Annotated in this window: 50 protein-coding genes, 3 pseudogenes and 2 riboswitches (2 of these 55 running past the window's edge); of the genes and pseudogenes, 21 read left to right on the top strand and 32 right to left on the bottom strand. The window is 63.8% G+C overall.

All coding sequences use genetic code 11. The features are described from left to right. Both cobN and cobW read right to left on the bottom strand, forming a co-directional pair. Nucleotides 1-1,030, bottom strand: the start of a protein-coding gene (gene cobN, locus F6X40_RS22365) for a cobaltochelatase subunit CobN (protein WP_187629252.1). The gene continues 2,789 nt to the left of window position 1, outside the view; only the first 1,030 of its 3,819 coding nucleotides appear in the window; it begins with the start codon at nt 1,028-1,030; the stop codon falls past the left edge of the window. A 14-nt stretch (nt 1,031-1,044) separates the two neighbouring features. Further along, nucleotides 1,045-2,136 carry a cobalamin biosynthesis protein CobW gene (cobW, locus tag F6X40_RS22360; RefSeq protein WP_311540083.1) on the bottom strand — a complete coding sequence of 364 codons (1,092 nt, stop codon included), beginning with the start codon at nt 2,134-2,136 and terminating at the stop codon, nt 1,045-1,047. 201 nt (nt 2,137-2,337) lie between these two features. Beyond that, nucleotides 2,338-2,616: riboswitch (cobalamin riboswitch) on the bottom strand. A gap of 80 nt (nt 2,617-2,696) precedes the next feature. Continuing rightward, a riboswitch (cobalamin riboswitch) is annotated at nt 2,697-2,957 on the top strand. Between the two features lie 194 nt (nt 2,958-3,151). Here cobW and cobA point away from each other — a divergent pair. From cobA to bluB, 5 genes and pseudogenes are all read left to right on the top strand, one after another. Continuing rightward, nucleotides 3,152-3,877: pseudogene (gene cobA, locus F6X40_RS43270) on the top strand (uroporphyrinogen-III C-methyltransferase); the annotation flags it as partial. Next, the gene (locus tag F6X40_RS43265) at nt 3,860-4,399 is read left to right on the top strand and encodes a cobalamin biosynthesis protein (protein WP_316251830.1); all 540 of its coding nucleotides are present in this window, start codon (nt 3,860-3,862) and stop codon (nt 4,397-4,399) included. The pseudogene cobA and the gene F6X40_RS43265, both read left to right, overlap by 18 nt. Further along, on the top strand, nt 4,396-4,998 hold the full coding sequence (gene cobO, locus F6X40_RS22350) for a cob(I)yrinic acid a,c-diamide adenosyltransferase (RefSeq protein WP_018421084.1): 603 nt from the start codon (nt 4,396-4,398) through the stop codon (nt 4,996-4,998). Before F6X40_RS43265 ends, cobO begins: the two co-directional genes overlap by 4 nt. Before the next feature lie 3 nt (nt 4,999-5,001). After that, entirely contained in the window at nt 5,002-6,381 is a 1,380-nt protein-coding gene (locus F6X40_RS22345) for a cobyrinate a,c-diamide synthase (RefSeq protein ID WP_262421506.1), read from the top strand. After that, nucleotides 6,365-7,024, top strand: coding sequence for a 5,6-dimethylbenzimidazole synthase (gene bluB / locus F6X40_RS22340; protein ID WP_184069408.1), 660 nt, complete (start codon nt 6,365-6,367; stop codon nt 7,022-7,024). The genes F6X40_RS22345 and bluB overlap by 17 nt, the downstream gene beginning before the upstream one ends. A gap of 36 nt (nt 7,025-7,060) precedes the next feature. Here the strand turns inward: bluB and F6X40_RS22335 are convergent, their stop codons facing one another. The 8 genes from F6X40_RS22335 to F6X40_RS22300 form a co-directional block, all read right to left on the bottom strand. Further along, nucleotides 7,061-7,675: a DUF4136 domain-containing protein gene (locus F6X40_RS22335; protein WP_187629250.1), complete on the bottom strand. Its 615-nt coding sequence runs from the start codon at nt 7,673-7,675 to the stop codon at nt 7,061-7,063. Between the two features lie 42 nt (nt 7,676-7,717). Next, entirely contained in the window at nt 7,718-10,204 is a 2,487-nt protein-coding gene (locus tag F6X40_RS22330; RefSeq protein WP_187629249.1) for a CHASE2 domain-containing protein, read from the bottom strand. A gap of 66 nt (nt 10,205-10,270) precedes the next feature. After that, nucleotides 10,271-11,722, bottom strand: a complete 1,452-nt coding sequence (locus tag F6X40_RS22325; RefSeq protein ID WP_187629248.1) for a FecR domain-containing protein — start codon at nt 11,720-11,722, stop codon at nt 10,271-10,273. After that, nucleotides 11,719-12,459, bottom strand: a complete 741-nt coding sequence (locus tag F6X40_RS22320; RefSeq protein ID WP_187629247.1) for a response regulator transcription factor — start codon at nt 12,457-12,459, stop codon at nt 11,719-11,721. The genes F6X40_RS22325 and F6X40_RS22320 overlap by 4 nt, the downstream gene beginning before the upstream one ends. A gap of 991 nt (nt 12,460-13,450) precedes the next feature. Continuing rightward, nucleotides 13,451-16,957 carry a DEAD/DEAH box helicase gene (locus tag F6X40_RS22315; RefSeq protein WP_187629246.1) on the bottom strand — a complete coding sequence of 1,169 codons (3,507 nt, stop codon included), beginning with the start codon at nt 16,955-16,957 and terminating at the stop codon, nt 13,451-13,453. Between the two features lie 197 nt (nt 16,958-17,154). Then, entirely contained in the window at nt 17,155-17,694 is a 540-nt protein-coding gene (locus F6X40_RS22310; RefSeq protein WP_184069397.1) for a cytochrome b, read from the bottom strand. After that, on the bottom strand, nt 17,691-18,800 hold the full coding sequence (locus tag F6X40_RS22305; protein WP_316251829.1) for a catalase family peroxidase: 1,110 nt from the start codon (nt 18,798-18,800) through the stop codon (nt 17,691-17,693). Before F6X40_RS22305 ends, F6X40_RS22310 begins: the two co-directional genes overlap by 4 nt. Before the next feature lie 152 nt (nt 18,801-18,952). Further along, on the bottom strand, nt 18,953-19,225 hold the full coding sequence (locus F6X40_RS22300) for a DUF4148 domain-containing protein (protein WP_184069395.1): 273 nt from the start codon (nt 19,223-19,225) through the stop codon (nt 18,953-18,955). 166 nt (nt 19,226-19,391) lie between these two features. Between F6X40_RS22300 and F6X40_RS22295 the strand changes: the two genes are divergently transcribed. The 3 genes from F6X40_RS22295 to F6X40_RS22285 all read left to right on the top strand — a co-directional run bounded on the left by F6X40_RS22295 (nt 19,392) and on the right by F6X40_RS22285 (nt 21,642). Beyond that, the gene (locus F6X40_RS22295; RefSeq protein WP_187629245.1) at nt 19,392-20,117 is read left to right on the top strand and encodes an anti-sigma factor family protein; all 726 of its coding nucleotides are present in this window, start codon (nt 19,392-19,394) and stop codon (nt 20,115-20,117) included. A 158-nt stretch (nt 20,118-20,275) separates the two neighbouring features. Continuing rightward, complete coding sequence (locus F6X40_RS22290; protein WP_018421072.1) at nt 20,276-20,794, top strand: sigma-70 family RNA polymerase sigma factor; 519 nt, start codon at nt 20,276-20,278, stop codon at nt 20,792-20,794. Then, nucleotides 20,791-21,642, top strand: a complete 852-nt coding sequence (locus tag F6X40_RS22285; protein WP_187629244.1) for an anti-sigma factor family protein — start codon at nt 20,791-20,793, stop codon at nt 21,640-21,642. Before F6X40_RS22290 ends, F6X40_RS22285 begins: the two co-directional genes overlap by 4 nt. Nucleotides 21,643-21,675: 33 nt before the next feature. Here the strand turns inward: F6X40_RS22285 and F6X40_RS22280 are convergent, their stop codons facing one another. Then, on the bottom strand, nt 21,676-22,587 hold the full coding sequence (locus tag F6X40_RS22280) for a helix-turn-helix domain-containing protein (RefSeq protein ID WP_187629243.1): 912 nt from the start codon (nt 22,585-22,587) through the stop codon (nt 21,676-21,678). Between the two features lie 238 nt (nt 22,588-22,825). Here F6X40_RS22280 and F6X40_RS22275 point away from each other — a divergent pair, with 238 nt between their 5' ends. Further along, nucleotides 22,826-23,731: an NmrA family NAD(P)-binding protein gene (locus F6X40_RS22275; RefSeq protein WP_187629242.1), complete on the top strand. Its 906-nt coding sequence runs from the start codon at nt 22,826-22,828 to the stop codon at nt 23,729-23,731. Between the two features lie 180 nt (nt 23,732-23,911). Continuing rightward, on the top strand, nt 23,912-24,043 hold the full coding sequence (locus F6X40_RS42455; RefSeq protein ID WP_262421505.1) for a hypothetical protein: 132 nt from the start codon (nt 23,912-23,914) through the stop codon (nt 24,041-24,043). 457 nt (nt 24,044-24,500) lie between these two features. Here F6X40_RS42455 and F6X40_RS22270 read toward each other — a convergent pair whose 3' ends face one another. From F6X40_RS22270 to F6X40_RS22250, 5 genes are all read right to left on the bottom strand, one after another. Then, complete coding sequence (locus tag F6X40_RS22270; protein ID WP_187629241.1) at nt 24,501-25,160, bottom strand: hypothetical protein; 660 nt, start codon at nt 25,158-25,160, stop codon at nt 24,501-24,503. 43 nt (nt 25,161-25,203) lie between these two features. Next, the gene (locus tag F6X40_RS22265; protein WP_184050100.1) at nt 25,204-26,496 is read right to left on the bottom strand and encodes a chloride channel protein; all 1,293 of its coding nucleotides are present in this window, start codon (nt 26,494-26,496) and stop codon (nt 25,204-25,206) included. Nucleotides 26,497-26,591: 95 nt separating this feature from the next. Further along, nucleotides 26,592-27,755, bottom strand: coding sequence for an MFS transporter (locus tag F6X40_RS22260; protein WP_187629240.1), 1,164 nt, complete (start codon nt 27,753-27,755; stop codon nt 26,592-26,594). Between the two features lie 719 nt (nt 27,756-28,474). Beyond that, nucleotides 28,475-28,798 carry a DUF1840 domain-containing protein gene (locus tag F6X40_RS22255; protein ID WP_187629239.1) on the bottom strand — a complete coding sequence of 108 codons (324 nt, stop codon included), beginning with the start codon at nt 28,796-28,798 and terminating at the stop codon, nt 28,475-28,477. Nucleotides 28,799-29,173: 375 nt separating this feature from the next. Further along, on the bottom strand, nt 29,174-29,905 hold the full coding sequence (locus F6X40_RS22250; protein ID WP_187629238.1) for a YfdX family protein: 732 nt from the start codon (nt 29,903-29,905) through the stop codon (nt 29,174-29,176). Nucleotides 29,906-30,135: 230 nt separating this feature from the next. Between F6X40_RS22250 and F6X40_RS22245 the strand changes: the two are divergent. After that, nucleotides 30,136-30,270 (top strand): annotated as a pseudogene (locus F6X40_RS22245) (ubiquinol-cytochrome c reductase iron-sulfur subunit); the annotation flags it as partial. A 377-nt stretch (nt 30,271-30,647) separates the two neighbouring features. Here the strand turns inward: F6X40_RS22245 and F6X40_RS22240 are convergent. The 7 genes from F6X40_RS22240 to F6X40_RS43260 all read right to left on the bottom strand — a co-directional run bounded on the left by F6X40_RS22240 (nt 30,648) and on the right by F6X40_RS43260 (nt 38,006). Continuing rightward, the gene (locus F6X40_RS22240; RefSeq protein WP_187629237.1) at nt 30,648-32,249 is read right to left on the bottom strand and encodes an APC family permease; all 1,602 of its coding nucleotides are present in this window, start codon (nt 32,247-32,249) and stop codon (nt 30,648-30,650) included. 245 nt (nt 32,250-32,494) lie between these two features. Further along, nucleotides 32,495-33,223 (bottom strand): ABC transporter ATP-binding protein, encoded by a 729-nt coding sequence (locus tag F6X40_RS22235; protein WP_187629236.1) that lies wholly within the window; start codon nt 33,221-33,223, stop codon nt 32,495-32,497. Then, entirely contained in the window at nt 33,220-33,969 is a 750-nt protein-coding gene (locus F6X40_RS22230; RefSeq protein ID WP_184069373.1) for an ABC transporter ATP-binding protein, read from the bottom strand. The genes F6X40_RS22235 and F6X40_RS22230 overlap by 4 nt, the downstream gene beginning before the upstream one ends. After that, on the bottom strand, nt 33,966-34,859 hold the full coding sequence (locus tag F6X40_RS22225) for a branched-chain amino acid ABC transporter permease (protein ID WP_260330577.1): 894 nt from the start codon (nt 34,857-34,859) through the stop codon (nt 33,966-33,968). The genes F6X40_RS22230 and F6X40_RS22225 overlap by 4 nt, the downstream gene beginning before the upstream one ends. Before the next feature lie 53 nt (nt 34,860-34,912). Then, nucleotides 34,913-35,782, bottom strand: a complete 870-nt coding sequence (locus tag F6X40_RS22220) for a branched-chain amino acid ABC transporter permease (RefSeq protein WP_184033934.1) — start codon at nt 35,780-35,782, stop codon at nt 34,913-34,915. 116 nt (nt 35,783-35,898) lie between these two features. Further along, entirely contained in the window at nt 35,899-37,155 is a 1,257-nt protein-coding gene (locus F6X40_RS22215; protein ID WP_187629235.1) for an ABC transporter substrate-binding protein, read from the bottom strand. Between the two features lie 449 nt (nt 37,156-37,604). Then, entirely contained in the window at nt 37,605-38,006 is a 402-nt protein-coding gene (locus F6X40_RS43260) for a chloride channel protein (protein WP_260336504.1), read from the bottom strand. Between the two features lie 820 nt (nt 38,007-38,826). On the opposite strand from F6X40_RS43260, the gene pal reads away from it, so the two are divergent. After that, nucleotides 38,827-39,327: a peptidoglycan-associated lipoprotein Pal gene (pal, locus tag F6X40_RS22205; protein ID WP_184069367.1), complete on the top strand. Its 501-nt coding sequence runs from the start codon at nt 38,827-38,829 to the stop codon at nt 39,325-39,327. Nucleotides 39,328-39,355: 28 nt separating this feature from the next. On the opposite strand, the gene F6X40_RS22200 is transcribed toward pal, so the two are convergent. Continuing rightward, nucleotides 39,356-39,610, bottom strand: coding sequence for a hypothetical protein (locus F6X40_RS22200; RefSeq protein WP_184033945.1), 255 nt, complete (start codon nt 39,608-39,610; stop codon nt 39,356-39,358). After that, nucleotides 39,594-41,528, bottom strand: coding sequence for a chloride channel protein (locus F6X40_RS22195; RefSeq protein WP_187629234.1), 1,935 nt, complete (start codon nt 41,526-41,528; stop codon nt 39,594-39,596). The genes F6X40_RS22200 and F6X40_RS22195 overlap by 17 nt, the downstream gene beginning before the upstream one ends. Nucleotides 41,529-42,001: 473 nt before the next feature. Between F6X40_RS22195 and F6X40_RS22190 the strand changes: the two genes are divergently transcribed. The 4 genes from F6X40_RS22190 (at nt 42,002) to F6X40_RS22175 (ending at nt 45,902) form a co-directional block, all read left to right on the top strand. Continuing rightward, nucleotides 42,002-42,436, top strand: a complete 435-nt coding sequence (locus F6X40_RS22190) for a MarR family winged helix-turn-helix transcriptional regulator (protein ID WP_184069440.1) — start codon at nt 42,002-42,004, stop codon at nt 42,434-42,436. 467 nt (nt 42,437-42,903) lie between these two features. Next, nucleotides 42,904-43,644: an ATP-binding cassette domain-containing protein gene (locus tag F6X40_RS22185; RefSeq protein WP_184033951.1), complete on the top strand. Its 741-nt coding sequence runs from the start codon at nt 42,904-42,906 to the stop codon at nt 43,642-43,644. Nucleotides 43,645-43,757: 113 nt separating this feature from the next. Further along, a complete protein-coding gene (locus F6X40_RS22180) occupies nt 43,758-44,696 on the top strand; it encodes an ABC transporter permease (protein ID WP_221311512.1) in 939 nt (312 codons plus the stop codon). Nucleotides 44,697-44,909: 213 nt separating this feature from the next. After that, nucleotides 44,910-45,902 carry a sugar-binding protein gene (locus F6X40_RS22175; protein ID WP_184033957.1) on the top strand — a complete coding sequence of 331 codons (993 nt, stop codon included), beginning with the start codon at nt 44,910-44,912 and terminating at the stop codon, nt 45,900-45,902. Between the two features lie 198 nt (nt 45,903-46,100). Here the strand turns inward: F6X40_RS22175 and F6X40_RS42450 are convergent. From F6X40_RS42450 to ribA, 4 genes and pseudogenes are all read right to left on the bottom strand, one after another. Further along, nucleotides 46,101-46,262 (bottom strand): annotated as a pseudogene (locus F6X40_RS42450) (cation-transporting P-type ATPase); the annotation flags it as partial. A 351-nt stretch (nt 46,263-46,613) separates the two neighbouring features. After that, on the bottom strand, nt 46,614-46,880 hold the full coding sequence (locus F6X40_RS22170) for a DDE-type integrase/transposase/recombinase (RefSeq protein ID WP_410452436.1): 267 nt from the start codon (nt 46,878-46,880) through the stop codon (nt 46,614-46,616). A gap of 360 nt (nt 46,881-47,240) precedes the next feature. Continuing rightward, complete coding sequence (gene uppS / locus F6X40_RS22165) at nt 47,241-47,981, bottom strand: polyprenyl diphosphate synthase (RefSeq protein WP_187629233.1); 741 nt, start codon at nt 47,979-47,981, stop codon at nt 47,241-47,243. 866 nt (nt 47,982-48,847) lie between these two features. Continuing rightward, the gene (gene ribA / locus F6X40_RS22160; RefSeq protein ID WP_184069438.1) at nt 48,848-49,498 is read right to left on the bottom strand and encodes a GTP cyclohydrolase II; all 651 of its coding nucleotides are present in this window, start codon (nt 49,496-49,498) and stop codon (nt 48,848-48,850) included. A gap of 338 nt (nt 49,499-49,836) precedes the next feature. Between ribA and F6X40_RS22155 the strand changes: the two genes are divergently transcribed. Next, nucleotides 49,837-50,280 (top strand): CBS domain-containing protein, encoded by a 444-nt coding sequence (locus F6X40_RS22155; RefSeq protein WP_184069350.1) that lies wholly within the window; start codon nt 49,837-49,839, stop codon nt 50,278-50,280. Nucleotides 50,281-50,547: 267 nt separating this feature from the next. On the opposite strand, the gene F6X40_RS22150 is transcribed toward F6X40_RS22155, so the two are convergent. Next, nucleotides 50,548-50,889 carry a DUF4148 domain-containing protein gene (locus F6X40_RS22150; protein ID WP_187629232.1) on the bottom strand — a complete coding sequence of 114 codons (342 nt, stop codon included), beginning with the start codon at nt 50,887-50,889 and terminating at the stop codon, nt 50,548-50,550. Between the two features lie 302 nt (nt 50,890-51,191). Then, complete coding sequence (locus F6X40_RS22145) at nt 51,192-51,821, bottom strand: DNA-3-methyladenine glycosylase (protein WP_184033983.1); 630 nt, start codon at nt 51,819-51,821, stop codon at nt 51,192-51,194. Nucleotides 51,822-52,190: 369 nt separating this feature from the next. Here F6X40_RS22145 and F6X40_RS22140 point away from each other — a divergent pair, with 369 nt between their 5' ends. Next, the gene (locus F6X40_RS22140) at nt 52,191-52,550 is read left to right on the top strand and encodes a BON domain-containing protein (protein WP_184069346.1); all 360 of its coding nucleotides are present in this window, start codon (nt 52,191-52,193) and stop codon (nt 52,548-52,550) included. 319 nt (nt 52,551-52,869) lie between these two features. Next, a complete protein-coding gene (locus F6X40_RS22135; RefSeq protein ID WP_184069344.1) occupies nt 52,870-53,952 on the top strand; it encodes a calcium:proton antiporter in 1,083 nt (360 codons plus the stop codon). 35 nt (nt 53,953-53,987) lie between these two features. Here F6X40_RS22135 and F6X40_RS22130 read toward each other — a convergent pair whose 3' ends face one another. Beyond that, nucleotides 53,988-54,881, bottom strand: coding sequence for a LysR substrate-binding domain-containing protein (locus F6X40_RS22130; RefSeq protein WP_187629231.1), 894 nt, complete (start codon nt 54,879-54,881; stop codon nt 53,988-53,990). Nucleotides 54,882-55,372: 491 nt separating this feature from the next. On the opposite strand from F6X40_RS22130, the gene F6X40_RS22125 reads away from it, so the two are divergent. Together F6X40_RS22125 and F6X40_RS22120 are read left to right on the top strand one after the other, a co-directional pair. Beyond that, nucleotides 55,373-56,467 (top strand): PotD/PotF family extracellular solute-binding protein, encoded by a 1,095-nt coding sequence (locus F6X40_RS22125; RefSeq protein ID WP_018420888.1) that lies wholly within the window; start codon nt 55,373-55,375, stop codon nt 56,465-56,467. Nucleotides 56,468-56,472: 5 nt separating this feature from the next. After that, nucleotides 56,473-57,296: the 5' portion of an ABC transporter permease gene (locus tag F6X40_RS22120; protein ID WP_187629257.1), read on the top strand. 160 nt of this gene lie beyond the right edge of the window; only the first 824 of its 984 coding nucleotides appear in the window; it begins with the start codon at nt 56,473-56,475; the stop codon falls past the right edge of the window.

Raw genomic sequence — 57,296 nt, 5'->3', positions numbered from 1 at the left:
TATGCGCACAGCGATACGCGAGCCCCTTGAAGCTGATCGCGCGCGTGATGATGCGCCCGTCCACTTCGGGCAGCGCGATATGCATCGCGATGTCGCGCGAATTGAGGCCGTGGTTGTCCTTCAGCCAGTCTTCGCGATTGCCGCCGCTCAGGATTACCTGGAACACCGGCGCGTCGCCGGCGAGCGCGAGCGGCTCCGGGTCGTCGATCGCGGAAGCAGCGAACGCGGTCGTGTTCAGCACGAGCGCGACACCATGTTGGGCGCACAGCGACTGCACGACATCGCGGCTCACCGCATCCTTCAGCGACGTGATCGCGAGCGGCAGCGGATTGAGCCCTTGCGCTTCGAGCGCGTCGATCAGCGCATCGAACACCGCGGTATTGGCGGCCTGCAGATGCGCCTTGTAGAACAGAATCGCGACGACCGGCGCGTCTTGCCGCCAACGCGCCTCCCAGTCGGCGACGATGGGGGTATCGCGCTCGGGGTGATACAACGACGCGGCCGGCAACGCGCGCGGCGGATCGGGTTCGCGCCCCCAGTCGAGCGCGCGATACGCGATGCAGCGCAAAAACGCCTCGGCGTTCTGCGGACCGCCCTCGCGCAGATAGCGCCACAGCTGCTGGCACAACTCGGCGCTCGCGGTGCTGCGCGCGAGCAGGTTCGGGTCTTCCTGCAGATCGCCGGAAAACATCGCGAGTGTTTGCTGTTTGCGCTGCGCGAGCGCGACCACCTGCTCGATGCCGTACGGCCAATACGTTTCGCCGCCGAGATGATCGACGACGACCACGCGCGCATGCTGCAACACGTCGTCCAGATAGAAATCGACCGAGGCAGGCTGACGCAGATACGTGACGTTCGCGAGCCGCACGCTCGGAAAGCCGTCGCCGAGACGCGGCACCACGCTCGCGAGCAGCGACAGCGTGGTGTCGGCGGAACTGAGCACGACGATCTCGGCGGGCTGCTGATCGATGCGGATCACGCCCTGCGTATCGTCGACGAAGCCGCCCGGCGTCGTGCGCAGCAGATGCATGCTGGTGCGCCCGTTTATGCCGTCGCGTTCGACGTCGCGCCGAGCGCCGCGTCGAACGCCTGTTGCAGCGCGTGTTGGTCGAGGTCTGCGCCGATCAGCACGAAGCGGCTCAACGCGCCGTCGCCATTTTCACCCGCTTGCCAGCGCCGGTCGAAGTAGCTGTCGAAGCGCCGGCCCACGCCCTGGATCACGAGACGCATCGCCGCGCCCTGCAGTGCCGCGAAGCCTTTGACACGGTAAATCGTGTGGGTTTCGACGAGCGTCTGCAAGGCGGCGAGCGCCGCGTCGCGCGACGGTACCGATGCCTGCACGACGACCGAATCGAATTCATCGTGGTGATGATCGGGGTCGTCGGCGGAACCGTGGTGGTCATGACGCAGGTGGATCGTCTCTTCCGACGCCGCTTCGAGGCCCAGCAGCGTATGCAGGTCGAGCCGCCCCTGCTGCGCACGCACGATCTTCACCTGCGGCGGAATCTCCGCGCGGATCGCGGCTTCGACCTCGTGCTGCCGCGACTCGTCGATCAGATCGGTCTTGTTCAGAATCACCAGATCGGCCGCCGACAACTGGTCTTCGAACAGCTCGTGCAGCGGCGACTCGTGATCGAGATTCGGATCGGCCTTGCGCTGTGCATCGACGGCGAGCGGGTTATCGGCGAACTGGCCGCTTGCGGCGGCCGGCCCGTCCACCACCGTCACCACCGCGTCGACCGTGAAGCCATTGCGGATCTGCGGCCAGTTGAACGCCTGCACGAGCGGCTTCGGCAACGCGAGCCCCGACGTTTCGATCAGCACGTGATCGAGTTCGTCGCGGCGCTCCGCGAGCTTTTCCATCACCGGGAAAAATTCTTCCTGCACGGTGCAGCACAAACAACCGTTCGCGAGTTCATACAATTGCCCTTCGGTCTCGACGCCGTTTTCATCGCAACCGATGCCGCAGCCCTTGAGGATTTCGCCGTCGATGCCGAGCTCGCCGAACTCGTTGACGATCACCGCGATGCGCTTGCCGCCCGCATGCTGAAGAATGTGCCGCAGCAGCGTGGTTTTGCCGCTGCCGAGAAAGCCCGTGATGATCGTGACGGGGATCTTGCGCAATTGAGTTTGCATCGTGAGGTCCATCCCTTGGCGTTGATCGGTATGCCGGAAAGTCCGCGCGCGGGTCCGCGTCGGCTGGCGAATGGAGCGAATGAAGCACGCGCAGCAGTACCAGCGATCACCGGACACGGGGACGAACGACGGCATGGCCGCGACAACGGAAATACAGAAAGCGGAACTGAGGTCATGAACGCGCCGCCGCATCCCCGCGGCGGTCGTTCTGCTTCTTTGGGCCGGTATCCGGGCTGGCGAAAGCGCCGCTTCCCCTTCCCGGCCGAGTGGTTTCTCGTCCAGTGGTGAAATGTCCACGCGACCTTGCGCGAGGACATCGAAGCCGGCACTGCGGTGCCCGGCTATCAAGCCGGAACCGCTTTTCGCTTACCGTTGCGGGGACAGCACAGGTTAGCCGCTCCAGAGCAGGTGGCTCCCTGTTTCCCGTTTAACTGCATGCGCACGAGCGCGCACGCGAGCACCCAAAGTGCGTGCGAGTGTAGGCCCGGGGACTTGCGCAGTCAAGCAACGCACCGAGCCGGAAAGCGCCGCCGAGGCTTATCCGGCAAGGCGCCATGTGCTATCGTATGCGCGCGTTTGGTGCCCGCACATGCGCTCGCGTGTGCAGTTAAACGGGAAACAGGCAGCGCCTCGCGCGTTCAACCTGTGCTGTCCCCGCAACGGTAAACGACCTGCGGCGCGCGATTCGATTCGCCTTCGATTCCGACGTGCCGCGCATGCGTTTTTTGATGCCACTGTCCCGCGAATCCACAAACCGGGACGGGAAGGCGAAGCGCATGAGGCCGCCAGCCCGGATACCGGCCAGACGCGGAGGCGGTGCCGCATTGCATCCGTGCATCACGTGGCGCCGCCGGCCGCCGGAATCCGCGGGGAACGGATGTGAAGGCGTAGCAGCGCGGCATCGCGCGTGCCCGGATTCGCAGTTGCGCATGACCTCTATATTCACCGCCGCGCGCGCTGTCGCACGCCGCTTCTCTTCTTCCATCACCGCATGGCGCGCGCCATGCACGCCGCGATGACGCGCGCCTGGCTGATCGGCGCCGGTCCCGGCGACGTCGAACTGATCACGCTGAAGGCCACCCGCGCGCTCGCGCAGGCCGATGTCGTGCTCGTCGACGATCTGGTGAATCCCGACGTGCTGCAGTTCGCGCGCACCGACGCGCAAGTCGTGTACGTCGGCAAACGCGGCGGCCATCCGTCGACGCCGCAAGCCGACATCGTCGCGCAAATGCTCGGGCATCTGCGCGCGGGGCGCAGCGTCGCGCGGCTCAAGGGCGGCGATCCGTTCGTGTTCGGCCGCGGCGGCGAAGAGTTGCAGGCGCTACAGGCCGCGGGTATTGAAGTCGACGTGATCAACGGCATCACGGCCGGCATCGCGGCGCCCGCGGCGCTCGGTATCGCAGTCACGCATCGTGATCACGCGCAGGGCGTCGTGTTCGTCACCGGCCACGGCGCCGGCAGTGGCGAACCGGACTGGGCCGCGCTCGCCGCGACGCGCATGACGCTGGTGATCTACAAGGGCATGCGCCGGCTCGGCGAGATCGCCCGCGCATTGCTCGCGGCCGGCATGTCCGCCGACACGCCGTGCGCGGCGATCGAGTCGGCGACGCGGCCTGAGCAGCGTCATGTGCTCGCGCCGCTTCGCGAGTTCGCCGAGGCGGTGGCGCGCGCGGGGCTCGGCTCGCCGGCGATCGTCGTGATCGGCGGTGTGGCGTCGCTCGCACTGGCGCGTGATGCGGCCAAACGCGAGGCCGGCGTTGCTCACGAACTGGCAGCGAGCGCGACACGACACGGACTCGGACGCGCGATCAAAACGCTGAGCGTCGGCATCGGTTGCCGCTTGCACAGCGAAGCCGCTGATATCGAAGCCGCCGTCCGCGCAGCGCTCGGATCGAATGCCTTCGAGCAGATCCGCGCGATCGCGACGATCGACACCAAAGCCAACGAAGCCGGTCTGCTCGAATTCTGCTCGCGTCATCAGCTGCCGCTGCAACTGTTCAGCCGCGAGCAGATCGCCGCGGTACCGGTCGCGTCGCCGTCGGCGGCGGCACACGCGCATCTCGGCGTCGATGGTGTGTGCGAGCCGTGCGCGCTGCTGGCGGCAACGGCGCCGGACTCCACCACAACCGCGCAAAACGCGCGTCTGATCGTACGCAAGACCGCGCACGCCGGCATCACGGTGGCGATCGCAGCGGCGAACAACGCTGCCCTTAGCGACGCGACCCCATCCCATCCCGCCTCTCAAAACCAGGACCCCCGATGAAAACCGATCCGGAATCACATCAACGCATGACCGAACGCCGCCGCGAAGGCCACGAAAAGAAGCAGGCCAGCGCGACCGTCGAAAAAGGCCTGCTGATCGTCAACACCGGCACCGGCAAGGGCAAGAGCACGGCCGCGTTCGGCATGGCCGTGCGGGTGCTCGGCCACGGCATGCGGCTCGGCGTCGTGCAGTTCATCAAAGGCGCGCTGCATACGTCGGAGCGCGATTTCCTCGGCGCGATCGCGCAATGCGATTTCGTCACGATGGGCGACGGCTACACGTGGAACACGCAGAACCGCGAGGCCGACATGGCGACCGCGCGCAAAGGCTGGAACGAAGCGCGGCGGATGATCGAAAGCGGCGACTACCAGATGGTGATCCTCGACGAGTTGAACACCGTGCTGAAGTACGAATACCTGCCGCTCGACGAAGTGCTCGCGGTGATCAACGCGCGTGCGCCGATGTTGCACGTCGTCGTGACCGGACGCCATGCGCCGGACGCGCTGATCGAAGCCGCCGACCTCGTCACCGAAATGCGCGCGATCAAGCATCCGTATCGCGAGCAAGGTGTGAAGGCGCAGCGCGGCGTGGAGTTCTGAGCGATGTCGGCGTCCCCCAACGGGGCTTGGTCCGGGGCGCCCCCCAAGGGGAGTTGCTCCGCGGCGTCCCCCCAGGGGACTTCCTTCGGGGCGTGCCCCGCGCTGTTCATCAGCGCGCCCGCGTCGGGACAAGGCAAAACCACGATCACCGCCGGTCTCGCGCGCTATCACCGGCGGCTCGGACGTCGCGTGCGCGTGTTCAAGACCGGACCGGATTTTCTCGATCCGATGATCCTCGCGCGCGCGAGCGGCGCGCCGGTGCTGTCGCTCGATCTGTGGATGGTCGGCGAAAGCGCATGCCGCAACCTGCTCGCGCGGGCGGCGCAAGAAGCCGATCTGATCCTGATCGAAGGCGTGATGGGCCTGTTCGACGGCACGCCGAGCAGCGCCGATCTGGCGACCACGTTCGGTGTGCCGGTGCTCGCGGTGATTTCCGCGCAGGCGATGGCGCAGACCTTCGGCGCGCTCGCATTCGGCCTTGCGCGCTTCAGGCCGCAACTGCCGTTCCACGGCGTGCTCGCGAATCGCGTCGGCTCCGCCCGGCACGCGCAGATGTTGCAGGAAGCACTGCCGCCCGGGTTGCGCTGGTGCGGCCACCTCGCCGCGAGCGACGAGATCACACTGCCCGACCGCCACCTCGGCCTACACCAGGCCGATGAAATCGACGATCTCGAAGCGCGCCTCGAACGCGCGGCGGATACGCTCGCGTCGACCGCGCTCGCCGAACTGCCGCGCCCGGTCGATTTCGGCGTGCCCTCGCCCGAAGTGCTGCCGCGTCTGCTCGAAGGCAAGCACATCGCGATCGCGCGCGACGCCGCGTTCTCGTTCATCTATCCGGCCAACGTCGCGCTGCTCGAAGCGCTCGGCGCGCGGCTCAGCTATTTCTCGCCGCTCGCCGACGAAGCGTTGCCCGCCGGCACGCACGCGCTCTATCTGCCGGGCGGCTATCCCGAGTTGCATATGGCGACGCTCGCGGGCAACGTGAACAGCGCCGCATCGATCCGAGCGCACGTCGAGGCGGACAAACCGCTGGTCGCCGAATGCGGCGGCATGCTCTATCTGCTCGACACGCTGACCGACGCGCAAGGCACTAGCACGCCGATGCTGGGCCTGCTGCCCGGTCACGCGACGATGCAAACGCGCTTCACGTCGCTCGGCATGCAGCAGATCGATGGCGTCCACGGCACGCTGACCGGGCACACGTTCCACTACTCGAAGCTCGCGACGCCGCTAGCGCCGCAGCGCTTCGCCACGCGCGCGCACAGCGACGCGCGCGGCGAAGCGGTGTTCCGCGTGGGCCCGATTGTGGCAACCTATATGCACGCTTACTGGCCCTCCAACCCGGCTTTCACGGCCGCCCTCTTTCATGGCGAAACCTTTTGACGACTCCGAGCGCGATGCGGTCTATCGCGCGATTTACGAACGCCGCGACATGCGCCACTTCGTGCCCGATCCGGTCGATCCGGCGGTGCTGCGGCGTCTGCTCGACGCGGCGCATCACGCGCCGAGCGTCGGCTACATGCAGCCGTGGCGGATCGTGCGCATCACCGACGCGGCGCTGCGCACGGGCTTGCGCGACATCGTCGAGCGCGAACGGCTCGCCACCGCCGACGCGCTCGGCAAGCGCCGCGACGAGTTCATGAAGCTGAAGGTGGAAGGCATGCGCGAATGCGCGGAGCTGCTGGTGATCGCGTTGATGGACGGGCGCGAGCGCCACGTCTTCGGCCGTCGCACGCTGCCGGAGATGGATCTCGCGTCGGTCGCGTGCGCGATCCAGAACATGTGGCTCGCCGCGCGCGCGGAAGGACTCGGGCTTGGTTGGGTGTCGCTATTCGATGTCGACGCGGTGCACCAGCTACTGGCGATGCCGGAAGGCGCGCGGCCGGTCGCGATTCTGTGCCTGGGCCACGTCGCTGCCTTCTATAGCGAGCCGATGCTCGAAACGGAGCGCTGGGCGAGCCGTCTGCCGCTCGCCGATTGCGTGTTCGAAAACCGCTGGCCGCAAGACGAGCCGGCGCAGGAATAACTGATACTCGCGGCCCCGGCGACCCGAGGCTGCGTTTTAACGCTGCAGCGGCTCCATCGAGTCGACGTTCGGCACACCGCTCGTCTTGTCGATGCTGAGCTTCACACGCCAGTCGGCCGGCGCATCGAACGGCAGCTTCGCGAGCGCGGTTTTCACGAGCAACGGCAGTGCATGCAGCGGGTCCGCATCGCGATCCATGAACACCGCGCCGACCTTGTAGCGCTCGGCGCCGCTCGCGTAGTCGAAAAAACGCAGCGTCAGCGCGTGCTGATACTTGCGCCCAAACAGCAGCGCGCCTGGACCGTCGCTGCCCGCGCCGCAATCGGCGGGCGCGCAATCCTCACCGCCGATGCCGATCGACGCCGGCCGCGTGCTATACGCGATCGACAGCAGATAATGCGCGGGCTTGCCCGCTGTATCGACGAACCCGTGTTTCGCCAACTCGTCGCGCAACAGCTTTTCGACTTGCGGATGATCGGCGCTGTCGTCCTGCGGCTGCGTGCGCGCGAGCGAATAGGTCTGCTCGCCTTGCAGCGCAACGGCGCGGTCGGCGCCGTTAGCGGAGACGGTGTGCACGTCGGCGCTCAGGCCCGCGCAAGCGGTGAGGCTCGCCGCGGCCAGCGCGGCACAGAGGTGAGCGATCTTTGCCATTTTTTGTTTTCTCTCTGGTACATCGAATACATCAAAGGCGCATCAGACGCGCGGTGCGATCGATTCGTCGAGGGGCGCGTCGTCGAGCGCGGGCAGCCAGATCGTGAAGGCCGTCCCCTCGCCGGGCGCGCTGACGACTTCGACGCTGCCACCGTGGCGCGTGACGACGGTTTTGACAAACGCCATGCCGAGTCCCGCCCCACCCACTTCCGGCCGCTCCGCCTCGTGAAAACGGCGAAAGCGCTCGAACAATCCCGCTTGCTGCTCCTCAGGAATGCCATAGCCCTGGTCGCGGATCGTGCACGACACGCGCGGCGCCTCGCTGCCCGCGCGCTTTGCCGCCGGCTGGCCAGTGAAGCTGCACACGATGCGCGTGTCGGGCGGACTGTACTTGACCGCGTTGTTCAGGATATTGACCAGCGCGCGTGTCATCAGCGAGCGGTCGGCACAGATCCAGGGATCGTCGTCGGCGTCGTCGCCGGATTCCGTATGCAGCGCGATGCGCTTCGCATGCGCCTGCGGCCAGACCTCGTCGCTCGCATCGATGACGAGTTCGGTCAGACTCAGCGGCTCGAGCACATAGGCCTGCGATTCGGCCCGCGCCAGTTGCACGAAGTCGTCGGCAAGCGTGAGCGCGCGTTGCGCGTAGCGTTCGATGCGCTCCAGCACGCTGCGCGCGAGCGCAGCCTCGGTCCGCGCGCGCTCGATCTCGACCAGCGCAATGATCGACGCCTGCGGCGAGCGCATGTCGTGCGACAGCAGCCGCAGCGCGTCTTCGCGCTGACGCTCGGCCGCATGGAGCGCCGACACGTCGACGAGACCGGCGATCCAGCCGGTCGTCTCGCCCTGCGCGTTGGTGCAGGTCGCATAACGCAGCAGATGGTCGCGCTCGTTCGCGTCGCGCACCTCGACGCCCTGCGCCATCAGCGCCGCGAACTCGCCGCGCGTCGGATCGAGGAGCGCCGGCCAATGCGCGTGCGCGGACAGATTGCGCTCGTCGTCGGTGGCCGCGCCGGTGTCGATCGTCTTCACGAGCGTGAGGCCGCCGAGCACGCTCTGCATCGGCTGGCCTTCGGGCATCGGCGCGCCTAGCCGCGCGAAATGCGCTTTCGCCGCGTGATTCGCGATCAGCACGACGCCGGCCACGTCGCTGACGAGAATCGGCTCCGGCACGCTATCGAGGCTGTCCCACACGAAGCGCTTCATGTCCTGCACCCGTTGCGCGGCCTGAGCCATCAGCGCCATGTGCTGCGCGAGCACGTCGCCGCCGAATTCGCGGCGGCGCTTCGGCGTCTCGGGCAGCAGATGCGGCTCGTCGGCGAGACGTTGCAGTTCGCCGCGCAGATACGCCATCGTCATTTCGAGGCGTCGCCAGTTCCAGATCGGATAGACGATCACGACGCCGAGGATCGCCGGCACCGGCGAGATCCACAGCCTGCCGCCGTACAGCAGCAGCGCGCTGCCGGTCGCGGCGAGCAGCACCAGCGCGCCGGTCAGCAACAACGAGCGGCGCGGCGACAGCACGAGGAAGCCGGCGAGCAGCGCGGCGAGCGGCCCGAGCGCCGCCGCGAACACGACCCACAGCGCGACCGGCTGGATCTCGCGGCCGCTCAGCAGCGTGTCGAGCACGTTCGCGTGGATGTAGACGCCGGGCAGCGGACCGAGCTCGCCCGATACCGGTGTCGCGAAGCGGTCGTACAGACCCGACGCCGTCACGCCGATCACGACGATGCGCCCGCGCAACTGATCGGCCGGCACCTTGCCGGCGAGCACGTCGGCGAAACTGAGCTTTGGGTGGTTCGCGGCGTTCGGGCCGAACGGAATCAGGAAGCGCTCTTCGCCGCCGTCGTCGCTGCCGCGTGCGGGCTCGTTCGAGGGGCGCGGCGGCAGGCCGCCGCGCAGATGCAGCTTGCCGTGTTCGACCGCGTCGGCGACGAGCACCGTCAGTTGCGGCCAGCGCGAGCGCTCGTCGCCCTGGAAGCGCGCGACGCTGCGCACGATGCCGTCGCTGTCCACTTCGAAATTGATGTGACCGAGCCCGGCAGCAGCCTGCGCGAGCGGCGCGACGGGTTCATCGACGGTGCGCTTGCCGCTCGCATCGGGCGGCGTCAGCAGCACGGGCAGATAGGTCGGGCTCAGCGCGATTGCGTGGGCGAGCTGGGCGTCGTCGACATTGGGCTCGGTGAACAGTACGTCGTAGATCACCGCGGCAGGTCTGGCCGCGGCGATCTGCTCGAGCAGCCGCGCGTGCACGCTGCGCGGCCATGGCCAGCGGCCGAGTGCGTCGATGCTCGCGTTGTCGATCTCGACGACGACGATGTCGGACAGCCGCGGCTGCTCGCGCAGCTTCAGAAACTGGTCGTACACCAGCAGATCGATGCCGGCGCCGACGCGCCCGAACGACGTCAGCAGGATCACCACGAGACCGAGACAGCCAACGCTGACCCACTCGATCAGAAAGCGCCGGCCCGCCCGCCGTCCGAGACGGGCGCGCGGATCGAGGCTCATTCGCGTAGAAGTGGCGGGCACGGGACGATGTAGTCGGAAACGGGAGGACGGACCGGCCAGCAGGCCGGCCCCGAGAATCTACCAGCGTCAGCGCGCAAGCGTAAAGGAGCGGACCGGACTGCTCTTTTCGTAGAAGCGGCCGTTGTCGAACTGCTCGGCGACGATCGTCCAGTAGTAGACGCCCGGAGGCAGATCGCTGATCACGAGTTCGCCGCCCGGCAGATCGGGGCGATCGATTACCGGATGGCTCAGTTCGGCCGTGTTCGCGAGCAGGAAGCGGAAACGGGTCGGCACGTTGCTGCGGCTGACGAACCAGCGGAACTCGTAGTCGCGGCTACCCGCGCGCTGCGCGGCCGAAGCGTCCAGCCCCAACTGGCGGCGCTCGAACGCGTACACGTTCGGCAGGCCGTCGAGACCGTTGCTATCGGTCGACGCGACGCGCACGAAGTACGTGCCGTCGGGCAGATCGCCGAAGTCGGCATGCGGCGCGCTCACGCGCAGGTCTCGCACCAGGTCCAGTTGATCGGCGTCGTGCGAAATCTGCAGCCGATAGCCGACCGCGTGCTCGGCCGGGTTGACGTCGAACGCGACGCTCTTGCCGTCCTGCACGCGCGCCGGCCGCGCGAGCGCGGGTGCGGGCAACAGCTGGACCGGACTGCCGACCGCGCCGCCCGAGTGCGTGACGTTGCCGAAGCTTGCCTCGACCAGCTGCTCGGACGCCTGCAACGGCCTGCCTGGCGCCGGCGCGGTGCTCTGGCCATGCTGCGTGGCCGGATCGACGCCGACCGCGCCGTCGAGCACCGCCACCGCGGTGGTTTGCGTGTCGCCGTCGTAATCGACGCGGAAACGCGTGCCGCGCACCCCGGCGACCACCGAAGGCGAACGGATCTGGAAGCGATCATCGCGTCGCTTCGCATGCGTGACCTGGCTCTCGACCTCGCCGGCGCGCAGTTCAAAGACGCGATCGGCGACGCCGGTCAGCGTGACGTGCCGCAGTCTCTCGATATTGAGTTCGCCGTTCTGCGCGACCGTCACGTATGAGCCGCCGGGCAGTTCGAGCGTCGCGAACCCGTTCGCGCCGGTGCGCAAGCGATCGCCTTCGGCCAGCGTTTCACCGGTTTTCAGCGGCAGATAGGGGCTCGAGTCGAACGCGTGCTCGACCGGACCGCTGGTCGCGACCACGCGAGCCGTGTCCCGATCCTGGCGCAGCCTTTGGGACGGCAAACGCAGCACGATGCCGGCCGCCATGCGGCGCGGCGCGGGCACGTGATTGAGGCTGCTCAACAGCGCCCAGTCGGTCGGATCGGCCATGTAGCGGGCGGCGATGTCATACAGCGTGTCGCCCTCGTGCGTCGTGTACGAAGCGTAGACCGGCGACGCCTTCGCTCCGGTCTTGCCGCGCGCGGGCTGCGCGTGCGCGAGCGCGCTCCAGCCGGTCGCGCCCGTTGCAATCAGACAGGCCGCGGCAAGCCACGCGGCGGCGCGGCGGCCGGGCATGGCGGCGCTGCCCGATGCCGCCCCATCCACGCAGACCGTCACGCTTCCCCCGCGTCTTCAGTGGGTTCGTCGTCGGCGGCCGGTGGGGTGTCGGCTTCGATCCGCTCGAGGCGGTAGCCATAGCCGTAGATCGGCGTGAGCCGATAACCGTGCTCGGGGCGCAGACCGAGCTTGCTGCGCAACATCGACACATGAGTGTCCATCGTGCGCGACGGGATGTCCGTGGCCTGCTTCCAGATCACGTCGAGAATGTGTGCGCGCGACAACGGCCGGCTCATATGCTGGAACAGCAGCAGCGCGAGTTCGAACTCTTTCTGCGTGACGGAGACCGGGGTGCCGCGGACCACGACGTGCTTGACGCTCAGGTCGAACTCGAAGTCGCCGAATACTTCCCTCGTTGCCGGCGGCTTCAGGTAATACGCGCGCCGCAGCAGCGAACCAACCCGCGCGAGCAGCACGGCGCCCGACACGGGCTTGACGAGATAGTCGTCGGCACCGGTATTCAGAATCGAAGTGATGTCGGTTTCGCGGCCGCGGCTCGTCATGAACAGCACCGGCAGGCGCTCGGACAGGCTTTCGCGCACCCAGCGAAGCACTTCTTCGCCGGACATGTCGGGAACGTTCCAGTCGAGCACGAGCAGATCGAACGTCTGACGACGCAACTGGCGCACGAGTTCGCGCCCTGCGCCATACGCGTGACAGACGTGTCCAGCGGCGGACAGCGTTTGACATACAAGGTCGGCCTGAGCCGAATCATCATCGAGGACTGCAATTCTCATAACACCCCACAACGCAACAGCGCCTTCATGGCTGACGGCCGATATACCGGCTGACGACCGGGATGACGGCGCAGCACCGCCGATCCGGCTTCCCAAAAAATTCCGGCTGTTACTTTCTGATTAATGGTCCCTCGCCGTACCCCGCCATGACGCTGCTTTCATGAAACAGAAATCAGCGCATAAATGTAATTTCCATAGCGATTATGCAGGGCAGATCATGATAATCGAAAACCTTCTTTCTTCCCGTTTGCCGTGTACCGGCAATCCGTCGCGAAAAACCCTAATCAGAAACGGCTGACGCGCTTTTCAGGTTTTTCTGGTCTGCCAACACTAGCCGGCGCCGGAAGGAAGTGACACTGCGGACGGAAGATCCTTGCTGGAGCGGCTTTTTGACCACGCTCGCTTATCGGTTTTAAGATTCCTTTCAGGTACTCTTATTTAACAATTGCGTGTTCAGTATAAGAATAATCTCAAAAGAAATCGTTTAAACATTGTTAGATTTTGTCCCGGTCGAGTTGTCATTCGAGGCAGTCGGCTTGACTGCTTCACATTGTTGGCCGAGCGATGACGCGCCGCGAGACGGACCGTCAGCGGGTGATGCGCAGCGTTAGGGCCGCCGGCAAAAAAAATGCGGCGCTGCCCCTGTCGAAGCAACGCCGCCCATAAACACTACACACGCTCGCCGGGGTCTAACCGCACGAGTAACGTCACGTTAGCCCGCGGAAAAGCCGTGCTCAAGATGAAAGAACTTCCTTTGTAACCGTTGGCGAAGTAGTTATTACGCGCCGCACCAGCGCGCGCGACGCGCAAGTCCTACACAGCGCGACTTCGAAATTGGTATGAGTTGAAGGCTCCGTCGACGGTAATTTACATACACAGACGCTTTGTTACAGTGCGGCCCCCGTTGGCGTTGCTGCGGCGCGTCAGATTTCCCCCTTGCGTGTCTGCGTGGCCCGTCTGCGTTGCCTCGTTCGGTCGCTTGCCCGCGCGTTCAACGCGCGCCTTCGATGTCCGGCATCGGCGCGAACAGCGCGTCGAGATCGTCGTCCGAGAACTTTGCGGCGCCGGCCGCATCTTCCGCGAGAATGCTGTCGGCGAGCCCGGCCTTGTGCTCCTGCAACGCGACGATCTTTTCCTCGATGCTGCCGGCCGCGATCAACTTGTACACGAATACCGGCTTGTCCTGTCCCAGCCGATGCGCGCGGTCGGTCGCCTGGTTCTCGGCGGCCGGGTTCCACCACGGGTCGTAGTGGATCACCGTGTCGGCGGCGGTCAGGTTCAGCCCCACGCCGCCGGCCTTCAGGCTGATCAGGAACAGCGGCACCTCGCCCTGCTGGAACCGCTCGACCGGGCTCACGCGATCGGCCGTGTCGCCCGTCAGCATGACGTACGGGATCGCGGCTTCGTCGAGCGCCTCGGCGATCAACGCGAGCATGCCGGTGAACTGCGAGAACAGCAGCACGCGGCGTCCCTCCTCGATCAGCTCCGGCAGCATCGACAGCAGCAGATCGAGCTTGGCCGAGCGCATCGCGCGCTCGCCGCCGCCCGTGGCAGCGCCGTCCGCGATACCGCTGGCGGTGCGCACGAGCCGTGGATCGCAGCACACCTGGCGCAGCTTCAGCAACGCATCGAGCACGATGATGTGGCTGCGCGCGAGCCCCTGCGCGCTGACCGCCGCGCGCACCTTCTGCTGCATCGCGGTGCGCACGGTTTCGTACAGGTCGCGCTGCGCGCCTTCGAGATCGACCGGACACACGATCGTCGTCTTCGGCGGCAGCTCCTTCGCGACCTCGTCCTTGCGACGGCGCAGCATGAACGGCCGGATGCGGCGCGCGAGCAACGCGCGGCGCACGTCGTCGCCGTTCTTTTCGATCGGATTGCGCCAGCGTCGCGTGAAGTCCTTCTGGCTGCCGAGAAAGCCCGGCAGCAGAAAATCGAATTGCGACCACAGCTCGCCGAGATGATTCTCGAGCGGCGTGCCCGTCAGGCCCAGCCGATGCCGCGCCCGCAAGCCGCGAATCGCCTGGGCGGCTTTGGTGGTCGCGTTCTTCACGTACTGCGCCTCATCGAGAATCAGCAGATGATAGTCGTGCTCGGCGAGCACCTTCTGATCGCGCCACAACAGCGCATAAGTGGTCAGGATCAGCTCGGCTTCGCCGATCTGCTGGAAACGTTCCTTTCTCTGCGGCCCGTTCAGCACCAGCACTTTCAGCTCCGGCGCAAAGCGGCGCGCTTCCTCGCGCCAGTTGTGCACGAGCGTGGTCGGCACGACGATCAGCGCGGGATGCGTCAGCCGCCCCGCTTCCTTCTCGGCGAGAACGTGCGCGAGCGTCTGCACGGTTTTGCCGAGGCCCATGTCGTCGGCGAGCACGCCGGCCAGATCCTGTTCGCGCAGGAACTGCATCCAGTTCAGGCCCTGGTGCTGGTACCCGCGCAGCTCGGCCTTCAGCCCGCGCGGCACCGGCACTTCGCGCAGGCCCGGACCGGCTTGCAGACGGCGTGCGAGCTCGCGGATCGAATCGTCGCCGCTGAACTGCCAGCGGCCGGTGTCGTGCAGCGCATCGAGGCGACCCGCATCGACCGCGGGCACGCGCAGAGGCGCGCCTTCGGCAAGCGCGCCGCCGAGCGAATCGAACAGATCGACCAGCACGCGCACCACCGGCTTCAGACGATCGGCGCGCAACCGCAGGCGCTTGTTCTCCTCGGTCTTCAGCTCGATCGGCTCGTCGTCTCGAATACGCTCCAGCGCGCCAGAGAGCCAGCGCCGGTCGCGCCGGAACAGATCGGCCAGCAGCGGTTCGAGCCGCACGTTGCGCTCGCCGACGCGGATGCCCATCTCCAGATCGAACCAGCCGTCGCCGGCCTGCTGCGCGGTGCCGTCGATCGCGTCGATCTCGATCACGTTGTAGCGGAACTCGGGCGCCATCGTCACGCGCCAGCCCTTCGCGACCAGATCCGGCACCGCGTCGTTGACGAACCCGGACCACGCATCGGTGTCGGGCAGACCGAGCATCGTGTCGGGCAACAGACGCGACGCATGCAGGTTGCGCGTCGGCACCTTTTGCAGACCGGTCTTGCGCAATTCCAGCAGACGCTTTTTCTCGGCGTCGTAGCGCCGGCGGATGTGAATCACGTCGCCGCCCGGCAGCGGCACCAGCGTCACGCTGCTGTCGGCGTTGATGCTGACACCGTCGTAGTCGAAGCTCGCGGCCGCCAGTTCTACCGCGGCGGACTTGCGCTCCGCGGCCTTCGCGGCCTTCGCGGTTTTCGCCGTTTTGATGCCCTTCCCCGCGCCGGGCAGCGCATGGCTGTTCAGCGTCAGCACCGGCACCGGTTCGACGTCGATCACCCGAATCGCGGGCGCGTCGTGGGTCGGCGGCAGCGGCAACTCGGGCGCGATCTCGCGCAGCACCGACGCGACGAGCGGCGCCTCGGCGAGCGAGATCGGCGGCATCGCGAGGTAGTCGGGCAGTTGCTGGAACGGCAGCGACAGTGGCACGACGCCCGCCTCGTTGGCGACACCGTCCACGTACCAGACCGGCTCGGTCGGCAGCACCATGCTCGCGCGCGGTTCGGTGCGCAGTACCGGACGCAGGCGCTCGTCGGCGAGCGGCTCCCATTCGATGCGCCCGAGGCGGTCGGCGGCGCGCGCGAGCGGCGTCGGTCCGGCCTGGCCCGGCGCGATCCCGAAGTCGAAGAACAGGCGCCCGGTCGCGATCAGCTTCTGCAGCGTTTCCGCGCCACTCGTGCCTCGCAGCACGAACTGGCCCAGGTCCTCGCGCGAGCGACCGAGCCATAGGCCGCGGAGGATCGACAGGTCTTCGTCGGACACGAAGCGCGGCTGCCTGAGCAGCGCGCCTTCGACGTCGCCCCAGCTGTCGCCGACTTCGACGATCACGCCGTCCGCGTCGCAACGCGCGCGATGCAGCACGACTTCGTGGCGCATATGAAAACGCGACCAGTTGAGCCGATAGGCGAGCGTTTCCTTGCGCGTGGCGACGACCTTCCGGGCGGCGTCTTTTTCGGCGGCGTCGGCCGCGCGGGCGCGCGCGCGAAAACGCTCGAGCCAGCTGACCAGTTCGGGTCGCACACCTTGAGATGAAGAGGGAGACGGTGATGGCGCCGGCGGCGCGCCCGGCACCGTAATCCGTCGCGCGATGAACACCTCCGAGGTCGCCGGGTCACTGTCGTCCTCGACCTGCGTGATGTGATCCATCTCGTCGTGGTAGTCGAGTTCCGCGAGCAGCAGCGCCGCGACGTGCTTGCAGTTGCGGCCGACCGGGCACGTGCATTTGCCTTCGGCCGACGGCGACCCGCCATCGGTACGAAAGCGAACCCGTGTCAGGTACGGCCGCGGCTGCGAGCCCTGCACGTCGCCCGACAGCGTGTCTCCCTGCCATTTGACGTTGCTGACCGCGCCCACCGAGCGCGCCTTGGCGACGGTGCGCTCGCCGAGCCATTCCGCAATCCTTTCCCGATCGAAGAAAACTGATGACATCCGCGTGCATTCCTGTTCAAACCGGCGAAGGCAAGCGCGCGTGGACCATGACGGGGCGCCGCGCGACGCCCGGCCGATTCTGTCCAGTTGCGATTTGCCAGTGATAACCGGCCATTTTACGCGTTGGACGAAAATCGCCAGGGCGGGCGATCTGGACAGTTCGGGAGCAACCCGGTCAAGCCGCGGTTCGACCCATATTAGCGTTCGCCGCGGGCCATGCTGCCCCATACTCCGTCGCGCAGGATCAGCCCATGCAACAACGCCGCCGCCAGATGCAGCAGCACCGTCGCGAACAACGCGAACGCGAGCCACGTATGTAGCGCGCGCAGCAGCGCGAACAGCGCGACGTCGTGCGGTGCGATCGGCGGCAGATGCAGCGGACCGAACAGCGTGATCGGATAGCCGGCCGCCGATAGCATCGCCCAGCCGATCAGCGGCATCGCGAGCATCAGCCCGTACAGCACGAGGTGCGACGCATGCGCCGCGATTCGTTGCGGCTTTGACATGCGCGCGGGCAATGGCGGACTGCCGCGCATCACGCGCACCGCGAGCCGCACCAGCACGAGCAGCAGCAACGCGATGCCGAGCGGCCGATGCAGCGCGACCAACGCATCATGGGCACGCGATACCGTCGCCACCATGCCCACGCCGATAAACAGCATCGCGACGATCAGCGGCGCCATCGTCCAGTGCAGCAGCCGCGCGAGCGGACTGAAGTGAGTGCGGGTGCGCGTCATGAAGGCTCTCCGTTTGGCTGGGTTCGATGGATCGCGGGATGCAGCGCCTCCTCGCGCGTGCGGCGTTGGAACGACTGTGCGTAGGCCGCAGAGCGCGCGGCGAGCAGCGGATCGTCCGATGGCGCGATGCCGGCGGGCACGATCGTCGGATCGAAGTTGATGTCGCGGCAGGCGCCGTCTTCCTGCGACGTGGTGCGTTCGATCACGAGCGTCCCCGCGTCGACGCGCTGGCGGTCGTCGGGCCACTGCAGCGTCGCGTCGCTGGTCGGGTCGCCCGGTTGCGCGACGGTCAACAGCAGATGCCAGCGCAACGGTCCGTGTTGCAGACGCTCGTCGAGCTCGGCGGCGAGGAAGTTCTTTTCGGCCTGCTGCGCCGCGGTGATCGGCGCGTAAGGCGTGTCGGGCACGACGGCCCAGCGCACGGCGCGCGTCGTGCCGTGGGCATCGGTAAACAGAAACGCGTCGATGCCGTAGTATGCGGCGTTCGCGAGGCTCGACGACGGCGCGTGCGACTTGACCCAGCGCTGGAACGGCTGCGTCTCGGGATTGGCCGCGTAGAACGCCTTCAGCTTCGCGGGGTCCGGTTTGCCGGTCGCAGGGTCGGGCTTCGTGGCCAGCAATTGCTGATAGAACTGCGCTGGCGTATGCACCGCGAACACCGGCGTCGAGTTCATGCCGGTACGCCACTGTTCGCCATCGCGAAGCCGGAACTGCAGCGCGAGACTGCGCACCGGCGAGCTCGTATCGGGCGCGGACGGATTGCCGCCGGGCACCGCGAAGCGACCCGACACCGGCGTGCGGCCCGGCGCGAACACTGCCGCGTGCGACAGCGCCGCGCCATTGCCGTTGCTGTCGAAATAGCCGTCGACGCACAGGCCCTTGGCGTGATTGCGTCGATAGCCGGGATGCGGGCCCGCGACCGCCTCGAACGTATCGATGATGCGCGGGGCGGTCAGACGCGCGGGCGTCAGCCACCCCGCGGTGTAGGCGAAGCCGACCGCGAGCGCGAGCGCGACCGCGCCGATCGCGGCGAGCCGGCATGGCACGCAGATCGGCCGCGGGTCGGAGCCGGCGGGGTTGGGTTTGGGTGCGAAGGGTGGTGTCACGGAAACTCCTTGCCGGATGGATCGATGATTCGATCGATGGGTCGATCGACCCATCGACCAACGTACGGGCGAACACGCCTCGCTACGGTCTATTCCATCCGGCCCTGGCGCGCACATTCAAACCCATTCGCGCGCCAGTGGCCGATGCTGCTTCAATGGGTGCCAACGGCCGGCGCTCCCGAGTTCGCGACGTGGCTCGCGGCGAGCGCCGCTTGCGCGGCGAGCGCCTGCTTGCGCTGCTCGACCTGACGTGCGAACACGGGACTGACATCGGGATACGACGCGTCGGTGATGTAGTCGAGACCGTTCTGCTGCGCCTCGATCAGTTCCTGGTACACCTGAGCGCGTGTCTTGCCCTGCGCAAACGCGCTCGACGAAGCGGCGAGAACGACGAACGACAAAGCAACGAACGAAAACTTTTTCATGATCGACTCCTTGGAGAGTTGTGCGGGTTCGCACCAGGGAGAACCACGGGTGGGCAGCGTTTATTCCTGTATTCGCGGCGTGAAAAAAACATCGCCGGCGCGGGGAATAAATGTCCCCGCCGCTGTGTTTGCCGTCCGATAGCAGCAATCAAGACCGCGCATCATCATGACCTCGACTTACCGCCCCTCCGGCGCTCCGCTCTCCGAAGACGACATTCAGGCCTATGCGGACGGCACGCTGACGCCCGAGCGCGCCGCGTCGCTGCGCGACTACCTCGGCAAGCATCCGGCGGAAGCACGGCGTGTCGCCTTTTACGACCGCTTGAACGCACAGATCCAGGCCACGTTTCAGACCGTAGAGGAGCCCGCGCCCGGGCGCCTCGGCGAATCGCGCCCGCTGCGCATGCGCCCGCAACCGGGTGGTCGCGCACGCCGAACGCTCGTCGCGCTCGTCGCGCTCGCGCTGATGCTGAGCGCCATCAGCGGTTGGCTCCTGGCGACTCAGGTGTCGGCACGAGCGCTCGATAATGCCGCCGTGATGGCGCTCGCCGAAGCCACCGCACGGCCCTTTTCCTCGGCATCGCCGACGCGCGTCGATCCAGCCGCGCCGGATCTCGGCGCGATCGGCCTGCGCCTCGTCGAGCAACGCGTGCTGCGGCTCGGGCCATTGCAGCGCGCGGACGAACTCGTCTATCTGAACGGCGATCAGCAACCGGTGGTCGTGCTGTCGGCCGCGGCGCCGTTTGCGCGGGAAGAGCCGCAGTGGGCCGCGCGCCGCATCGGCGAGCTGCGGCTGTTGACGTGGACCGCGCAGCGGCAGCGTTTCGTCGTCGCGGGCAATGCGCGCACCCACGGCCTGATGCGCGCCGCCGACGTGATGAGCGCGCGCTGACGCCGGTGCGCGCGACCCTCGCGGAATAAAATGCGCTGACAGGTGTTTGCAGTTCGAACGCATCGTGCGACGGAAGCCTCCGCGACCGGCCCGGCGCGTATCGATACCGACGCGAGTGAAGCCGATGCCACCCCCACGCCCCTTGACCGGGATCAACCATGGATGTCCGTGACGAGCTGATCGAGCACGTGCCGCGTCTGCGGCGCTATGCGCGGGCGCTGATCAACAATCGAGAGCTCGCCGACGACCTCGTGCAGGACACGCTCGAGCGCGCGCTCGGCCGCACCCGTCTGTTCCAGCCGGGCACCGATCTGCGCGCGTGGCTGTTCACGATCATGCACAACGTCTTCGCGAATCAGGCGCGCAAGGCGTCGGCACGCGCGGTCCACGTCGCGGTCGACGACGACAGCATCGCCGAAAGCGAGCTCGCGGTGCCGTCGGGCCAGACGCGTTCGCTCGAAATGCGCGACCTCGACTACGCGTTGCAGCGGCTGCCGGTCGAACAGCGCGAGGTGGTGCTGCTGGTCGGTCTCGAGGAGATGAGCTATGCCGATGTCGCGCTCGCGCTGAACGTTCCGATCGGCACGGTGATGTCGCGGCTCTCGCGCGGACGCGAACGGCTGCGGGCTTTGATGGCGGGCGCCCAGCCCGGTGCGAAATTACAGGTGGTGCGATGAGCGAGCCGCAAATGCCGATCGGCGAAGAAGACTTGCACGCGTACGTGGACGGCACGCTGTCCGGCGAGCGGCGCGACGAGGTGGAGCGCGCGCTCGAACAGAATCCGGAGCTGGCCGCGCGCGTCAGCGATTACTTTTCGCTCAATGGTCTGCTTCACGAGCGCTACGACCGCGTGCTCAGCGAGCCCGTGCCGAAGCGTCTGCAGACCGGTGTGCCGCGCCGCGCGCGAGCGGCCGCGAACTGGCCGCGTTTTGCCGCGCAGTTCGCGGGCATGGCCGCGGCGCTCGTGCTCGGCGTGGGCATCGGCATGCACAGGAACGATCTGATTCCACCGGTTGCGATCGATCGAACCGACCCAGCGGCCGAAACGCAAGCCGGAAATCGTCCGGTCAGCGCGGACAGCGCCGAGGGCTTCGCGCGCCAGGCGGCGCTCGCGCACGTCGTCTACATGCCGGCGATCGACCGGCCGGGCGACATGAGCGCCGATCGCGAGCAGGACTTCGTGCAATGGCTCGCGAACCGGCTCGGCACCGAGGTCCATCCGCCGATGCTGTCGAAGAGCGGATTCATGCTGTCAGGCGGCCGCCTGCTGCCCGGCGACGACGGTCCGACCGCGCAGTTCATGTATCGCGGACCGAACGGCGAGCGCGTCACGCTGTGCATCGCGCATCGTCGCGAGAACGCGAATACGACCGCGTTCAAGCTGTATCAGGCGGGGCCCGTCAACGTGTTCTATTGGGTCGACGGCGATTTTGGCTATGCGGTGTCGGGTGGGATCGATCGCAAGGAGCTGCTGCAGCTCGCGCATGATGTCTATGCGCAGTTGACGGGGGCCGCGCCCGGTTGAAGCGGATGGGTTCCGCGCCGCGCCGTTCGCGCATCAACGTCGTGTCTTCTCCTGCCCCGACATGGCCGCGTCATCGCGCGCGGCGCCGCGCAGTTCACGCGGCGTTGCACCGAGCAAACGCGACATCCAGTGCGCCATATGGCTCTGATGCGCAAAGCCCGTTTCGAGCGCGATCTGGCTTGCGCTGAGGCGTCCTTGCAGCAACAGCGTTCGCGCGCGCTCGACCCTGCGCTGAACTACGTACTGATGCACGGGCACACCGAGCGTGTCGCGAAACAGCGCCTTGAAATGCGGCACGCTCAGTTGCGCCTGCGCGGCAAGCTCGTCGAGCGTCAGACGCTGATCGAGATGCGCGTCGATAAACTCGATCATACGTGCGGCCGTGCGCGGCGCGAGCGTACGCCGCCGGTTGCCCGGCATGGGTTCGACGCCGATCAGACGCACCAGCATCGCCGTACACAGACTTTCGGCGTAGAGCGGATCGGACGCGTCGTCCGCTTCGAGCTCCGCGCGCAGCGCCCAGGCGAGATGCTGAAAGCGCGGATCGCGCATCTGGAAGCGCGGGCGCAGCTGCGCGTCGGCCGAGTTCAACGCGAGTTGCTCGACGGTCCGTCGCGCGAAGTCCTCTGCAAACCAGACGCTGAAAATCGTGCAGGCGGCGTCATCGTTCCACTGACCTTCGAGCCCCGCGGGGATCACGTCGGCGTCGCCGTGCGCCTGAATCCGCGTATGGCGGCGCGCATCGCACAGACAGCGCGCAGTCACCGGCGCACCAACGTGCACGCCCACGCGATGATGGCGAAACGCGGGCATCCGATGCAAACCGGCCGACACGTTGACCAGCTCCGCACCGAAGCCTTGCCAGCCAAGCGCCGTGCTCGTGCGCACGGTGATGCGCGAGCCGCTGTGCGGCGCAGGCGCGGGAATCGGGGTGACGGCGTTCATCGCTTGTCTCCTGAGTGAGCTGAATGACGGCGAGATGCCTGCATTGTGCGGCGGTTTTGGCAGGTTCGCCGGCGTGACGGAATTTCGTAGCTCGCGAACAGCCAACGCGACTCGCGCGACCTGCGCGGCATCGGCGTAAAAAATCATCCAGATCTGCGCAAAGTCATCCAGATCTGAGCGCCTCGCGAGCACCGCGTCCCTACCATCACGTCATAGCGATCCTCAAAAGGAGCACAACGTGTTCGTCATTTTCGGAGCGACCGGTCACGTGGGACACGCGAGCGCAACCGCCTTGCGTCGCGCGGGCCACCAGGTACGCGCGGTGGTGCCCGACGCAACGCAAGCCGAAGCGCTCGCGGCAATCGGCTGCGAGATCGCGATCGCCGACCTGAACGACCCACAGCTGGTCGCGCGCGCGATCGACCGCGCGCAGGCAGTGCAATGGCTCTGTCCGGTGCCGCGAGCGCACGACGATCCCGCGGCCGCGATGCGGCGCATCATCGACGCGGGCGTCGCGGCTTTGCGCATGAGCGCGCCGCCGCGGCTCCTCGCGCTGTCCGACTACGGCGCCGAGCACGCGGATGGCACCGGCATCACGACGCTGTTCCACTACCTCGAAACGCAGTTGCGCACCGTCGCGTCGTCGCTGATCTTGTTGCGCGCCGCCGAGCACATGCAGAACTGGGCACGCGTGCTGCCGGTCGCGCTCGGCCGGGGCGCGCTGCCGAGTCTGCATGATCCGCTCGACAAGGTGTTTCCGACCGTCGCGGCGCAGGACGTCGGCGAGCTTGCCGCGCAGTTGCTGCTCGATGAAGGGCCTTCGCGCGCGACGCCACGGGTGGTCAGTATCGAAGGGAAAGAGCGGGTAAGCGCGCTCGACGTCGCGCGTACCTTGGCGGAACTGTCCGGGCGGCCGGTTATCGCCCACCGGGTGCCGCGCGACGAATGGAGTGCCGTGCTGCGCGGCGCCGGGCTCGGCGAGCGGCACGCCCAACTGATCGTCGATCTGTACGACGCGCACAACGCTGGACGCATCGACGTCGAGGCGAATATCAGCGAGCGACGCTTCGGCGCCACCACGTTGCGACAGGAGTTGAGGGCGCTGCTATCGGGCGTGGCCGGTACGGCAGCGGCGGCGCGGTGATCCGCTTGGATGTAGGGCAAGCGGACGGCGTGGCGCGGCGCGAACAGCGTCGAAGGCGTTCAACACTGGAGAGATAGCATGCAGACCTGCCCGTTGCTTCGCGCATCGATCGACGCCAGATCAACGAAAAATGCACTGCGACGGATGCAGTGCGTAGCGTCAACACAGGCAACACCGTCAATGCACTCGAGCTCACGCGCCGAGCGCTGGCTGCGCGTAGCGATAACGCTATCGAGCTTCATGGGCTGGCGCGCGCTTGCCGACCTGCTCGCCAAGATTCCCGACAGCAATGACGATTTCAGCATGTTCTAGGTTCTCAATCATGAGCCGCGGGCGGGTCAAGCGGCGCTGAGGGTGCCGGCCTGGTGGCAAGCACCGCGCCGCAAGCCGCCACCAACCCGCTTATCGAGCCGGTTTACTCGTTCTCGTCGAAATGGTGACGCGGGCGAGCCTTCTCGTGCAACCCTACGCCAAAGCTTACGCCGGACCACTGAGAGGTTGATACCGTCAGCGATACAGTCGGGTCACGGCCTTTTTCAACGCGATCAACCCTGAGCCACGGTTCGAGTTTCTCTGACCACAACGACGACTTTTAAGGTACAACCACGAACTGAGGTCTTAATGCAGCGCCGCTACGTAGCCGCGCTAGCTACGATCGGTCTGCTGTGACATTCCGCCGGCAAGCTTCGGTTCGCGCCGGCGCCGGTTCAGAACAGCTGGTGCAACAGAAAACACCTTACATCGGCATCCCATCTCAAGTCGCGCCAGGTCATTCCTGTCTTTTCACCGCGCTGTTACGCGTATTGCGCTCGATCGCTGTGAGCAGTAGCAGCAAAGTCAGGAAACCTGTCAACGCGAGAAGAATTCCCAGCGACGAACCGAACTGAGCGTTTTTGCCCTCTGCCGCCTGAACGGCGCTTTGGGCCGCATCAATCCGCCCAATCTTGACACGGGCATACTGATCCATGGCCGCTGCAACATACCGCTCGCGGTTGTCCCATTCCCACGTAGCAGCGTGCTGCCCGGCAGCCGCGACAACGTCGGACAGTTCATCCAGGAACTGCTGTCGGTCGGCTTGGGGAATACGCTCGAGCCACGCCTTGAGCAGCGGTTGGCTTGCATTATTCTGGTTCAACAGGGCATTAAGCGGAGCGGGGATAGTTAATCCCGCGGCGCCAGCGACATCCGCCATGGCGTTGCCGTTCGCGCTGCCGATCTTCAGACCGTCATTGGCCGCCTCCGAACCCGCTATCGAAGAGAGTACCTCGCTCGCGCTGACGGGCGGATCTGTGATAACAGCTGCCGTCCTCGGAACGCCAAGCGCAAACATTAATGCGATCATCGCCAGGATGGCGCCAACTAGCGCGATGAGACATAGCACGCGCGCCATGCCCAATAGACGCTTTTCGATTCTGTCTGCGATCCCCATATGAACTCCGTCGATGTCTGTTCGACCTACCGTCGCCTTTGCCTCACGGCTTGCGCAGATAACGCTCCGAGAGCGCCTCGTACAGCGGTGGCGCAAAAAAGCGCGAGACGCGACTCGCGATGAGCGCCGTGGCCATCAGCGAGATAACGAGCGCGTGCCCGTTGATCATCTCGATGACGATCACGAACGCCGTGATTGGGCTCTGGGTGACCGCCGCCAGATAGCCGACCATGCCGAGCGCGATGAGCATCGGAAGCTGGATCTGCGAGAACGCCATGTGAACCGTGTTGCCGATGCCAGCCCCGATCGCGAGCGACGGGGCGAACAGGCCTCCGGGCGCGCCTGGCAGATACGATCCCACCATCGAGACCATCTTCAGGAGCGGGTATGCCGCGCTGACATGCGCGCTGCCTTCCAGCATGCTCCGCGCTTCGGCATAGCCGCTGCCAAATGTATGGCCATTTGCGCTCACGCCGACGACCGCAATGACCAGGCCGCATAGCGCGCCGAATAGCACAGGCCGCTTCACGCGCAGTTCGAGCAGAACTTCGGGCATCCAGCGCTTCGTGTTGAGCAACAGCCAGCAGAAGCATCCCCCTAGCGCGCCCGCAAGGACACCGATCAGCACTACGGCGAGGCTGATCCATCGGGGCAATCCCGACCCGATATCGATCGTGCCGAAATACACATAGTTTCCCTGAAGCCCAAGTGAAACGACGCCAGCGAAGATGATTGCCGTGATCAGCACGCCGCTCGCGCGCTCCTCGAAGCTGCGCATGAGTTCCTCAATGGCGAACACCACGCCTGCGAGCGGAGCATTGAATGCCGCCGACAAACCGGCGGCCGCACCCGCGAGCGCGAGTCTGCGCTCCAGCACGCCCGGCCGGATCGCCAGAAAACGCCTCGGGTAAAAGCGCCTCAGGCTGAACATCAGGGCGGCGCCAACATGAATGGTCGGACCTTCGCGGCCGATGGTAAAGCCACCGAGCAGGGCCAGGAACGAGACCAGAATCTTCCCAACGAGAATACGCAGTGTAAGCAGCCGTGGCCCGAGTTCGTTCGGCCCGTGCAGCATGGCGATCACCTGGGGGATACCGCTGCCCTCGGAACCGTCAAAGAAGCGCCGTGTAAGCCACACCGTAACGGCGCCTGTTGCGGGCGCCACAATCAGAGGCAGCCAGAACCGGTCAGCCGCATAGCGAAGGAACACAGCGTAGCCGAAATCGATCAGCTTCGCGTAAAGCACCGCGACCAGGCCTACGGCGATCGCCCCCAACCAGAACACGCCATAGTGGAGCCATAACCGGTTGATGCGCTGCAGCTTTCGACGGTCCATCAGCGCGAGAATGCGCACGATCTGTTCCCCTGTTTTTCTTCTGGGTTTTTTCCGGCGACGCCCTCACCGGCTGCATTTCGCGCCGGAAGCGCGACTCAGGCTTTCCGCGGTGACGGAACCTTCATATTGAACGCGATTGCGAGCCAGCACAATACGAGCCCGGAGCACGCGTAAAACACCGCGTTCGCGCCATTGTGTTTTAGAAGCCAGCCGCCAACCACGCCGCCGAGGGCAAGGCCGATCGACTGCGTGGTGTTGTACACGCCCGTGGCCGCACCCTTCCGATCGCCCGGCGCGAGCTTCGAGACGAGCGAGGGCTGCGACGCTTCGAGGATGTTAAAGCCGAGGAAATACACGAACAGCACGGCGGGCACGATAACGAGTGTATGTTCGAGCGAGCCAAGCAATAGCTGGCCAATGAGGATCAGACCGATTGCAGAGACGACCACGGCCTTCATTTTCCCCCGCTTCTCCGCGGCAATGATGGCCGGCACCATCAGGGCGAACGCAATACCCATGACCGGCAGATAGACCTTCCAGTGCAACGAGACCGGCAGCCCTGCGTCGACGAGCAGGCGAGGCACCACAAGGAACAGCGCCGTTTGCGTGGCGTGCAGTACGAGCACGCCGAAGTTCAGGCGCAGCAGTTCGACGTTGTGGAGCACTTCGGCAAATGGCGCCCGCAAGTGGACGGGCCGGTTCGGCGAATCCGGCACGACCCAGATCACCACGCCCACCGCGAGAATCGAGAGCGCGCCGACCAGCGAGAACAGGCCGCTCATCCCGAGCCAGTGGAACACCAGAGGCGCACCCACGATCGCCACCGCAAAAGAAATGCCGATCGAGGCACCCACCATCGCCATTGCTTTTGTGCGGTGCTGCTCGGTAGTGAGGTCGGCAATAAAAGCGAGCACCGCGGAGGAAACGGCGCCCATTCCCTGGATCACGCGACCGACGATTATCCACACAATATCGTGCGCCCCCGCGGCGACGAAGCTGCCGATCGCAAATATTACGAGACCCGTCGCGATAACTGGCTTGCGGCCAACCTTGTCGGAAACCCAGCCGTAGAAGATATAGAAAAGCGATTGAGTGACGCCGTACGCCCCCAGCGCGATGCCGACCAGCAGGAGATTGTCGCCGCCGGGAATGGTTTTCGCATACACCGAAAACACCGGCATGATCATGAAGAGACCGAGCATGCGCAGTGCAAAGATCGCTGCGAGCGACAGCGTCGCTCGCAGCTCGAGCGCACTCATGCGCGAGCGGGAAGTGGCCGATGTGGAAGTTGCGCTCATATCGTGTAAAAAAAAACCCAGCAGTCGCTGGGTGAAGATAGCTGCCGATGCTGCAGTCGGACGTGCTTGACCGGCAAGCTGAGGACACGTCGAAGTCACGCGATTCCGCGGCGCACCCGCTGAAAGCCTGGCGCAATATTATGGCACGACATGACATTTGTCGGAATTTAGACGCGAAAACTTAAACGAAACTTAAAACCCGGCCCGTGAGCCCTCGCTCGCGTCGCGCGCGGCACCGCCGCCGGCGTGCTGCTTGAGACCCTGGTGATCTGGGACCGCGCGCTCTTTTATGCGGCCTTCAACGATCCCCAGACGGTCATTGGAACCCTGAGCGCCGCGAGGGCTCCCGCTCCCGGAAGCGGTTCGGATGCGGCCAGACCTCTCGTCCTACGGCCGCACGACGAAGGGCACGCGCGATTTACCGCTCGCGCAGATTACGTCGGATCGCAATCATTTAGCTTCGCGACATGTCGAGAATTATTGGTCCGATGCGGCAGGTCGCTAATAAATGATGCGTCGGCGCCGGGTTCGATGCGCGTGGCGACGATGATCCTTTGAACGTCAGGTCGCATCTGCAGACTTATCGCGTCTATCCCCTGGAACGCCCTTGCGCTGACAAGGGCATCGGCGTTGTCTGGCGATAACGAAGACGTGCGCCTGCGCCGCAGCGCTCCAACGGTCTAAATACCCCAGAGAATATCGTCGCCATGGCGATGGGCCTCGCGCATCATGTCGAGCAATGGCCAGGCGCGATGTTCGACGGTCGCGGCCGCACTGTTTGAACTATGGTCGTTCGGCACGTGATGGAGGACGTTGAGGGCTAATTCAGTGCGTGCCTGAACTTCCATAGCGCGTTCAAGTCGCGTTATCACCGTACCCAGTTCGTCGTGGCTGATGACGCCACGAGTGGCGACTTGCTTACCAATGGCTGCGAGGAGATATTCCGCGAGGTTCCGCAGCATGACGACGTCCGGAGTTGAACGGCACTTGAACGTAACAAGCATACAGACCTCTCCGCGAAGGACAACTGTGCCGTTGCGACGGCCGCCGAGACGGCCGCCTGATGCAATCGACGCTTATAACCAGCAACGAGGCTTGCGCGAATCCCGATATCCAAAGTGTAGGCCAATGTAGCACATTGTGCTATATAAAGATCAGATGCGGGGACCATACCCTACCGGCGAACAGGCAGGACGACATGAATCTAACTCGCGGGAAGCGCTCATTAGCTGCGCACGACGCTCGTTGTGTTGTGGCATAAGCGGAGGCAATAAATGCCATGATCGACTGCTCTTTGGGGGCGTGATGCCCCTTCAGAATAAGCTAACGCTAAATTGTCCCTCTGTACCGCCAGGGACGCTTTGGCATCGCGGACAGATTCATCGTGCGCTCGCGGACGAGGCGGGATGCTCGGCAGGCTTCGAAGCCATTTGTGCGGTTTGTGCGTGCTGAGGAATGGCGTCCAGGTCGACCCAGTCATACCGCACGCTCGCCACCGCCTGCCGGAGCGCGTCATTTGCCTGATAGTACTGGTGATGAGAGATCAGCCTCGCAGCGTCATTGACGTCCGCGATCACCAGTTTTAGCGGAACGAGTTCCATGGTGTAGGCAACGTTGATATTCGCGACCTTCAGGGCGTTGAGCGCCTGATCCCGCTGACCTTGCTTGATGTGCTCATTCGCGGATGCCACCGCTTTGGATTTCTCGGAAGACTGGGCGAGATTGTCGGTGATAGTTACGTCAGCGCCAACTGGAAGCCACATCAGCTCCTGCGAAGCGCGAGCGACGTCCGCTTGGACATGCGTCGCGCTGGAAGCCGTGGGTGGAAGTTTCAAGTCTTTTTCAGCCTTGGTAAAAGCAGTATTGTCAGCCTGCGCTTCCTGCAGTGATTTCTGGGCGGCTTTTACAAGCGTGGCGGCCTCCGAACCGTTACCGTTGAAGATTGCGAGTCGCGCAAGTTCGATCTGCTGGAAGGCCTCGTTTCCTTTCCCCGAGACTTTGCCCATGTCCGACGCGACGGTCCGCGGGGACTCGGCGGCCTGCACGGTCGCACCACAATAGGCGGCGGAGAGCAACGCGCACGTGACAGCGATAACCTGATGCCTTTTCATGGTTCATTCTCCTAAGCGAGTGTCCAGTTCCAGACGTCGCATGCGGCCTTGCGCGCTCACATCGGCGGCGCATATGGCATGCGAGACTTTCACAGGGCTTGAACTTCGAACAGTTGACGCTTTAAAGCTAGGCCTTGGTGCTTAAAGGACGCTTAAGAATGAGCCATCCGGACGCAAGGCGGCAGTACTGGGTAGTGCGGAGAACCGGACCTCGCCAGTTACGTTCGCATCACGGCTCGACATATGACCTGGCCGGCCGTGTGTTCAGGGACAAACCCGCCCCCCAGAATCTTGATGTGCCCCGCTACATGTTTGCGTCTTCCACTACCGTTACTATCGGGAAAGATGAACAAGGCGAGGCATAGTCAGGCATGAGCCCGTACAACCTTCTTACTTGCAGCGCATCGCGTTCCAACCACCGCACGCGTCCGAGGCGCCGAGTCCGACTGTCGTGGAGGGCGAACAAAGAGAGCGTGCACGCTGGCCGCCACTGCTGCGGTGGTCTGCCGTGCTCGACAACGGTGGGGTATGCATGAAGAGGGCGCTCATTCTGCCCTTCGCTTCCGGTTAGACAAGTCTTGCTCGATCCCCGCTCATTACATGAGCGCGACTCCCTGACCAGATCTCACCGTTGGAAGTCTGGCTTGCAGTTCAGGCGGGTACTCGGGTAGTCCCTTCAAGCGCCCCGCTAACGGATAGAGCTTCCGTTGACTCCTCCTTCGCTGAACGATGGCGTTGCCAGTCAACTCGTCGCGTCCATTCGCTCCATCATTGCTCGCGTCTGCTCGACGCCCAACGCGCAGCGCATTGCGAGCCTCATCACGATCACGCTCCAGAGCGCCACTAGAAGAATGTCCCAACCGAATCCGATCACACCGAGTCCGCCACCGATGCCGCCGAGCCACGACAATAACCAGATGCCCCCAAACCACGGCAACAGCCACGCAATGTTGTTCCAGCCGAAGTCTTTCGCAGCTTTGCGCAAGACGATGTGGTAATACGCCGCGTAGAGTACGAAACCGATCGCCACCAGCGCAAACAGAAAGGTGTTCGTTGCAAAGCCAGTCCAATATATTACGAGGTTGCTGCAGATAAATGCGACTGGCGCCAGCACGGGCGCGGCCCACATGCGAAATGGACGATGCAGTTCCGGAAGGTTACGGCGCAACACCAGCAACGCGACCGGACCAAGACCATATGTCAGCACCGTAACCGACGTAATGTAGTCGACCATCTTCTGCCATGCAGGAAACGGCAGCAGGAAAATGGTGCCAACGACCCACATCACGAGAACCGCCAGCCATGGCACCTTGTTGCGGTTCAGCTTTGTCAGCACGCGGGGACCTGCCTCCATTTCGCCCGTAGCAAAGAGGACGCGCGATCCGCCGGTTACATACATCAGCCCCGTGCCGCCAGGCGATATATAGGCGTCGATATATAGAAGCGTCGCCATCCAGCCGAGCCCGAGCGTCGCGGCAAGTCCAGCGAACGGTCCCATTTCCCCCTTGAAGCTGAGGTGTGCCCATCCGTGCGCGAGATCGACCGGCGACAGCGCCCAGATAAAGGCCACTTGCAACATGATGTAAACCACTGCAGCGAGCACGACCGAGCCAATCACGGCTAGCGGAATGTCGCGATGTGGATTGGCCGTTTCGCCGCCGAGGTCGATCGCAGTACGGAAGCCCAAATAGCTGAAAACGATACCTGCTGCGGGAAGTGCCGTGAACATGCCGGAGAGCTTGTAGGTGTCAGGCGCCGCACGCACGACATCCCAGTGGGTGCTCGCTGCCATCAAGCCGACGATGGTCAGTATCGGCACCAGAATTTTCCACCACGTAATGGTTGAATTGACGTTGAGCAGCCATCTGATCACCATCAGATTCAGCAGCGCGGTGATTCCGAGCAAACCGGCGCACACGAAGAAGCCCGCCAAACTCAGCACCCCGGCGGAGCCAGGACGGATTAGCCATGGCAGATAGTTGCTTGCATAAGTGACGATTGCTTCGGCTTCGACTGCAGGCACCGGGACATAGGCGAGGAAGAGCAGCCAGCACCACAACCTTCCAAGTCCGTCGCCATGGCTCGCGTGGCTCATATGAACCAGCGCCCCACTACGAGGAAAAACGGCGGCAAGCTCCGCAAAACATAGCGCAATCAGCATGATGATGACAGCGCCAAGCGCCCAACTGCCTATGCTCAACGGACCGGCTATTCTCGATGCATGGTAGGCGCCGAACAGCCACCCTGAACCAATCATGCTAGTGGTGCTTGCGAACAGCAACCCCACTATCCCAGCATCGCGACGCAGTTTGCCCGATAGCGTCAGGTCGGAAATCGTGCTCATTTCTGGTCTCCTTGCGCCTGCCCCGAAGTTCGGTTTTTGAACCGGCGTTGCGCGAAAGAGGCGGTGCGCATCCGCGCACCGTCATACATGAACGGCTCACCCTGAACGCTTCGACCGCAAAGACGGCGATAAAATCCCCGCCGTGAACCGAAGCGACAATTAAAGGGCTTGGAAATGCCTGTGCGCTTCGACGAGCGTTAGTTCACACTGTGCCATTTCAGATTCGTGGCATGGCTTCATGCGATTCAAGCATCGTCGAGCATGCGCCAATCGCTCGCACTGGCCCCGGCCAGAGTACGCACGCGAGCTTCGTCGCGCGCAAGTTCTCGCGCGGATCCGGAAAAAACGACCCGACCATCGTCCAGCACGCAAGCCGCGTCGGCAATCTCGACAGCCGCTCGAACGTTCTGCTCAACCAGAAGCACCGACATGCCTTCGGCGCGCATTCTGACGATAACTTCAAACACTTCCTGCACCATCAACGGTGCGAGACCTTGAGACGGCTCATCGAGAAGCAGTACGCGTGGGTTGAGCAGCAGGCCGCGTGCGATCGCGAGCATTTCCTGCTCCCCTCCGGAGAGTTGCCGGCCCTTGCTGTTCCGACGCTCGCGTAACCGGGGAAAAAGCTCAAACACACGTGCGATCGTCCAAGGACCGGTGCGCCCGTTGGGCACAAGCAGATTTTCTTCCACGCTGAGACCCGCGAATATGCGCCTCCCCTCCGGCACATATCCGACACCGAGCGACGCGACCCGGTCTGGCGGCCAGCCGGTCGTTTCGCGGCCTAGAATGTTCACCCTTCCCGCGCGTGGCCGGGTCAATCCCATCAGGCTTCGCATGGTTGTCGTCTTGCCGGCGCCGTTGCGCCCTACCAGGGCGACAATCTGGCCGTCGTCAACGTCCACCGATACGTCATGCAGAATGTGGCTCTTGCCATACCAGGTCTGCAGTCCCTCGGCAACCAGGGCACTCATTTTGCTGTTCCCAGATAGGCTGCTTGCACGGCTTGATTGCCGGTGATTTCTTCGGGCGTTCCTTCTGCCAGAATCCTGCCTTCGGCGAGCACCATGATGCGCTGTGCCAGCTGGAAGATGACGCGCATGTCGTGCTCGATCAGAATCATCGTCAGCGATCGATCGCGGTGCAGGCGTCGTATCAGTTGCGTCACGTCGTAGGTTTCCTGATCTCCCATCCCCGCGGTCGGTTCGTCGAGGAGCAGGAGCCTGGGTTCGAGTGCGAGCGACATGATGATTTCCGTGGCTCGCTGGTCGCCAAGCGACAGCTCACCCACCAACCGGCGCGCACGCTGCTCGAGTCCGCCGAGCACGAGCAATTCTTCCAGCCGCTGGTTGACGGTCGTGCGCGCCGCCCTCGATAGCCACGGCGAGAGCCTGTGCCCGGCCCGAAGTTCGACCGGAATCCGCAGATTATCGCGAACGGACAACTCAGGAAAAACTTCCGTAATCTGGAAGGTCCGCGCCATTCCCATGGCAACGCGGCGATGAGGCGCAAGCCGGGTCACGTCGCGTCCGTCGAACACGATACGCCCCGACGTAGGCGGAAAGAACCCACTGATCAGGTTGAAGAACGTCGTCTTTCCTGCACCGTTAGGCCCAATTACCGCGCGAAGCTCACCGGCTTCCACAGTCAGGCAAACATCGCTAACCGCGCGAAGATTGCCGAACCGGTGAGATACGTGATCGACTACGAGCAGGCTCATGAACGCACCCCGCCCGTCCGGATGCCCAGCACGCCACGGGGAAAGAACAGAACGACGAGGATGAACAGCAGGCCGATAAACGACATCCAGTTCTCAGTCCGTGTGGAGATGTAATCCTGAACCAGCACGAAGACGGCCGCGCCGATCAGCGGTCCCCACAACGAGCGCATTCCCCCCAGCACGGCCATGATCACAAAATCGCCTGACTGGTCCCACCGCAGATCATGCGGATCGGCGAAGTTATTGAGCAGCGCGTACAAGGTACCGGCAAAACTCACGAAAAAGCAGGAGATCACGAACGACAGCCAGATATGCTGCTCCACCGGCAGCCCGAGGAAGCGCGCCCGCTTTTCGTTCTCGCGTATCGCCAGAAGCGTACGGCCAAACGGAGAGCGCAACAGCGCAGTCATGACGCCAACCGACACGGCAAAGCAAAGCAGAACGAAATAGTAAAACACGGTGCTGTTGCCAAGAATGTCGATTCTCTGCTGGCCAAAGTGGAGAGGCATGCGATGCCATCCGGAGAGTCCATCGTCGCCGCCAGTCACGGCGTTCCAGCGAAAGGCGACGAAGTAGAACACCTGGCCGAATGCGATCGTCGCCATCGCGAAATAGACGCCCCGAAGCCTGACAATCAGCGCGCCGATGAGCGCCGCCGCCAGCGTGCCGGCCGCGACCCCAATGACGATACCAAGCGGCGTATTCGGCACCAGATAACGGATCGTCATACCAACGCCATACGCGCCGAGACCAAAATATGCCGCGTGACCGAACGACAACACGCCAGTAAAACCGAGCAGAAAATTGAGCGCCATCGCCGCCAATGCCATTACTACTACGCGTGTACCAAGTGCCGTATAGCCGCCGAGCCAGGTGATCCAGTACGGCATGGCAGCGAGCGCCAGCCAGACCGCCGCATTCCCCGCGAGTTGCAGTGATGATCTCACTGGACCCTCCCTTCCTCACCCAGCAGTCCGCGCGGACGTACGAGCAGCACTAGCCCCATCAGGACGTAAATCACCGCTTCGGTCGCGGACGGGAAAAAGACAGAAGTCAGGCCAGAAGCGACGCCAATGAGAATGCCGCCGAGCAGCGTACCCGGCAGGCTGCCCAGTCCCCCGACGATGATCGCAACGAAACTCGGCATGATGAGCGAATCACCGATGGTCGGTTGCAGTCCGAGCATGCCGGCTGCCAGTACGCCAGCCAGCCCCGCGAGAAAGATGCCGAGGCCGAAATTCATGCTGCGAAGCCACCGTACATTCACGCCCAGTGTCGCGACCGTTTCGAGGTCTCCGACACCAGCGCGGATACGAATGCCGGATCGAGTGAACTTCAGGAACATGAAGAGCGCCGCCACGACGATCACAACCAGTACGACCATGAACACACGATAGCCCGTTAGAAAGAAGAACGAGGACGTCAATGGCTGGTTCAGCGCGTCCGGAATCTGGTACGGCAATGTCTGAGGCCCCCAGATATAGCGGCTACCGTCCTGCAGCAGAAACGCGAGCCCGAACGTGAGCAGCAGACTGTATAGGGGATCTCTTCCATACAGCGGGCGAATCAGTACCCGCTCGATCAGCAGTCCGATAGCAGCCGTCAGCAAGGGTGCAATAACAAGCGCCGCCCAAAAGCCGACATACGGCATGATCGTGTAGGCGAGGTAAGCGCCAATTGCCAGGAATCCGCCGTGCGCGAAGTTGATGACACCGCTCAGATTCAGGATCAGCGACAGGCCAAGCGCCATTAACGCGTAAAACGCGCCAATGACGATACCGTTGAAAACGTTGAACAGGATCAGTTGCGTCATACCGTTACCTGTGCTGCCGACGTCCGCTTCCGATGTCCCGGCTCATCGGTCGCGCGGCAGTTGCGGCAGCGCGACGTCATTAGGCACTCAGCCCCCTGTCTGGCTTCCCGAACCGGTCATGCCCATGTGAGACGGCAGCCGGTTTCGCTGACCGGCAGCGCCGCGTCGATGCCCTTTACCAGCTGATCGACGTGGAATAGATCATCAGGTCTAGGTCCCTGCGCTACCGCATGTCCCACATAGAGATCCGGCATGAGCTGATGGTTGCCGGCCCGATAGAACGGTGTGTCCGGCATCAGCCCTACGTCCGGCGGCAACTTGAAGCCTTCGAGCGCCCGCGCCAGTTTCACTGCGTCAAGCGTCTTCTCCTGATTAGCGACGAGTGCAACGCTATTGACAGCGACGTGCCCGAACCAGTGTCTGGCAGTCGGCACTCTCCCGGCCTTCTTACGGATGCCGGCCACGTATTCCGCTACGTGGGGTACGTTGGGCTGGTCCCAGTACCATTCGAATACCCACGTACCGATTCGCGCATCCGGCGGCAAGCCCTCGAGCACCTCCAGTTCCTGCTGCGCCCCGGCGATGTGGAAACGCTTGTTAAGGCCGAACTGCACCGCCTGCTTAAGCGAATTGACAGCATCCTGACCTGCGGTAAGAAACAGGATGACGTCAGGATCGGCAGCCTGCGCCTTGATCAAATATGACGAATAGTCGGTGGTGCCAAGCGGCGCCAACGCGGCTCCAGCCTCCACCCCTCCGAACTTCTTCAGGCTCGCCTCGAAGCCGAGTTGCAAGGTGTGGCCAAATGCGTAATCGGGGGTGATGAAAAACCATTTTTTCCCGTACCGGTCGAACAGGACCTTCGATACCGAGTTGGTTTCCATCCTCGTCGTATTGCAGACCCGAAAGACGTTCCAGTGACAATCTGTACCGGTCACGGCGTCGGTATGCCCACCCGTCACAATATGCAGTGTTTTCAATTCGTTTGAAACCTGCCCGATCGCAAGCGCCATAGCCGAGTTGACATTGCCGAGCAGGAAGTCCACCTTGTCACGTTCGATCAGCTTGCGCGCCTTCTGTACGGCAGCGCCAGTATCCGCGCTGGTGGAATCCTCCACGATGAGCTGAACCGGACGACCCAATATGCCCCCGCGCGCATTGATCTGATCGATCGCGTATTCGCAACCCATTTGCTCGTTCTTGCCGAGTTCGGCGTAGGTACCTGTCAACGGGTCGTCGAGCCCGAATTTGATTGGAACCTCTCCGCGCGCCTTGATGATGAAGGGTGCGCCGATCTGCGCAATTCCGGCTGCGGCAGCAGCCTTCAGTACGAGCCGGCGATGCCGTCGGCCCGCGGTCGATAGTCTTCCCATTTCGGTCTCCCACAGAATGGACACGTCCGAGCAATGCTCGCGCTCTCCTCCTGGGAAAGCTGGTTCCGATTTCTACGCTTCGGATTTCCAACGCATATCAAATGTTAGTGCACGATATGACATAATTCCATGAGATGTAACGAAACATCTGAGTGCCAGCCGGTCTATCGCGGTGATTCAACGCGCACCGGCGCGGTGTGCGGGTAAAGCGCTTCTGCAAATATCCCGGGATGCGCATGAAAGAGACGCGGGAAAACCCCCGCTCTGAGGAACCCTTCCTCCATTGAGGCATCTGGAACAACTCCGATGCTCGCGCCGGGTGTTCGGAGATCTGGCAGCATCGTCGGCAGTGGTCGCGCTCGCAACCGATCCGGTTGTCAAAGATTGCGCCAACGCGGCGTACACGCCGTCACGTAATGCGTTTGGGCTGGCAATCAGCGCGGTCGCCATCAGCGAATGACCAGTGCGTCCCTATTGATCATCGCGATGACAATCACGAAGGCCTTGCCAACCCGGAGATGACGCTGATCAGCAGCACCGCGACGGCAAGTAGACCGGGCATGTAATTGCCTACTTCGATTGCGCCGAAGTAGTTGTAGCTGCCCTGCAGACTGAGCATGCAAACTGAGCGAAACGACCCCGGGGAGAACGATGGCCGTAATGATCACGCCGCTCATGCGTGCCTCGAAGCTGCGGGTCAATTCGTTGATGGCAAAGACCGCGTTCACAAGCGGCGCATTGAACGCCGCCGACAGGCCTGTGGGGGCGCCGGCGAACGCGAGCCTGTGCTCGAGATCGACGCCGCGGATGGTCCGAAGTCGCGCGGGATGGAAGTGCCGCAGGTTAAGCATCAGCGATGCGCCGACGTGGATCGTCGTCCCTTCGCGGCCGATGGATGATGCCGCCGAAAATGGGCAGGAATGACGCCACGATCTTGCCGATCAGGATCCCGAAAGCGGCGGCGCAAGTCTGCCGCGACCATACAGCGTGGCGATCACCTGAGGATTGCCGCTGCCTTCCGCGCCGGGAATGAACCGGCTTGTGATCCAAACGCCGGCTGCGCCGATAGCCGGCGTGAGCAGCAGAGGCAGCCATCAGTAGACGGTGGTAGTACGCCGTAATATGTCACGATCTGCGTCAATCAGATGCGCTTCCAGCACTGCGACGAGAGCGGTGACCAACGGGCTCACCCAGAAGATTCCATAGTGGAACCAAAGCCGCCGAACATGTTGCAGCGTTCTTCTGTTCAGGACGCGGAAGAAAGTGGCAGACGGTTTCAACGTCAGATATGGATCAACGCAAAAAAAGCCCAGCCGTGAAGCTGGGCGGAGGGGAATCGCCTTCTGTCGCCTGAAAACGAGTGGGCTTGCTGCCGGACCATACGCCATAACATGCAATATCGGCACGCCAGGTCCCACACCACTATCCCGTAGGATAAGCACGTTGTGACATTTATTCAAGCGACTCCTGCACCTTTTTCGTAAAACCAGGAAGGGGGGACACGGCAGGAGTTCATTCAGATGACCTTCGCGAGATAACGGCGGCTGCTCCGATGGCGGCATCGCCTGGGAAAATACGGAGGCACACCACGCAAACGCCACATAGACTTCAAGACGTCGCTTCCCTCGACGTACCGTCCTGCTCCACGTCGTCACTTTTCTGGAAGACAGAATGAAAAAATGCACGATCCGGCTCACGTTCGTGATGCTCGCGCTGCTCGCCGGATGTCATTCGGAAACGAAAACGCCGCAAACGGTCACATCGAGCGGCCAGGCTGCCAATGCGTCGGCGCTCAGTACCGGTCCCTCGACGATCGACGAACTGAACAATCCCAACAGTCCGCTTGCCAAGCGAAGCATCTATTTCGATTTCGACAGCTATACGGTCAGAGATGACTATCAGGCGCTACTCCAGGCACATGCGGACTATCTGCGCCGGCATCCGTCCCAGCATGTGCTGATACAGGGCAACACCGACGAGCGCGGCACCACCGAATACAATCTCGCCCTGGGCGAGCGGCGCTCGCAGGCCGTCATGCGTGAGCTGGAAACGCTTGGCGTGCCCGGGACGCAACTGGAAGCCGTCAGTCTGGGCAAAGAAAAACCGGTGGCGCTGGGGCACGACGAGGCGTCGTGGTCGCAGAATCGCCGCGCCGACCTGGTGTACCGCTAATTGCGCAGCGCACGACGCGCGGACCAGTTCAAAGCCCGAAGTACCAGAGCCGCACGTCCTCTTCCTCCGACCATATCTGCACGTCCAGCATCTCGTCGAATTCGACCGGCTCGCCCCGGTACATGCAGCAGAACCCGCGCTCGGTGCGATAGACGATCACCCACTCGCGCGGGTCGGGGGTTGCGTCGGGCGAACGGTCTTCCCGTGTGCTCCCGGAATCCGCAAGGTGCGCCGCGGCCTTGAGCCGCTCGCGCAACGTCCGCCACTCAGTTTTCAGCTTCACGGTCGCTCACCTTGAGACCCCTGCCGTGCACGGCATACGCAGCGTCGTTGACGCGCACGGATTGCGTCGACGTGGCGGTCCTTGCGCGAGCCCGGGGCTGGAAAATATCGATACTGCGCGCGACGGCGTCCGCAATATGCTCCTTCGCAATCACGCCGGACACGTCGAACGCGCCATCGACAGCGGTATCGACGAGGACCACCGCCATCACCGCGCGGCGCTGCCGGATTTCGCTGATCACTTCGAACGCCGCATCGGATCGCTTCACGACGATGAAGTTGCGATGCGCGAGCTGCCCGATCGTGACCGTCGGATTGTCATGGCTGACCGCGCGGCGCAGGCCGGTGTTGATGCGCAGCACGCCGTACAGCATGCCTGCCTTCGTGACGACGATGTGCCGGAACGGCGCGACGCCCATGCGATCGAGGAGATCGCGAAACGGCACGTCCGCGTCGAGCACCAGTATGTCGGCCTCCATGATCGCCGCCGCGTTCTGCACGAGAAACATATTGGCGTGCAACGCATCCGGAATGACATGACCGCGCCTGACGAGTTTCATCGTGTAGATCGTCTCGCGCGAGAGGAGCCGGCGGGTTCCGATGCTGAACGCAACCGCAAGTATCATCGGCAGCACGATGTCGTAATCGCGCGTCATTTCGAAGATCATCGCCACTGCCGTCATCGCGGCACCCGTGCCGCCCGCGACCACCGCCCCCATGCCGACCATCGCGAATGCAGGCACGCTGACCGGAGCGGCCGGCACCAGCAGATGGAACAGGGACGCCAGCGCGGCGCCCAACGTCGCGCCGATGAACAGCGACGGCGAGAACACGCCGCCCGACGAGCCGGAGCCGAGGCTAACCGACGTCGCGGCGATCTTGCACAGCGCAAGCAGCAGCAGGAACAGGCCACCTTGCAACTGTTCATTGAGCGTCGCCTGGATCGTTGCGTAGCCCACGCCTTCCACGTAGTAGTGGCCTGCGTAGCGCATCAGCAGATACATCATTGCGCCGACGAACAGCATGCCGAGCGCGTGGCGCGCAAAACGCCCCGGAACGCGCTCGAAGGCGTCCTCCGCCCAGTGCAATACGCGAATCAGCAACGCGGCCGCCACGCCGGCCACGACCCCGAGCAGCGCGTAAAGCAGCAGCGTGAAGCCGCTCGCGAGATGGTTATCGAGCGCTCCGAGCTGAGGGGGAACCAGGAAAGCCGCTGCTCCGCCAAAGAACAGCCGTCCCACGAACGTGGCGGTGCCCGTTGCCAGTGCGACGGGCAGAAAAGTTCCCACGCTGATTTCCGGCATCATCAGCTCGGTCGCGAACAGTACGCCGCCGATCGGCGTATTGAACGTCGCGGCAATGCCGGCCCCCGCGCCGCTCGCAACGAGAATGATCCGCTGACTGGCGGGCATCCGCAGCCACTGACCCAGCGTCGAGCCCAGTGCCGAACCGATCTGGATGATCGGACCTTCCCGGCCCACCGCCGCACCGGTGCCGATCGCGATCGCCGATGCGAGCGACTTGACGACCGCCACGACCGGACGGATCACGCCGCCCCCGAAATAGATCGCGTCCATCACTTCTGGCACGCCATGCCCTTTTGCTTCCGGTGCAAAGCGGCTTACCAGCCACGTGACCGCGAAGCCGCCTGCTACCGGCACGAGAATCACCCATGCGCCCCACGGCGACGGCGGGGTAAACTGGCTCGCGTCGTAGAGCGGCGAAAGGCGTCCGAGAAACGCCGCATTATGGATAGTGCCGATCAGCAACCTGAACACGACCGCGCCAAAACCGGTCACGATCCCGAGGCAGAACCCCAGCATGCTCATGCGATAGAGGTCGAGCGGCTTCGCGACTTCTTGGGCGTTTTCAGGAGGCGCCGAATCTCCTTCCTTGCCGTCGAGCTTCGTGGGGGCCATATCCCGCCTCTCCTCGCATGACAACCCCGCGTCATCGTTCGGCGCGGGAGCCTCGAGCGGTCCCATGCACGCAATACAAGGTCCACGCAGAAAGAAGCCGAGCGGTCTTGGGGGGATGATCGAACATCGCACCGCCCGCCTGAATCGGTCGGTGCGACCGGGTAGACAGGCCTCGGCAATCATGTCATGCCGTGCCATGCACTATAGTCCTATCAACGCGTGTTCACCAACCTTGATGGTCGTGGCGATACGGAACACCCAACGCTCACTGCATCTCAATCCGGCGCGGGCACGCAATCCATCTGATACGATTTTGCGCTGTCACCCCGTCACGCCCCATTGCCGGTGCGCTTTGCGATAGAGCAACAGGATTTCAGCAAGGCTGCAGAGAATCCGGTTTCAGGCGCCTGGTCCATGTTCCGAACGAGACAGGTAGCAAAGTGAAGCAAACATCACCGCACATCCGGGTCGGCATGCCCAACAAGCAGGATCTCGAAGCCATGTCGGCATTCCGTTACCAGTTACGCAGGTTCCTGCGGTATTCGGAAGAAATTACTCACGCGGAAGGAGTCACGCCTCTGCAATATCAGATGCTCCTTCACGTCAGGGGATTTCCCGACCGCTCCTGGGCCAGTATCGGCGAGCTGGCTGAACGGTTGCAGGCAGCGCCCAACGGCACCGCGGCGCTCGTGTCCCGCTGCGAAGCCGCCGGGCTCGTCGAGCGTCGCCCCGACGCTTCCGACCGGCGACTCGTGCAGGTCCATCTGACGGAAAAAGGCGAGCGGTCCCTGTTGAAGCTCGCGATGCTGCACAAGCGGGAAATCGAGTCATTCGGTTGGGCGCTGGGGCAGTTTCAGGTTCAACAGACACCACTGGTTGGCGGAGCGGCCAAATCGCCGGATTGGTGATCATGCAGCGTCGCCAGGGATGAGCATCCGTCGACGGCCGGCGCGCCAGCGACGATCTCCGCGTGCCAGCCCTTTAGCCCGTGTCCGTACGACCCATTCTCAAGACATCCAGGACCGCTTGGGCTAATGGGTGATTACCCTCGCACGGACGCGCCAGAAGCTTTCAGGCCTGCCTTAATTGGGGCGATCGTACTTGTCATGCCAGGAGCGGCGCCTGTGGCGCGAAGTCCGCTGGATGACATTTTCCGATGGACGCGTGTGGCTCGACGCCCCTCAGCGGCCACCGCTCGCCGCTTCGTGCGCAGCCGCACTGGACGCGCCTTCCGATTCGGCGGCACGTTCGACAGGTGGCCAAAGTGCCTTGCTAAATGCCCTATCGTGCGCTAAAAAACATTTACTTCCTTCGCGTGTCTACTGGCCGTCCGGCCAATGCCATGGACGCCTCCACCCAGCGAGCACGACTGTCCATGAGTCTTCTTGAGCTCAGAGGCGTTTCCAGGCATTTCGGCGCCATTCAGGCCCTGATCGACGTGACGCTCAGTCTGGAGCCAGGTCAGGTCGTGGGGCTCATGGGCGATAACGGGGCCGGGAAATCGACTTTGGTGAAGGTCGTCGCCGGCAACTTTCCACCTTCGCATGGCGAAATTCTCATCGATGGAAATCCCGTGCATTTCAACAAGCCGGTCGACGCGCGCGCGCGCGGCATCGAAGTCGTCTATCAGGATCTCGCGCTCTGCGACAACCTGACGGCAGCCGCCAACGTTTTCCTTGGCCGCGAACTGCGGGTCGGGTTCGGGCCTATCCGCGTGCTCGATCACGCGACCATGTATCGGCGTGCGGGTGAACTGTTCAAGGCACTGAAGTCCGAGACGCGCCCGCGCGACCTCGTCAGGCAAATGTCGGGGGGACAGCGGCAGGCGGTGGCCATCGCCCGCACGCGCCTCTCGGAAGCGAGGCTCGTTCTCATGGACGAGCCGACCGCCTCGATCAGTGTGCGCCAGGTCGTCGAGGTGCTCGATCTCATCAGACGCCTGTCCGAACACGGTATCGCCGTCATCCTCATCAGCCACCGCATGCCTGACGTATTCGCCGTCGCCCACCGGGTGGTTGTCATGCGGCGCGGGCGCAAGGTCGCGGACAAGAAGACCGAAGAGTCCTCCCCGGAAGAAGTGACCGGACTGATCACCGGCGCCATCGCCGCTGCCTGAACCTGCCTCGCATCGGAGCCACCACATTGAACGACGCGCCGCGAAGGCCCCCTACAGTGCCGCCATTGCTCGATGATCCACAGTCCGCGAGGACGCATACTCGCTGGTCGGGATTGCTCGCAAGCCAGGTGTTCTGGGTCGTGCTGGCAACGATCGTCGCCTGTATCGCCCTGTCTTTCGCGACCTCGACCTTCGCGACCTCCGAGAATCTTTTCAACGTTACGCGAAACTTCGCCTTCGTCGCCATCGTGGCGCTGGGAATGATGGCGGTGATCGTCACGGGCGGCATCGACATTTCGGTTGGCTCGACGATCGGCATCAGCGGTATCGTGCTCTCGGTCGTCATGAACGCGGGCTACCCGATCTGGGCCGGTATCGGCATGGGACTACTGACCGCCGGGCTGGTCGGCCTCGTCAACGGCTTGCTCATCGCGTATCTCGGCATGCAGCCTTTCGTCGTGACGCTCGCCATGCTGAGCGTTGGCCGCAGCCTCGCACTCGTGATCTCCCGCAGCCGGACCATTTTCGATTTCGGCCCCGACGGGAGCAAGCTCCTCGCGCTCGGCGGCGGCGCGACGCTCGGCGTCGCCAATCCGGTGTGGTTCCTGATCCTGCTTGGGCTGTTGTTCTGGTTCGCGTTCGGCTGGACGCGCTGGGGCCGCTATGTGTTCGCGATCGGCGGCAACCGTCATGCGGCGACGCTCACCGGCGTACCGGTGCGCCGCATCGTTTGTTCCGTCTACATGCTCTGCGGCCTCATGGCGGGCGTCGCGGCGATTCTCGAAGTCGGCTGGCTAGGCGCGGTGACGACAGGCCTCGGCACGGGCGACGAACTGCGCGTGATCGCTGCTACCGTGGTCGGCGGGACCAATCTGGCCGGCGGGGTTGGCAGCGCCTTCGGCACGATCGTCGGCGCGGCACTCATCGAGGTCATCCGCAACAGCCTGATCCTGCTTGGCGTCGACGCGTTCTGGCAGGGCACGGTCGTCGGCAGCTTCATCGTCGTCGCGGTGCTCTTTAACAGGCTCGGTGGCGAGCGGCAAGGAGATTGAAATGTCGTTGGACGCACCGGCCGCTTCCCGGCCGGTGCCGCGGGAAGCGGGTGCGGCCGGATCGGACGCGGAACTGCCGCACGCATGGGTTCACAAGACCGCGAGGATCCGCTCCAAGGCCGAGTTCCGATTTCGGGCCTGACGTTGGATCGTTATGAAGACTGTATAGGCCGACATGGGCACCGTAGAGCCGGCGCCGAACAGGAGGAAGCAATGAAGAAACTGTGGATGTGTCTTGCTGCTGCTGGAGGACTTGCGATGCTGGCGTCCTCGGGCTTCGCGGCCGATAAGACCCTTGCGCTGGTGGTGAAGGGTCTCGACAACCCGTACTTCGACCTCATGCATCAAGGATGCGAACGGGCGAACAAGGAACTCAACAAGCAAGGCTACAACTGCTACTACACCGGTCCCGCGACCGCCGCGGACGAGAGCGCGCAAGTGCAGATCATCGACGACCTGCTGACCAAGGGCGTCGCGAGCATGGCGATCTCGCCAGCGAACGCGCCGGCTGTGGCGGAGGTGCTGCGCCGCCGCGGCGGATCGGTCCCGGTCATCACCGCGGATGCCGATCTGCTGCCGAAGGATGCGTCACTGCGCAAGAGCTATGTCGGCACCGACAACTACGAACTGGGCGCCAAGCTTGGCGAGCAGTTGAAGATGCTGATGCCGAAAGGCGGCAATGTCTGCCTCGTGATGGGCAATCCGGCAGCGGAGAACATCAACCAGCGGGCCCAGGGCGCGCGCGATGTGCTCTCCGGGAAGAAAGGGATCACGAAGCTCGCTGGCGAGAACGGGTGGCATGAGATCAGTGGCTGTCCGCTCTACGTGAACGACGACGCCGCCAAGGCGAACCAGATGATGCAGGACACGCTGACCGCCCACCCTACCGGTCTCGACGCCTTCCTGCTAGCGGGCGGCTGGCCTCTCTTTGCGCCGCAGGCCTTTTCGCAGGTTGTCGCGCCGATAATGGACAAGATCAAGAACGGCAAGTTCGTGATCGTCTCGGCGGATACGCTCGGGCCCGAACTGCAAGCGCTCAAGGACCACAAGGTGAATGTGCTCGTCGGCCAGCGGCCCGAGGAAATGGGCTACCGCGCCGCGATGGTCATGCGTGACCTCGCGGAAGGGAAGTCGGTACCTCCGGTCATTCACACCGGACTCGACGTCTGCACATGGAAGAACGCCGACACTTGCCTGAAGCATTGAAGGCCGGCGGCCCACATCATCACGATAACGCGGGAGCCGGATCGACACCGAGCCGACTCCGCGCTGCCTCAATGCATCGACGACACCATTTGCCTGCTCTTCCTGAAAGAGGCCGGGCGCGGCATTGAACACCAATAGCGCGCCGACAATGCACGCTTCGACACGTTCGTCGCTGATCAGTTGAAGGGTGATCGCCGCCTTGAGCATCCGGGGTACGGGCGCCCAAAACGGTGCCGTCATACGCGTCGGCCATCCGATGCGATGCTCGTTGAGCTCGTTCCTGCCGCGCTCGCTCAGCAGACGCGCGGCTTGCGCGCTGGTCAGCCCCAAATGCGACGTGCTGCCGGATGTCGTTGTCACGGGCCCGCTTCCAATTCTTGCCTGCTTTGTACTCCACAGTCACAATGATGCCGGGTGGGCCTGTTCCTGACGCTTACCCCGGTCACAAACGACCGTTACGCGACCAACACGCGCACCGTCGATTGAAGCAAGTTAGCCATTTTTCTCCACTGAAACTTGAACTATCGCAATCGAGGTCACGGTAGCGGCTGTTCGTGTAACGCAATGCACATGAGAAATCCCACGGCTCGAAGCATCGCTCTGGTTTGTTCAGTCATCCCAAACATGACTTCGCCAAGCATCAGATAAGCTTCGCATCCTGGACTTCTCTCACGTTCTTCTCATTGCACTGACCAACCCAACTGGAGGCGTTCATGAAATCGACGCCGCGGCGTAGCTCTTGAACCTGGCGGTGATCAGCACGCGCGGAACGCGGCCGTGCCTGCTGAGCAGCTTGCGCATGAGTCGCCTGCCTGCGTGCCTGTCGCGGCGGCTTTGCACCAGCACGTCGGGCACTCCGCCATGCTGGTCCACCGCGCGCCACGCCCCGAATGAAGTCCCCTTGGGGGAAAGCCAGTGCTTCTCTCCGATGATCGTGGCCACCACTTCGTCGAGGTGCCACCTGTCGCCTGGGGCCAATGGGGTGGACCGGATGCGGGAAACTGTAATATCACCACACCGCGTAGCTGATCACGTCAAGCGGAAATCGATAGCCAACATAGGGGCGCGGGTTGTCGACGGCAGTGGCGTTCTGTTGGGCGGCTGCTTTCATGAACGACATTGTCGCCGCCCCCTCAACCCTGCTAACAACGTCACAATGCCTTCCCGGTAAATGACGCGGTCTGCGATGATCGCCGAATGAACGCCAGTGGCGTGCCGCGATCGTGGCGCGGCTGACAGGATGGCACCGGCCATTTCGTACAGCAGGAGATTGTCTGAGTGACCCATCTCCTCCCGATAAAGTAGGCGTCTAGCATGAGTGAATACTTCACACCTCTGTCATGCATTTGCGCGCCCAAAACGACGTTCGCGCTCCCGATATGATGCGAGTGCGGCATCAAGCGCGGCGTCGTCGAAATCTGGCCAGAATATGTCGGTGAAGTAGAGTTCAGTGTACGCGAGCTGCCATAGCAGGAAGTTGCTGATGCGCTGCTCACCTCCGGTCCGGATCAGCAGATCGGGTTCCGGCGCGTACGCCATCGCCAGATATTGCGCGAAGCTGGCTTCGTCGACCGGCACGGCGTGACCATCGACGGCACTCCGTGCGGGTAGCTCGCTTATAGCGTGAAGGATATCCCAGCGACCGCCGTAATTCGCCGCAATGGTCAGCGTCATACGTGTATTGTGGGCGGTTCTGATTTCCCCTCGCTTCACGAGCGCCCGAAGGTGCGCATCGAACGCCGATAGATCACCAACGACGCGCAAGCGGATGCCATTCTTGTGCAACCGTGCCGTTTCACGCTGTAGCGTCGCCCCGAACAGACGCATCAGGAACGACACTTCGTCCTCCGGCCGGCGCCAGTTCTCCGAACTGAATGCAAACAGCGTCAGGAATTCGACGCCGCGCCGCGCGCAGCCCTCGACGATTGCGCGGACCGCTTCGACACCCTTCACGTGACCGGCCACTCGGGGCAGCCTGCGCTGCGCCGCCCAGCGGCCATTGCCGTCCATAATGATTGCAATGTGCCGCGGCACATCGGTCACGGCCGGTACGCTAACGGTCGAACTTTTATGGATCATGGGAACCGCCGCGAGTCAGGCGGAACGCGAAAGTCCCCGAAGGTCATGAAGGTGCCCCTGGACCCTTTTCCTGGCGATCAATTCGACCGCCACCAAATCACGTGGACATCGGCTGGGCCACCGGTCGAAATGGACAATCGTACGGTATGCAGACGAAACTGAAAGGATGCTTAAGACGGGGATACGACTCGAGGAAATCGAAAGCCTGGGCGCGTGTGACGGCTGTGACGCGCATATCCCCTATAGGCCCCAGCATCGCCTTGAATATACGTGCGACCTCGACCGCTCCCTTTGTCTTCCGATTTACTTCTACATACCCTTCCAGATAGTCGCGGCACAGCTGTCTGACGGTGTAATCGCCTGGGTGCGCAGCCGCTGATTCCCGTTCTCCGCAGTGTCGAAGGTTCGGCACCGGAATCGCGTTCGACGCGCTTCGTTTGCCACGCAGCGATCGCTGCGGCAAATGAGGTCGACGGCCACTCACGAGCTTCACCTGTCGCATGCGACCGTCGATCGGCGACTTATAGCGATACGTCCATGACTTGCGGCTCGTTGAAGCCTGGTAGGCGTAGGCCTGGAAATCCCTGAAACGTCATGTGCTCGCCGCTCGGCAGCTTGGGCACGGCACGTGCATCAAAGCGCATTCTTCCCTCGGCGCAGGTTTTTCCGAGACAAGCATACCCGGCGCAGGTTTTCTGCATAACGGCACAAAAACCTACGCCAGCATCACAAGTTTGAGTAAGCGGAGACACGCGTCGACACCCCAACCGATGGGCCTGAAGCGTTAATATTTTTCTTAAAATTCAGATACTTGCGGTATATCCTGGCAAGGCTTTGGGCTTACCGAGACAAGCCTGAAAACATGGCTATTCGTTCTCGTCGAAGTAATGCCCGAACTTCAGCTGCTTCGTGCGGATATACCGCTCGTTTTCCTCGCGCATCGGAATCGCGAGCGCGACACGCTCGCACACCGGAATGCCGTGCTTCGACAGCGTGTCGAATTTTTCGGGATTGTTACTCATCAGGCGCACCGACGTGATCTTCAGCGTGCGCAGGATGCCCGCGGCCGAATCGTATTCGCGTGAATCGTCGGGCAGGCCGAGATCGAGGTTGGCTTCGACGGTATCGCGCCCCTGCTCCTGCAGCGCATACGCGCGGATCTTGTTCGACAGACCGATGCCGCGTCCTTCGTGGCCGCGCAGATACAGCAGTACGCCGCAACCCTCTGCCGCGATATAGCGCAGCGCGAGATCGAGCTGCTCGCCGCAGTCGCAGCGATAGGAGCCGAGCACGTCGCCCGTCAGACATTCCGAATGCAGGCGCGTCAGCACCGACGACTGGTTGGCGACATCGCCCATCACGAGCGCGAGATGTTCGGCGCCGCTGTCGACCACGCGAAACACATAGGAAGTGAACGTGCCGTAGCGCGTGGGCAGCGTGGCGGTGGCGTCGAGCACGACGCATTCGCCGGTGACGGCGCCGTCCGCTGCGGGCGATGGATCCTGAGACGTGAGCATGGCGTTGAACAATGGTGCTGGCATGAACCCGGTCGAGCCGGGGATAAGGTGTGGACTGCGAGTTTACCGCTAATCCGCATGCAGCACGTGGATGCCCCTTCGCTTGCACGGGACGCTGCCCCGCGACAAGCCGCACCCGGCACACGCGCATCGCGCGAAACACGACCCCGAGACCCGAAACAAGCCCGCGCGGACCGCGTCAATCCAGCGAGCATCGTCCGGCGCGCCCGAGGTATTCCCGGTGTACCGCGGGCGCACGTCGCGCCTATACTGGTATCGCCTGTCCCTCACGACAGTGCGCCACTTCGGCGTGCTGCATTGCGAAACGGAGCCGCTCCATGACAAGCGTTGCACAGCTTCTTAAAACGAAACCGAACCCCTCCGAGGTCTACACGATCGGCGCCGACGATTCCGTCTACGAGGCGATCCGGTTGATGGCCGAGAAAAGCATCGGCGCGCTGGTGGTGACGGACGGCGACAGCATCGCCGGCATCATCACGGAGCGCGACTACGCGCGCAAGATCGTGCTGATGGACCGGTCGTCGAAGGCGACGCCGGTGCGCGACATCATGAGCAAGGCGGTGCGCTTCGTTCGTCCGGACCAGACGACCGAAGAGTGCATGGCGCTGATGACCGAGCGGCGCATGCGTCACCTGCCTGTCATCGACAACGAGAGGCTGGTCGGCATGGTGTCGATTGGCGACCTCGTGAAGGACATCATCGCGGAACAGCAGTTCACGATTCAGCAACTCGAGTTCTATATTCACGGCGAACGGCTCTGACAGGCAGCACGGTTTTCGCCGAGCGACACCGCATCGATCATCCGCGTGGGACCAGACGCAAAAAAAGCCCAAACCTCCAAGAGCTTGGGCCAAGCTACCTTGCGGCAGCGGAGGTTCCTTCGGAAAGAGGAACGCAACGCGCGCGGATGACACGCTCTCGGGCGCATGAGTGCGGCGCGCTCGTTTGAAACAGTACCGGGTATGAAACGCTGTGTGCGCCGTCAAACGACGCGCACACAGATTCTGCTGCCTGCTTAGTTACCGAAATTAGTTACCGAAATAGACGCTCTTCGGGCCGCTCATCGGCTGCATCACGCCGCCCGCCTGGGTCGATCCGCTCATCGGCGCGCCGTAACCGCTGGTATCAGCGCTCGGCTGGGTTTGCGCGACGGCCGGATTTTGCGCTTGCACACGCTGCTCGGCGGCCTGGATGTCGGCCGGATACTTCGGGTCGCTCGAGGTCGACGGGTTGTAGCCCGCGTGCTCCAGCTGGATCAGTTCGCTGCGGACTTCCGCGCGGGTGACCGGCTGCTGGCTCGACTGCGCGAACGATACGACCGGCGCGGCGACAAGGGCCGCAATGGCAACTGCCTTGATCAGCGATTTCATGGTGACTTCCCTCCAATGTGGTTTTATCTGCATCGCCGACACCTCGGTGTCCAGCGATTCACTTGAGTCTAGTCACCGCACTGCAAAGGGAAAACCCTTAATTACGAGATAGAAAATTGCTCAGTTCGCAACGATCTCGGGAAAGATCGTGGAACCGCCTCCGTTAGCATGATCTTCGGGGTAACAATTGCCCGGATCGTCACCTTTGCGTCTGATGTTTCCGAAATACGTCTGATCGAAGAAAAAATTCGCCCGCCCGCACGCCGAAACGTCTGAATCGATGTACGCGCGTAGCTGCGACGTCATGCGCCCGAATGCGGAATCGTCAGTAGCTTGCGCGGGCCGCTGACGAACGCGCTGCCCGGCTCGAAAAATCGCAACGGACGGTGCATCTCGCGCGACAGGCCGATGCGCGTCGTCACGCCGATCGGTGCGTCGCCTGTCTCGATCACGCCGATCCATAACCCCCGCCCCGTACACAAATCGCAGCCGTCGAACGCCTGGCCGATGCCGAACGCCACCGTCAGCCGGCCGGGTCCGCGCGCGAGATCGCGCAGCGGCACGCCGGGACGGCGCGCTTCCATCAGCGCGAGTCCTTCGAGCGGTTCGATCGCGCGCAGCAGGATGCCGGCGCCGACCTCCTCCGCTTCGGACGACATGTTGAGCATGTAAGACACGCCGTAGGTCAGCCGCACATAAGCATGACCGCGCGCGAGGAACATCGACCCGTTGTACGGACGACGTCCGATGAACGCATGGCTCGTCGAGTCGCCGAGCGGATACGCCTCGGTCTCGACGATGCGTCCGCTCAGGCGTCCTTCGGGCAGATCGTGCACGAGATATTTGCCGACCATGAAGCGCGCGAGTTCCACGGTATCGATCGGCAGATCCTCGCGGCGCAACGGTCGGATCGGAAGAGCTTCGTTTCGCATGCGCTGGGTGTCCTTGAGTCGGTGCTGAAATCGGTGCTGAAACCTACGGCCTCGCGGCAAGCGCGCAGTCGCCCCACTCCCACGTCATCGACCGGTTGCGCTCGACAAATTCGTTGTACCGAAGCCTCATTTTCTGCGCCATGGAAGTCAACATGGCACCAATTGTTGTATTGTGTCCATCCGGCCGGTCACACGGCCGTTTGCATGTTTCGGCGCGCGCTTCGCGGCTCGCTGAAACCGCGTGTCGGCTGAAAGCGTTCGCAGACTGCTGTACCTGTTCCATTGGCATGGAATCCCGCCGTACCCGCTGGTGTAAAAAAATCGATCCCATCCGGGGATCGACGTTCTACGACAACAGGAGATGGTTGAATGAAAGCATTCTCGGCAATCAAGATGATCGGCGGCGCACTGGTCGTTCTCGCTTCCCTCAACGCGTACGCGCAAAGCAGCGATGCGGCCGCGAGCGCAGCGCCGGCGGCAATGGCACCGACCGCCAAGCAGACTCGCGCGGCTAATCGCGCGCTGCAGAAGAAGGTCCGCGCGACGCTCGCACGTACGAAGGGCCTGACCGTCGGGAACATCACCGTGCGCGCACGCGAAGGCGCCGTCACGCTGGAAGGCTCGGTGCCGGAACAGGCTCAGATCGAACTCGCGACGAACGCCGCTCAAGGCGTGGCAGGCGTGACGTCGGTGAAGAGCGCGCTGTCGATCCGCGCGATGGGCCAGTAATCCGGTCGAACGGCCGAAGAAGTTGCGGTAACAGCAGCAAGCTGGCGTCGACGGCGGAAAGCTCCGCCGCGACGCCAATTCCCCCTCCGATGCAGCGCTCGACACCATTGCCTCACGGTGCGGCCATCGCACCATCCGACGCGGCGATTCCCCGCGCCCCCGAAACCGCGTTATTTTTAATGCGCTACGCGCGTCGCGATGACGACCCGACCGCGTGGCGACGGCTTCTCGTAACGAGTTATCCCCGATAATTTAATAGCTTAACGTCACTTGTTAAGATATTACTTCAAGTTCATACACGTACCGAAAGGAAGGCCGCATGACTTCGTCCGCGACCGTCTTGCCTCGTTGGACTCTCGTCGCGCCGATCGTTAGCTGGATCGTGCTCGGCGCCGCCTACGCGATGCCGGGCAACACGCTGCTGCTCGCACTGGCCGGCATGTCGTTATGCGCGGCCGTGTTTGCCGCCGTGCATCATGCCGAAGTGGTCGCGCATCGCGTCGGCGAGCCGTTTGGCACGCTGGTGCTCGCGGTCGCCGTCACGGTGATCGAGGTGGCGCTGATCGTCTCGGTGATGCTGACGTCCGGTCCCGAGAAAGCCGGCCTCGCGCGCGATACGGTATTCGCGGCCGTGATGATCGTCTGCAACGGGCTCGTCGGGCTGTGTCTGCTGGTGGGCGGCATCCGCCATCTGGAACAGGACTTCCAGAGCCGCGGCGCGGCGGCCGCGCTGGCAGTGCTCGCGTCGCTGTCGGTACTGACGCTCGTGATGCCGAATTTCACGACCACCAGCCCCGGGCCTGTCCTGTCGCCGTCGCAGCTCGCGTTTGCCGGCGTGTCGTCGCTGGTGCTGTACTGCGTGTTCGTGTTCGTGCAGACGGTGCGCCATCGCGACTACTTCCTCGCCGGCGTGCCCGACGAAGACGTCCATGCCGAGCCGCCCGGCGCGCGCCTCGCCGCCATCAGCGGCGTGCTGCTGCTCGTGAGCCTCGTCGCGGTCGTGCTGCTCGCGAAAGTGCTGTCGCCGGTGGTCGAGTCAGCGGTGCTGAGCGCGGGCGCGCCGCCGGCGGTGGTCGGTATCGTGATTGCGTCGCTGGTGCTGTTGCCGGAAGGACTCGCGGCGCTGCGCGCGGCGCGCGCCGACCGTCTGCAGACCAGCCTGAACCTCGCGCTCGGCTCGTCACTGGCGAGTATCGGCCTGACCATTCCCACCGTCGCCGGCGTGTTCCTGTACATCGGTCAGCCCATCGTACTCGGCATCGATGGCAAGGACATGGTGCTGCTGGCGCTCACGCTGGTGGTCGCGACGCTGACGCTCAGCACCGGGCGCACGACGATTCTGCAAGGCGCTGTGCATCTGTCGCTGTTCGCGGCTTATCTGTTTCTGTCGTTCGCGCCGTGACGCGATGCCTTATCCGGCACGGGCGGACGGCAGCCTCAATCTTCCCAATGCTCGGCGATCCAGTCGCGGAACAGATTCAGCTTCTGCTGTTGCGCGACTGAATCCGGATACACGAAGTAATAGCGCCAGCCGGTCTTCAGCACGGTATCGAACGGCCGCACGAGGCGCCGGGCGGCGACGTCCTCGTCGATTAGCGCGAGGTCGCTGATCGCGACACCGAAGCCCTGCGCGGCGGCGTTGGTCGCCATGTCGAGCGTATCGAAGCTCGGGCCGAGCTCCGCGTCGATCGTCGCGGCGCCCGCCGAATCGGCTTCCGCGACTTTCGCGAGCCACATTTTCCAGTCGCGGTGATCGCGCGTCGGATGCAGCAGCGTGTGGCGCCCGAGATCGGCCACCTGCGCGAGCGGCTTGTCCTTCAGCAGCTCGGGCGTGCAGACCGGCGTCAGACGCTCCTCGAACAGCGACACCGCCTGCACGTCCGCACCGGGCGACGAACCGTAGATGATCGCCGCGTCGAACGGCTCGCTCTGGAAATCGACGTCGTGCTGCCAGGTGGTCGTGATCTGCACGTGCAGATCGGGATAGTCGGACTGGAAGCGCATGATCTTCGGCAGCATCCAGCGCATCACGCAGGTCGGCACCTTGAGCGCGAGATCGGTGCGCTGCCTCGTCAAGCGCAGCGACATTTCCTCGATCCGCGCGAAGCTCTCCTTGACCGCCGGCAGCAGCATTTCGCCCTCGGCGGTCAGCGTCAGCCCCTTTGCGTGCCGCTTGAACAGCGGAAACTTGTAGTACTCCTCGAGCGCGATGATCTGCCGGCTGACCGCGCCTTGCGTCAGGCACAGATGGTCGGCGGCACGCGTGAAGCTGCGATGGCGCGCGACGGTTTCGAAAATCTGCAGCGCGTTGAGCGGCGGTAGGCGTCGCATCGGATGTCCAGGATCAGAAAAAATCATTGCGTGGCTGCGGCAGCGCCCCTCGCCGCCCTGCCCGTCAAGCCCACAGCATACGCGATCGGCTATGCGCGCACGAGTGGGCGCGCAGGCAAACCCGCATGCGTTCGACTCATGGCATGCGTGAAAAACGCCCGTACCGAGGAATGTCGCACCGGCGCGGTGCAAAGAAGCCTTCAGCAATCGCACCAGAACCGAGCTTTCCTCATACCTCGACGCACGCTGGGATTCCTCAGCCAGATCTGGACGTTAACCCGCATAAGCCATCGCCCGTAGCTTCCCGGCGTGTCGCCAAACCGCTCGCCACCGCGTTCGCCGGCGGCGAGCCATGAGCGTACGTCATGCGATCCATGCGCATATTTCGATTGTTGCGTGATTTTGGCAAACCTACAGTGCATCCACGCACGGTAGATCGGCAGCGGTCACGGCGAATCATGGGCAACGGGCGTTCAACACAGGAGACCGCCATGCAGCAGATCAAACGGGGTAGAAGGCAGGCCATCAAGACGATCGGTACGGCGCTCGCGGCATCCGCGCTGCCGATGCCGTTCCTCAACCTGCGCGCGCAGGAGCACAACTTCAGCGGCAAGACGCTGCGCATCCTGACGTGGTCGGACGATACCGGCACGGCCGCGCTGCGCAACATCGCAGCGACCTTCACCGCGAAGACCGGCGCGAAGGTCATCGCCGATCGCGCCGACGGCACCTCCGGCATGGTCGCCAAAGTCAAGGCAGCGGGCGAGCGCCCCACCTATGACGTGATCACGCTCGCCGGCGTCGGCGCCTCCGGCCTCGCCGACGCGGGCCTGCTGATGAAGCCCGACCTCGACCGCCTGCCGAACCTGAAAGAAGTCGCGCCGCCATACCGCACCGGCGCGAACGGCTTCGGCGTCGGCTATCTGCTGTGGTCCGACGGCCTCATCTACAACACCGCGACGGTCAAGACGCCGCCTTCGTCGTACGAGGCGCTGTGGGACCCGAAATACGCCGGCCGCGTTTTCCTGCCGCCGCCCGAGTGGGCCGAAGCGGTCGATCTCGCGATCATCGCCGCGAAAATGAACGGCGGCTCGCAGCAGAACATCGAGCCCGGCTTCAAGAAGCTCGCGCAGCTCAAAGACCACGTGATGACGCTCGGCGAGAACCCGAACCAGGTGGCCGACCTGTTCCGCACGGGCTCGCTCGACATCGGCGGCATCTACTCGCCCGCGTTTTTCCCGGATCAGATCCGCAAGCCCGAATACAAGATGGGCGTGACCTACGGCATGAAGGAAGGCTTCGCGACGCAACTGATGTTCACGGTGATTCCGAAAGCGCATCCGGGCGACACTGACCTGATCCACGCGTTCATCAATCACTCGCTCGACGCCGGTGTGCAAGGCCGCATGGCCGCCGATGTGCTGAACGGCCCAGTGAATTCGAAAGCGATGATTCCGGCCGAGAGCCGCGCGTTCGTGCCGAGCCCGCAGCAGATCGCCGAGAAAGCCGTGCTGCATGACGACAAGGCGCTCGCCGCCGTGCAGCCGGCATGGATCAAGCGCTACACCGAAATCTTCTCGGCGTAACCACGATGCTCGCGCGCTTCCCGCGGCGTGCCGCGATGATGCCGGACGAAGCCGCGCCGGGCCCAGCGCCCGGCGGCGGCGCCTCCGCTTCCGCAGTTGTTGCGACGGCCGTGACCGACCCCGCTGCCGGCGCAACGACGCTCGCGAAAGCGCGCCCGTGGCTGCTACTTGCGCCGATCCTGCTGTTTCTGGCGATACTCGGCGCGGCCGCGCTGGTCGTGCTGCGCATGAGCTTCGGCACGTCCGGCAACGAATGGCGCAGCTTCACGCTGCAGAACTACGCGGACCTGCTCGACGGCTACTTCCTGAAATCGTTGTGGCTAACGCTGCGGCTCGCGTTCCAGAGCATGCTGTGCGCGGTCGTGCTCGCGATTCCGGTCGCGCTCGCGATGGCGCGCACGACATCGCGGCTCGCGCGCCGGCTGCTGCTCGCGGGTGTGCTGCTGCCGCTGCTCGTCAATCTGCTGCTGCAAGGCTATGGCTGGCTCGTGATCCTCGGCCCGGCGGGTCTGCTCAATCACGCGCTGCTCGCGAGCGGACTCGTCGAGCGTCCGGTGATGTTGCTGTATCGCGAGCATGGCGTGCTGCTGGGGCTGATCCAGACCGCGTTTCCGCTCGCCGTGCTGCCGCTGTCCAGCGCGATGCGCGCGGTGTCGATCTCGTACGAGGAAGCCGCCGCGACGCTCGGCGCGACGCGCTGGCAAACGCTGCGTCACGTGCTGCTGCCGCTCGCGATGCCGGGCCTCGTGTCGGGCGCGCTGCTGGTGTTCGCGTACAACGCGAGCGCGTTCGCGGTGCCGCTGCTGCTCGGCGGCCGGCGTGTGCCGAT

Source organism: Paraburkholderia sp. UCT31 (genome assembly GCF_014397655.1).
GTDB lineage: Bacteria > Pseudomonadota > Gammaproteobacteria > Burkholderiales > Burkholderiaceae > Paraburkholderia > Paraburkholderia tuberum.
The sequence above is the reverse complement of the archived record's forward strand: the minus strand, read 5'-3'. Positions and strand labels throughout refer to the sequence as shown.

Bases quoted from the DNA above. Each gene is read 5' to 3' on its own strand.
- F6X40_RS22150 (WP_187629232.1), bottom strand. From the start codon at position 50,889: ATGAAATCGCTGATCAAGGCAGTTGCCATTGCGGCCCTTGTCGCCGCG.
- F6X40_RS22215 (WP_187629235.1), bottom strand. From the start codon at position 37,155: ATGGGAAGACTATCGACCGCGGGCCGACGGCATCGCCGGCTCGTACTG.
- F6X40_RS43260 (WP_260336504.1), bottom strand. From the start codon at position 38,006: ATGCTTAACCTGCGGCACTTCCATCCCGCGCGACTTCGGACCATCCGC.
- F6X40_RS22280 (WP_187629243.1), bottom strand. From the start codon at position 22,587: ATGAACGCCGTCACCCCGATTCCCGCGCCTGCGCCGCACAGCGGCTCG.
- F6X40_RS22345 (WP_262421506.1), top strand. From the start codon at position 5,002: ATGTCGGCGTCCCCCAACGGGGCTTGGTCCGGGGCGCCCCCCAAGGGG.
- F6X40_RS22295 (WP_187629245.1), top strand. From the start codon at position 19,392: ATGACCTCGACTTACCGCCCCTCCGGCGCTCCGCTCTCCGAAGACGAC.
- uppS (WP_187629233.1), bottom strand. From the start codon at position 47,981: ATGATCCATAAAAGTTCGACCGTTAGCGTACCGGCCGTGACCGATGTG.
- F6X40_RS22225 (WP_260330577.1), bottom strand. From the start codon at position 34,859: ATGCCGTACTGGATCACCTGGCTCGGCGGCTATACGGCACTTGGTACA.
- F6X40_RS22235 (WP_187629236.1), bottom strand. From the start codon at position 33,223: ATGAGTGCCCTGGTTGCCGAGGGACTGCAGACCTGGTATGGCAAGAGC.
- F6X40_RS22260 (WP_187629240.1), bottom strand. From the start codon at position 27,755: ATGAGTGCGCTCGAGCTGCGAGCGACGCTGTCGCTCGCAGCGATCTTT.
- F6X40_RS22185 (WP_184033951.1), top strand. From the start codon at position 42,904: ATGAGTCTTCTTGAGCTCAGAGGCGTTTCCAGGCATTTCGGCGCCATT.
- cobW (WP_311540083.1), bottom strand. From the start codon at position 2,136: ATGCAAACTCAATTGCGCAAGATCCCCGTCACGATCATCACGGGCTTT.
- F6X40_RS22140 (WP_184069346.1), top strand. From the start codon at position 52,191: ATGAAAGCATTCTCGGCAATCAAGATGATCGGCGGCGCACTGGTCGTT.
- ribA (WP_184069438.1), bottom strand. From the start codon at position 49,498: ATGCTCACGTCTCAGGATCCATCGCCCGCAGCGGACGGCGCCGTCACC.
- F6X40_RS22270 (WP_187629241.1), bottom strand. From the start codon at position 25,160: ATGGGGATCGCAGACAGAATCGAAAAGCGTCTATTGGGCATGGCGCGC.
- F6X40_RS22190 (WP_184069440.1), top strand. From the start codon at position 42,002: ATGCCCAACAAGCAGGATCTCGAAGCCATGTCGGCATTCCGTTACCAG.
- F6X40_RS22135 (WP_184069344.1), top strand. From the start codon at position 52,870: ATGACTTCGTCCGCGACCGTCTTGCCTCGTTGGACTCTCGTCGCGCCG.
- F6X40_RS22130 (WP_187629231.1), bottom strand. From the start codon at position 54,881: ATGCGACGCCTACCGCCGCTCAACGCGCTGCAGATTTTCGAAACCGTC.
- F6X40_RS22255 (WP_187629239.1), bottom strand. From the start codon at position 28,798: ATGCTTGTTACGTTCAAGTGCCGTTCAACTCCGGACGTCGTCATGCTG.
- F6X40_RS42455 (WP_262421505.1), top strand. From the start codon at position 23,912: ATGCACTCGAGCTCACGCGCCGAGCGCTGGCTGCGCGTAGCGATAACG.
- F6X40_RS22175 (WP_184033957.1), top strand. From the start codon at position 44,910: ATGAAGAAACTGTGGATGTGTCTTGCTGCTGCTGGAGGACTTGCGATG.
- F6X40_RS22145 (WP_184033983.1), bottom strand. From the start codon at position 51,821: ATGCGAAACGAAGCTCTTCCGATCCGACCGTTGCGCCGCGAGGATCTG.
- F6X40_RS22155 (WP_184069350.1), top strand. From the start codon at position 49,837: ATGACAAGCGTTGCACAGCTTCTTAAAACGAAACCGAACCCCTCCGAG.
- F6X40_RS22320 (WP_187629247.1), bottom strand. From the start codon at position 12,459: ATGAGAATTGCAGTCCTCGATGATGATTCGGCTCAGGCCGACCTTGTA.
- F6X40_RS22300 (WP_184069395.1), bottom strand. From the start codon at position 19,225: ATGAAAAAGTTTTCGTTCGTTGCTTTGTCGTTCGTCGTTCTCGCCGCT.
- F6X40_RS22220 (WP_184033934.1), bottom strand. From the start codon at position 35,782: ATGACGCAACTGATCCTGTTCAACGTTTTCAACGGTATCGTCATTGGC.
- F6X40_RS22310 (WP_184069397.1), bottom strand. From the start codon at position 17,694: ATGACGCGCACCCGCACTCACTTCAGTCCGCTCGCGCGGCTGCTGCAC.
- F6X40_RS22240 (WP_187629237.1), bottom strand. From the start codon at position 32,249: ATGAGCACGATTTCCGACCTGACGCTATCGGGCAAACTGCGTCGCGAT.
- F6X40_RS22250 (WP_187629238.1), bottom strand. From the start codon at position 29,905: ATGAAAAGGCATCAGGTTATCGCTGTCACGTGCGCGTTGCTCTCCGCC.
- F6X40_RS22335 (WP_187629250.1), bottom strand. From the start codon at position 7,675: ATGGCAAAGATCGCTCACCTCTGTGCCGCGCTGGCCGCGGCGAGCCTC.
- F6X40_RS22265 (WP_184050100.1), bottom strand. From the start codon at position 26,496: ATGGACCGTCGAAAGCTGCAGCGCATCAACCGGTTATGGCTCCACTAT.
- F6X40_RS22195 (WP_187629234.1), bottom strand. From the start codon at position 41,528: ATGGCCCCCACGAAGCTCGACGGCAAGGAAGGAGATTCGGCGCCTCCT.
- F6X40_RS22285 (WP_187629244.1), top strand. From the start codon at position 20,791: ATGAGCGAGCCGCAAATGCCGATCGGCGAAGAAGACTTGCACGCGTAC.
- F6X40_RS22315 (WP_187629246.1), bottom strand. From the start codon at position 16,957: ATGTCATCAGTTTTCTTCGATCGGGAAAGGATTGCGGAATGGCTCGGC.
- bluB (WP_184069408.1), top strand. From the start codon at position 6,365: ATGGCGAAACCTTTTGACGACTCCGAGCGCGATGCGGTCTATCGCGCG.
- F6X40_RS22125 (WP_018420888.1), top strand. From the start codon at position 55,373: ATGCAGCAGATCAAACGGGGTAGAAGGCAGGCCATCAAGACGATCGGT.
- F6X40_RS22290 (WP_018421072.1), top strand. From the start codon at position 20,276: ATGGATGTCCGTGACGAGCTGATCGAGCACGTGCCGCGTCTGCGGCGC.
- pal (WP_184069367.1), top strand. From the start codon at position 38,827: ATGAAAAAATGCACGATCCGGCTCACGTTCGTGATGCTCGCGCTGCTC.
- cobO (WP_018421084.1), top strand. From the start codon at position 4,396: ATGAAAACCGATCCGGAATCACATCAACGCATGACCGAACGCCGCCGC.
- F6X40_RS22230 (WP_184069373.1), bottom strand. From the start codon at position 33,969: ATGAGCCTGCTCGTAGTCGATCACGTATCTCACCGGTTCGGCAATCTT.